Source organism: Microbacterium sp. KSW4-4 (assembly GCF_023091185.1).
Lineage (GTDB): Bacteria > Actinomycetota > Actinomycetes > Actinomycetales > Microbacteriaceae > Microbacterium > Microbacterium paraoxydans.
The window spans coordinates 507782-565452 of sequence record NZ_JAHWXJ010000002.1 but is presented as its reverse complement, the minus strand read 5'-3'; the positions used below and the strand labels follow the sequence as shown (position 1 = coordinate 565452).

General features: G+C 71.1%; 47 protein-coding genes (2 of these 47 running past the window's edge). 9 read left to right on the top strand and 38 right to left on the bottom strand.

From position 1 onward, the window contains the following. From eccCa to KZC57_RS12165, 15 genes are all read right to left on the bottom strand, one after another. A protein-coding gene (eccCa, locus tag KZC57_RS12235; protein ID WP_247641873.1) for a type VII secretion protein EccCa crosses the window boundary here: on the bottom strand, positions 1-767 show its start. It extends 3208 nt beyond the left edge of the window; the window shows 767 of its 3975 coding nt (coding positions 1-767); it begins with the start codon at positions 765-767; its stop codon lies off the left edge, out of view. After that, entirely contained in the window at positions 764-1999 is a 1236-nt protein-coding gene (locus tag KZC57_RS12230) for an FHA domain-containing protein (protein WP_247641872.1), read from the bottom strand. The genes eccCa and KZC57_RS12230 overlap by 4 nt, the downstream gene beginning before the upstream one ends. Then, positions 1996-3360, bottom strand: a complete 1365-nt coding sequence (locus tag KZC57_RS12225; protein ID WP_158698509.1) for a hypothetical protein — start codon at positions 3358-3360, stop codon at positions 1996-1998. The genes KZC57_RS12230 and KZC57_RS12225 overlap by 4 nt, the downstream gene beginning before the upstream one ends. A gap of 64 nt (positions 3361-3424) precedes the next feature. Beyond that, positions 3425-3853: a hypothetical protein gene (locus KZC57_RS12220; protein WP_060923469.1), complete on the bottom strand. Its 429-nt coding sequence runs from the start codon at positions 3851-3853 to the stop codon at positions 3425-3427. 26 nt (positions 3854-3879) lie between these two features. Continuing rightward, positions 3880-5451 (bottom strand): hypothetical protein, encoded by a 1572-nt coding sequence (locus KZC57_RS12215; RefSeq protein WP_144880596.1) that lies wholly within the window; start codon positions 5449-5451, stop codon positions 3880-3882. Then, positions 5448-5780: a hypothetical protein gene (locus KZC57_RS12210; protein WP_060923471.1), complete on the bottom strand. Its 333-nt coding sequence runs from the start codon at positions 5778-5780 to the stop codon at positions 5448-5450. Before KZC57_RS12210 ends, KZC57_RS12215 begins: the two co-directional genes overlap by 4 nt. A 29-nt stretch (positions 5781-5809) precedes the next feature. Beyond that, positions 5810-6100, bottom strand: a complete 291-nt coding sequence (locus KZC57_RS12205; protein ID WP_060923472.1) for a WXG100 family type VII secretion target — start codon at positions 6098-6100, stop codon at positions 5810-5812. Next, positions 6100-6504 carry a YbaB/EbfC family nucleoid-associated protein gene (locus KZC57_RS12200; protein WP_060923473.1) on the bottom strand — a complete coding sequence of 135 codons (405 nt, stop codon included), beginning with the start codon at positions 6502-6504 and terminating at the stop codon, positions 6100-6102. The genes KZC57_RS12205 and KZC57_RS12200 overlap by 1 nt, the downstream gene beginning before the upstream one ends. A gap of 48 nt (positions 6505-6552) precedes the next feature. Beyond that, on the bottom strand, positions 6553-8382 hold the full coding sequence (locus KZC57_RS12195; protein ID WP_247641871.1) for a S8 family serine peptidase: 1830 nt from the start codon (positions 8380-8382) through the stop codon (positions 6553-6555). A gap of 38 nt (positions 8383-8420) precedes the next feature. Further along, complete coding sequence (locus KZC57_RS12190; RefSeq protein ID WP_157547054.1) at positions 8421-9815, bottom strand: hypothetical protein; 1395 nt, start codon at positions 9813-9815, stop codon at positions 8421-8423. Then, on the bottom strand, positions 9805-11136 hold the full coding sequence (locus KZC57_RS12185; protein WP_247641870.1) for a S8 family serine peptidase: 1332 nt from the start codon (positions 11134-11136) through the stop codon (positions 9805-9807). The genes KZC57_RS12190 and KZC57_RS12185 overlap by 11 nt, the downstream gene beginning before the upstream one ends. Positions 11137-11147: 11 nt before the next feature. Next, positions 11148-11495: a hypothetical protein gene (locus tag KZC57_RS12180; RefSeq protein WP_060923659.1), complete on the bottom strand. Its 348-nt coding sequence runs from the start codon at positions 11493-11495 to the stop codon at positions 11148-11150. Between the two features lie 124 nt (positions 11496-11619). Next, positions 11620-11901, bottom strand: a complete 282-nt coding sequence (locus tag KZC57_RS12175) for a WXG100 family type VII secretion target (protein ID WP_081811619.1) — start codon at positions 11899-11901, stop codon at positions 11620-11622. A gap of 41 nt (positions 11902-11942) precedes the next feature. Then, positions 11943-12257: a WXG100 family type VII secretion target gene (locus KZC57_RS12170; protein WP_025104644.1), complete on the bottom strand. Its 315-nt coding sequence runs from the start codon at positions 12255-12257 to the stop codon at positions 11943-11945. Between the two features lie 219 nt (positions 12258-12476). Beyond that, positions 12477-13844 (bottom strand): S8 family serine peptidase, encoded by a 1368-nt coding sequence (locus KZC57_RS12165; protein WP_247641869.1) that lies wholly within the window; start codon positions 13842-13844, stop codon positions 12477-12479. Between the two features lie 156 nt (positions 13845-14000). On the opposite strand from KZC57_RS12165, the gene eccD reads away from it, so the two are divergent. From eccD to KZC57_RS12150, 3 genes are read left to right on the top strand one after another with little or no spacing between them, the layout of a single operon-like run. Then, positions 14001-15335: a type VII secretion integral membrane protein EccD gene (gene eccD / locus KZC57_RS12160; RefSeq protein WP_060923226.1), complete on the top strand. Its 1335-nt coding sequence runs from the start codon at positions 14001-14003 to the stop codon at positions 15333-15335. A gap of 3 nt (positions 15336-15338) precedes the next feature. Next, the gene (gene eccB, locus KZC57_RS12155) at positions 15339-16694 is read left to right on the top strand and encodes a type VII secretion protein EccB (RefSeq protein ID WP_247641868.1); all 1356 of its coding nucleotides are present in this window, start codon (positions 15339-15341) and stop codon (positions 16692-16694) included. Next, complete coding sequence (locus tag KZC57_RS12150; protein ID WP_247641867.1) at positions 16694-18004, top strand: S8 family serine peptidase; 1311 nt, start codon at positions 16694-16696, stop codon at positions 18002-18004. The genes eccB and KZC57_RS12150 overlap by 1 nt, the downstream gene beginning before the upstream one ends. A 280-nt stretch (positions 18005-18284) precedes the next feature. On the opposite strand, the gene KZC57_RS12145 is transcribed toward KZC57_RS12150, so the two are convergent. The 16 genes from KZC57_RS12145 to recQ form a co-directional block, all read right to left on the bottom strand. After that, positions 18285-18698, bottom strand: a complete 414-nt coding sequence (locus tag KZC57_RS12145) for a hypothetical protein (protein WP_144881419.1) — start codon at positions 18696-18698, stop codon at positions 18285-18287. Continuing rightward, the gene (locus KZC57_RS12140; RefSeq protein ID WP_139833250.1) at positions 18698-19393 is read right to left on the bottom strand and encodes a hypothetical protein; all 696 of its coding nucleotides are present in this window, start codon (positions 19391-19393) and stop codon (positions 18698-18700) included. The genes KZC57_RS12145 and KZC57_RS12140 overlap by 1 nt, the downstream gene beginning before the upstream one ends. A 20-nt stretch (positions 19394-19413) precedes the next feature. Beyond that, positions 19414-19731, bottom strand: a complete 318-nt coding sequence (locus KZC57_RS12135) for a hypothetical protein (RefSeq protein WP_060923221.1) — start codon at positions 19729-19731, stop codon at positions 19414-19416. A gap of 1 nt (position 19732) precedes the next feature. After that, the gene (locus KZC57_RS12130) at positions 19733-20482 is read right to left on the bottom strand and encodes a hypothetical protein (RefSeq protein ID WP_085604910.1); all 750 of its coding nucleotides are present in this window, start codon (positions 20480-20482) and stop codon (positions 19733-19735) included. Between the two features lie 66 nt (positions 20483-20548). Continuing rightward, a complete protein-coding gene (locus KZC57_RS12125) occupies positions 20549-21220 on the bottom strand; it encodes a hypothetical protein (RefSeq protein ID WP_060923219.1) in 672 nt (223 codons plus the stop codon). After that, the gene (locus tag KZC57_RS12120) at positions 21217-22044 is read right to left on the bottom strand and encodes a protein phosphatase 2C domain-containing protein (protein WP_247641866.1); all 828 of its coding nucleotides are present in this window, start codon (positions 22042-22044) and stop codon (positions 21217-21219) included. The genes KZC57_RS12125 and KZC57_RS12120 overlap by 4 nt, the downstream gene beginning before the upstream one ends. Beyond that, positions 22041-23600 (bottom strand): DUF5684 domain-containing protein, encoded by a 1560-nt coding sequence (locus KZC57_RS16440; RefSeq protein WP_105949197.1) that lies wholly within the window; start codon positions 23598-23600, stop codon positions 22041-22043. The genes KZC57_RS12120 and KZC57_RS16440 overlap by 4 nt, the downstream gene beginning before the upstream one ends. Further along, positions 23597-26146 carry a transglutaminase domain-containing protein gene (locus KZC57_RS12105; RefSeq protein WP_247641865.1) on the bottom strand — a complete coding sequence of 850 codons (2550 nt, stop codon included), beginning with the start codon at positions 26144-26146 and terminating at the stop codon, positions 23597-23599. Before KZC57_RS12105 ends, KZC57_RS16440 begins: the two co-directional genes overlap by 4 nt. After that, on the bottom strand, positions 26143-27513 hold the full coding sequence (locus tag KZC57_RS12100) for a DUF58 domain-containing protein (RefSeq protein ID WP_060922370.1): 1371 nt from the start codon (positions 27511-27513) through the stop codon (positions 26143-26145). The genes KZC57_RS12105 and KZC57_RS12100 overlap by 4 nt, the downstream gene beginning before the upstream one ends. After that, a complete protein-coding gene (locus tag KZC57_RS12095; protein WP_060922371.1) occupies positions 27510-28499 on the bottom strand; it encodes a MoxR family ATPase in 990 nt (329 codons plus the stop codon). Before KZC57_RS12095 ends, KZC57_RS12100 begins: the two co-directional genes overlap by 4 nt. 34 nt (positions 28500-28533) lie before the next feature. After that, positions 28534-34452: an Ig-like domain-containing protein gene (locus KZC57_RS12090; RefSeq protein ID WP_247641864.1), complete on the bottom strand. Its 5919-nt coding sequence runs from the start codon at positions 34450-34452 to the stop codon at positions 28534-28536. Beyond that, entirely contained in the window at positions 34452-35585 is a 1134-nt protein-coding gene (locus KZC57_RS12085) for a serine/threonine-protein kinase (protein ID WP_167627851.1), read from the bottom strand. The genes KZC57_RS12090 and KZC57_RS12085 overlap by 1 nt, the downstream gene beginning before the upstream one ends. 129 nt (positions 35586-35714) lie before the next feature. Beyond that, the gene (locus KZC57_RS12080; RefSeq protein ID WP_247641863.1) at positions 35715-36284 is read right to left on the bottom strand and encodes a DNA-3-methyladenine glycosylase I; all 570 of its coding nucleotides are present in this window, start codon (positions 36282-36284) and stop codon (positions 35715-35717) included. 587 nt (positions 36285-36871) lie between these two features. After that, positions 36872-37918 (bottom strand): NAD(P)-dependent alcohol dehydrogenase, encoded by a 1047-nt coding sequence (locus tag KZC57_RS12075; protein ID WP_105949193.1) that lies wholly within the window; start codon positions 37916-37918, stop codon positions 36872-36874. Positions 37919-38016: 98 nt separating this feature from the next. Beyond that, complete coding sequence (locus tag KZC57_RS12070) at positions 38017-40080, bottom strand: acyl-CoA dehydrogenase (protein ID WP_247641862.1); 2064 nt, start codon at positions 40078-40080, stop codon at positions 38017-38019. 245 nt (positions 40081-40325) lie between these two features. Further along, positions 40326-42353: a DNA helicase RecQ gene (gene recQ, locus KZC57_RS12065; RefSeq protein WP_374206612.1), complete on the bottom strand. Its 2028-nt coding sequence runs from the start codon at positions 42351-42353 to the stop codon at positions 40326-40328. A 105-nt stretch (positions 42354-42458) separates the two neighbouring features. Between recQ and KZC57_RS12060 the strand changes: the two genes are divergently transcribed. Further along, positions 42459-42827 (top strand): GNAT family N-acetyltransferase, encoded by a 369-nt coding sequence (locus KZC57_RS12060; protein ID WP_247641861.1) that lies wholly within the window; start codon positions 42459-42461, stop codon positions 42825-42827. Continuing rightward, a complete protein-coding gene (locus KZC57_RS12055; protein ID WP_247641860.1) occupies positions 42824-43741 on the top strand; it encodes a pirin family protein in 918 nt (305 codons plus the stop codon). Before KZC57_RS12060 ends, KZC57_RS12055 begins: the two co-directional genes overlap by 4 nt. Positions 43742-44269: 528 nt before the next feature. Here KZC57_RS12055 and KZC57_RS12050 read toward each other — a convergent pair. The 7 genes from KZC57_RS12050 to KZC57_RS12020 form a co-directional block, all read right to left on the bottom strand. Beyond that, positions 44270-45727 (bottom strand): cation acetate symporter, encoded by a 1458-nt coding sequence (locus tag KZC57_RS12050; RefSeq protein WP_105949189.1) that lies wholly within the window; start codon positions 45725-45727, stop codon positions 44270-44272. After that, positions 45724-46098 (bottom strand): heavy metal transporter, encoded by a 375-nt coding sequence (locus tag KZC57_RS12045; RefSeq protein WP_247641859.1) that lies wholly within the window; start codon positions 46096-46098, stop codon positions 45724-45726. Before KZC57_RS12045 ends, KZC57_RS12050 begins: the two co-directional genes overlap by 4 nt. Next, positions 46095-46814, bottom strand: a complete 720-nt coding sequence (locus KZC57_RS12040; protein WP_144881427.1) for a LytTR family DNA-binding domain-containing protein — start codon at positions 46812-46814, stop codon at positions 46095-46097. Before KZC57_RS12040 ends, KZC57_RS12045 begins: the two co-directional genes overlap by 4 nt. Positions 46815-46822: 8 nt before the next feature. Next, a complete protein-coding gene (locus tag KZC57_RS12035) occupies positions 46823-48004 on the bottom strand; it encodes a sensor histidine kinase (RefSeq protein ID WP_247641858.1) in 1182 nt (393 codons plus the stop codon). A gap of 53 nt (positions 48005-48057) precedes the next feature. After that, positions 48058-48303, bottom strand: a complete 246-nt coding sequence (locus KZC57_RS12030; RefSeq protein ID WP_247641857.1) for a YbdD/YjiX family protein — start codon at positions 48301-48303, stop codon at positions 48058-48060. 1 nt (position 48304) lies between these two features. After that, a complete protein-coding gene (locus KZC57_RS12025; RefSeq protein WP_247641856.1) occupies positions 48305-50590 on the bottom strand; it encodes a carbon starvation CstA family protein in 2286 nt (761 codons plus the stop codon). A gap of 191 nt (positions 50591-50781) precedes the next feature. Continuing rightward, positions 50782-53967 (bottom strand): S8 family peptidase, encoded by a 3186-nt coding sequence (locus tag KZC57_RS12020; RefSeq protein WP_247641855.1) that lies wholly within the window; start codon positions 53965-53967, stop codon positions 50782-50784. A gap of 175 nt (positions 53968-54142) precedes the next feature. On the opposite strand from KZC57_RS12020, the gene KZC57_RS12015 reads away from it, so the two are divergent. The 4 genes from KZC57_RS12015 to KZC57_RS12000 form a co-directional block, all read left to right on the top strand. Beyond that, complete coding sequence (locus KZC57_RS12015; RefSeq protein WP_060923064.1) at positions 54143-54688, top strand: ECF transporter S component; 546 nt, start codon at positions 54143-54145, stop codon at positions 54686-54688. A 79-nt stretch (positions 54689-54767) separates the two neighbouring features. Further along, the gene (locus KZC57_RS12010) at positions 54768-56435 is read left to right on the top strand and encodes an ABC transporter ATP-binding protein (RefSeq protein WP_247641854.1); all 1668 of its coding nucleotides are present in this window, start codon (positions 54768-54770) and stop codon (positions 56433-56435) included. Continuing rightward, on the top strand, positions 56432-57250 hold the full coding sequence (locus KZC57_RS12005; protein WP_247641853.1) for an energy-coupling factor transporter transmembrane component T: 819 nt from the start codon (positions 56432-56434) through the stop codon (positions 57248-57250). Before KZC57_RS12010 ends, KZC57_RS12005 begins: the two co-directional genes overlap by 4 nt. A gap of 11 nt (positions 57251-57261) precedes the next feature. After that, positions 57262-57671, top strand: the beginning of a protein-coding gene (locus tag KZC57_RS12000; RefSeq protein ID WP_247641852.1) for a siderophore-interacting protein. Its footprint extends 466 nt past the window's final position; the window shows 410 of its 876 coding nt (coding positions 1-410); its start codon is at positions 57262-57264; the stop codon falls past the right edge of the window.

Below are 57671 nucleotides of genomic sequence, written 5' to 3'. Positions count from 1 at the left end.
CACTTCGCCCACTCCCATTGCGGGAGCACTCCGGTGTCCGCGGCGATGACGATCTGCAGCACGTCGGGGTCGTGCATGGTGGCCGCGTGCAGCAGCATGGCCCTGGCCAGCGCCCGGGTCTCGTCCTCGTCACCGGTGATCTCGATGCGGGCGTAGTCGCGGAGGGTGACGCCGAGCGGGAGGTTCTTCTGGACCTCGTGCGTCAGCATGAAGCGGTGCGCGGCCGAGGCGGCGACGGGGTCGAGCTGCGCCAGCGGCGGGAGCTCCGGAGCTTCGAGCGTGACGCACAGCGGCTGATCGGTGACGCCCACGCGGACCGACAGGAAGTCGGGGTCGTTGACGCCGCGCTCCCAGACGCGGGTGCGCTCCTCCGCGAGGTACGGCAGGGTCGACGGCGCCGGCAGGTGCCAGTTCGCGGAGCGGCGCTGCTGCCGGGCGGCGACGCGGACGGTCTGCCGCAGCTCGGTCAGGTACGCCAGGTACTCGCGACGGGCACCGAGCGTGGCCGCCTGCCGCTGAGAGCGCTGCCGCCAGCCGTTGACGGCGACGAAGCCGAGCGAGGACAGCAGGAACATGCCGCCGGTCAGCAGACCCGTGACGGACTGGTTCGACATGGTGACCATGACGATCGCGCCGACGCTGCCGAGCATGGGCAGCAGCGACCCGAGGATCCCGATGCCGCCATCGTTCGGCTGCAGCTCCGGCGGGGCCTGGACCGGGAGCCTCCCGGAGGGGACACGGGGCGGGGCGAGACGGGGTCCTGTCATGCTCTCTCTCCGGCGCTGCTGTCTGTACCTAGCAGGAGGCTGATGGTGAAGCTGCGGTTGCCCATGCGGACGCGGTCGGCGTCGTCGAGGAGCACGCGCTCGCCGGCGACCAGCTCGGTCGTCTGTCCGTCGTCGCTGCGGACGTCGGAGCCGTTCGTGGAACCGAAGTCAGTCACCCACGTGCGGCCGCGGGAGTGCTCGATGCGCAGATGGGTCTTCGAGACCGAAGCATCGGGGTCGGTGACGACGATGAGGCGGTCGTCGTGGGCGCTGGCGACGGGGCCGCGCCCGAGGTTCGCGGCCACGGGGAGGGCGAGCTGCACCCGCTGGCCGGTGTCGAAGATGAGCAGCAGCGCCCCGGTCTCGGGGGCGGGGGCCTCGGCACCCGTCTGCGGCGCCGGGGCGGGGGCGACCGTGAAGAGCGGCCGATCCGATCCGGGTGCTGCCGGTTCCGGGGTCTCGGTACGGCGGGAGGCGGCGCGGGCGTCGGTGGGCTGGGAGTCCTCGTCCACGACGGACGGCGACGCCACCAGCGGCACGACCTGCGGCGGAGCGAGCGGAGCGGCCTCCCCCGGGGCGGGAGCCGGCGGAGCCTCGACGGCCGCCTTCGCGGGCACGGCGACCACGACGGTGCCGGCGACGCGGTCGGCCCAGGACTGCCGTCTGCCGCCGCGATCCCAGGCGCTGGAGGCGACGACGACCCAGCTGCCGACAGCCACGAGGAAGCCGGCGCCGGTGACGATACCGCGGACGAACTGGCGCCCGATCCCCGGCGACCACGGCCGGTCGGCGCGCGCGCTGCGCAGGCGCAGCACGGCGTTGCCGAGGGTGAGGCCGGTGCGCGCTTCCAGCACCCAGAGGAACAGGGCGAGTTCGAAGACGGTGAGGCCGGCGAGCAGCACGCTCTGGGTCAGCACGAGGACGACGGCGGAGGCGAGGAACACGGCAGCCGCGTCGAGGGTGAAGGCCGCGATCCGCTGGACGGTGCCGGCGGGGGCTCCGCGGAAGGCGGGGCCGAGTCCCTCGGCAGGCCGAGGGACGGGACGTCGCGACGACGCGATCGGCGTGGGCGGCGCGGGCGTCTGGCGCAGCGGCGTGCCGTCGACACCGGGGGGCGCCGCGATCAGGGCGGGCGGCAGCGCAGGGATCTCCCCCGGACGGTCTCCGCCGGGCGCCATCGGCGGGATCGGACCCCCGCTCGGCCAGGACTGTGATGGGCCGTTCCCGCTCATCCGGCCATCATTCCACGAACCAGGGAGAGCGCATTCGCGTACAGCAGGGCCGACGGCAGGGCGAGCGCGACGGCGAGCCATTCGAACGCGTCTCCGACCCGCGACCAGACCAGCGACTTCGCGCCCTTGGACACCGGGATGACGACGGCGACCGCCGCCAACCCGACGAGGAACAGCAGGGCCGCTCCCAGCAAATGGAAGCCGCTCCCGAGGGCCGCCGCGACCTGGATGCCGGCGACGAGGCAGACCACGGCGGCCGCGGCGCGGGGGAACCATCGGAGGAGGCGGGAGGTGGTGTGCCGCGGCGTGAGCAGCAGGGCGAGCGCGAGGCAGCAGAGCAGGGCGATCCCGCCGGAGACCACGAACGCATCGTCGGGCCAGGGCCGCAGGAACGCGACCGGAGCCATCACCGCGGCCACGATGCTCAGCACGGCGGTGCCCGCGATGAGCCGCGCGGAGGAATCGTCGACGACCGCGGTGATGCGCTCCGGATGCAGCAGCCCGACCGACTCGGGGATGGCTCCGCGCACGGTCCACCGGCTGGTCATGAAGTGCTTGTAGTCGATGAAGTAGCCCTCGGGGAGGTTGACGAGGCTGCTCGGGAGCGCGCGCAGGCCCAGCGGCACGAGCCCGAGCGAGAGGGCGGCGGCCTCCGCCTCCCCCCACCGCAGCAGCAGGGCGAGGCCCCAGACGGCGGCCAGGCCCACGAGCAGCACCGTCGCCGTCCCCGCCGCGGCGCGCATCGGCCGGGCCCTGGCCGTGACGGCGATGATCGCGGTGGTGATGCCGGCCGCGAGGAACCCGGTGGCGGTCGACAGGTGCGACGCGTCCTCCAGCCCGGCCGGGATGAGGAGAGCGCCGGCCGCGAACGACAGCAGCACGGGCGCGAGCACCCCGAGGATGCCGCGCACTCCCGCCGCGGAGTCGCGTCGCGCCCACGCGACGGCGCCGCCGACCGCACCCGCGGCGACGAGGAGGGCGACGAGCAGCCGGATCAGAGGATCGACGGCGCCCTGGGCGAAGACCGCGACGAGCAGCATCCCGCTCACGGCCAGCAGCCACCACCGTGCGCCGTGGTCGGTGCGCGTCGGGCCGGTCGCCTTCTCTGCCGGGCGCGCCTGCGGAGCCAGAGCCGTGCGGTCGATGAGCGCATAGAGGCCGCCGTCGACGAGGTCTTCGCACTCGGTGTCGCCGGGGATCTCGTATCCCCCGGGTCCGATCGTGACGAACCGGTTTGCGTCGGGGATCCCGCTCAGGGTGAGGGCGTCCTCCAGCGTCTCGTCGAGCGGCAGGGAGAGGTCGATGCGGCGGTCTTCGCTCTGGAGGACGATCCGACGCCGCTCTACGATCTCGACTGACACACCTGCACCCTATCCACTGCGCGAGACTCTCGCCGCGCGGCGCCGCCGCCGGAGGTCCGGAGGGTCACGATGACCCCGCTTCGACGGCATCGATGATCTCGCGTGCGCCGTCGGTCGTGAGCGTGACGTGCCCATACACAGACGTGTCAACGACTCCCGGGACCAACCGCTCCATCATCGACTCGAGGTCGATGGCCTCACCGTCGACGTCACGGACCGCAAGCTCGATGTCATCGGTCGGCAGATCGTTCTCATCGATGATGATCTGAAGAACCGACGCGAGGTCCGACTCGGTGAACTCCGCATCATCGAGATAAACGCCGACCGACAGCTCGAAGGAGAGTCCGCTCGTCGCCTTCTCTGCAAACGCCTCGGTGACTCCGACATCGGAGGCCAAGAGCGCCGCGGGGATCTCCTCGACCTCGTCGTCGGCCAGATCGCCAGCTACCAGCGAGCAACCGGTAACGGAAAAGACCGCCCCTGTGAGAAGCACGGCGGTGATGATTTCGCGACGACGCCTCAATGCTCCACCCCCGAATACACCTGGTGGTCGATGACCTGCCCCCCGAGTCCGGCGAGATCCCAGGGGTCTTCGCCATCGTTCTCTGACCGATAGTGTCGTTCCCACGCGGCGACGGATTCCGCGTACGCATCATTGTCGTGCGCATCGAAGAGGTGTTTCCCTGGCGGGTCGGGGAGCGTGATCTGGTGCATGTTCGGCGGCAGAACCGTGATCGGCGTGTGCGGCACATCGATCGGTGCGATGCCGGGAAGACCCGGCAGCGCGATCGCGCTTCCATCGGTCATCGGCACGATGTCCGACGCGTGCTGGAACGCATAGACGGGGACGTGCGGCGGCACCGCGAAGTTGTCGACGGGCGAGCCGTTCGTCACCACCGCGAGCGGCTTGTAAGGGAAGGTCGGGTCCGCAGCGAGGTTGGCCGCCATGATGCCGCCCTGGCTGAAACCGGTCAGGACGACATCAGCTCCGGCGGGAATCCCCGCCTCCTGCATCGCCTGCAGGACCGCGCGCTCGTACTGGCCACGGAAGACCGGGTTGTCCATCATGAGAGCCAGGTTGCTGTCGCGGTCGTTCATCGCACCGTGCGGCCCGTCGAACTCCCACGGCTGCGTCGAGGGCAGCGACACCACCCAGTGGGTCGAACCGTCCGCCGCCCGCACCTGCTTGATGTCGATGACCGTCGCGTCCTGACCACCCATGGCGTCCGTCGTCGTGTTCACCGCGACGAGATCCGAGAGGGAGCGCAGGTCGGTGACTTCGTGCGCCTCGATCCACGCGAGGAGCGCCCTCCCGCTCAGGTCATCCGGGTCGATCTCCCGCACGTTCACGTCCGTGTCGAGGAAGTCGTCCAGCACGTTCCCGCCCGGGATCCCGAGCGGGCCGCCGAACAGTCCCCCGAGCACCGGCATCATGTCGGCGACCACTCCGCGGAGCCGCTGCAGCGCGTCGCCGACCAGCGGGACGAGCTTGTACAGCAGTTCCGCGAGCGAGACGACGGCGCTGATCAGGTTCTTCACGAGCGCGCCGCCGACCGTGACGAACTCCGCGGCGGAGTTCGCGAACCGCTCGAGGTCCTTGAGCTTCGACAGCGGGTTCACCGACCATCCGAAGAGGTCCTCGGCGAATCGGCTGAGACGGCCGAGGAAGTCGCAGATCAGCACGCGAGTGGACTCGATGATGTGCGAGACCGCACGCACGGCGCTCGCAGTCGCGCCCGTCCACTGCACGCCGTCCTCGCTCACGGAGAGCACATCGGAGAAGCGCTCGCGCAACGCCCTGACCGTGCGGCCGTCCAGGTCGACCAGCCGACGATCAGCGTCGCTGAGCATCGCGTGCGTCCTTCCGAGCGCGCGCTCCGCGTCCTCCCAGCGGGCCGCGAAGGCGCCGACGGTGCCCGGGTCGCCGAGCAGATCGTCGAACCACTCGCGGAGGGGCTGGATGTACTGGATCAGCAGACCGGCGATGCCGGGGATGCTCGCACAATCGGCCTGCGCCGACGTGTAGCCCGCAGCGCCCGCTGCCCAGGACCCGGATCGCACCTGGCCGCTGATCGCGGCGACCGCGGTCACAGCGCCTGTCCTTCGATCGCGCGGAAGGTCGTCACGGCGGTCTCCTCCACCTCGCGGAACTGTCCGACAGTGGCCGCGAGAGCCGCAGACGTCAGTGCCGAGAGCGCGCTCGCCGTCGCGAGCGTCGACCGGGATGCCTCTGCGAGTGCCGACACCGCCGGGCCGAGCAGGGGGGCGCACAGGGCCCCGAACGCCTCTCCGCCCACGCCGCCGGCCGCGTTCGCCGCGGCGCCGCGCAGGATATCCGCGGCATCAGAGAGCGCCCGCACATGAGCCTGCAGCAGATCCGCGTCGACGACGATCTGCTGGTTCGCCGCTCCCGTGGTCATTTCCATCCTCCCGACATCGTCATGTTCAGCTACCCCCCGAGTGCGCGCTGGCCGGCCAGGTCCGTCTCGGAGTACGACGTCGCGAGATCGTCCAGGGTGGTCGCGATGGCGTCGACGAGGGCGCTGCGCTCCCGCATCGACAGGTCGAAGCGCCCGTGCGCGGAGTCGAACGCGGACTGGGCCTCCCCCGACCACGAATCCCGCAGCACGCCGGCGATCCCGACGAGCTGCTCCAGGGCGGCATCGATGTTCGCCGACGCATCGCCGATGGAGCGCGCAGCCGCGGCCAGGCGGGACGGGTTGACCTCGATCGTGGCCATCAGCGGTACCCGAGGGTGTCGTCGCCCGGGGCCGGAAACGCGGCCTGGACGTCGCGCCGGACCGCGTCGACCAGCCCGGAATCCGCGCCGAGCGTCTGCGCCAGGGACTCGACCACGGCGTCGGCCGCCGCGCGCTGAGCCGCGGCGATCGTATCGGTGATCGTCGCGCCGAGCGCGATCGCATCGTCGATGGCGCTCGACAGCCGCACCTCGGCGATCGCCCCGGTCGGCTGCGCCACCACCGTGACCCGACCATCCGACGACGTGACCGTCGCCGTGGTCTGCGTCGCCTCGGCAGACACCCGCGCCGCTTCCTCCGCGAGCACGCGCGAACGCGCGATCTGCGCATCGATCTTCGCGTTCAACGCCTCCATCGACGCGAGAACGTCATTTCCCTCCGGCATCTTCTTCCCCCTCCGTTCGGTCACAACGAGTCGAGTGACCGATTGCGCTTAGTGCTCATGCTTTCCCCCTTGCGCGGCGGTCTGTCGTCGTGACGAGCTGGTCAGCACTACGGCAAGGACGACCCCGCCGATGACGAGGATGGCGAGCACGGCCCCACCGCCGATCAGCAGCGGCGCGAGACCTGTCCCGGCAGTACCCGAGTCAGATCCCGCCTCACTCGTCGGCTGCGGAGAAGCGCTCGCGGCGAGCAGCGCGGCTTCCTCGTCCACGTTGGCCTGCTGGGGAACAGCGTTCTCATCGTCGGCGTCCCAGAGCGGGTTCACATCCGGGTACTTCGTCGGATCGACAGCCAGCATGCCGGAGAGCGATATCGCCCCGTACCCGCCGCTGTTGTTCCACTTCGGTTCGTGCTCGCCCTTCGTCCCGGTGTTGTGGATCATGCTCTGGATGAGCTGATTGGACGTCGCCTCCGGGTACTTCTGCTTCAAGACCGCCAGGAAGCCCGCCGCGATCGGCGTCGCCAATGAGGTCCCTGAACGCAGTTGCTGCGCGTCCCACGAGTCCGCGGTGCCCTGCGCGATGATCTCCAGCCCCGGAGACGCCACCTTCACGTCCTCACTCAGGTTCGGCGAGGGCTCGGCGAGCACCGGATCGTACGTCGAGTACTGGATCTTGCCGTCGGGACCGAACGCCTGCACGGCGACGACACCGTTGTAGCTCGAAGGCCAGTCGCCGACCCCGCCCACATTCGGCAGCGAACCCAACACCACGACTCCGGCCGCATGAGCCTTCGCCACCGAATCCGCGGCGTCGACCAGCCCGCCCAGCGAAACCGAGATGATATCCGCACCGTCGTCCACCGCCGCCGAGATCGCCTTTGCCAGGCCGGAGGGGCGGCGCATTCCCTCATCGCTCAGATCGTCGTTGATCAGCTCGCCGTTCTCCTGCAGGCAGGTGGACTCGACGTCGTTCCCCTCCGGCGCGCTGGTGGTGATCATCGAGTTGTAATAGAGCACCGTCGCGCCCGGCGCCACGCCCTTGATGGGGGTGCCGCCGACCGCCTCTCCCGTGCCCAGGATCATCGAGGCGACGTTCGTGCCGTGATTCGCCGCGACATAGTCCGAGGAGATCGCGTCATACCGCTTTCCCGACTCGTCGAAACAGAACGACTCCTCCCGCACCTGGAGGTCAGCGCCCCGCAGACCGGGAGCATCCGGATTCACCTGGGTGTCGATCACGGCGATCGTCACTCCGGAACCGTCGAGGCCGGCGTCCTGTGCGGCCTGCACCTTGCCCCGGTTGAAATACCACAGCCCGCCCTCGGACGCATCCGATGCGGCCGCCTCACCGGAGGCCCGAGGCTCGGTACTCGGCTGGGCGACAGGGCCGTCGCAGGTGATCGATCCGGTCAACGTCGCGGGGTACCGCTCGGCATCATCAGCCGTGACATTCACATCGTCACCGGGTTCCCATCCCTCGACGAGGGATACTTCGCCGCCGGACTCTCCGATGGTGAGCACGGTATCTGAGGCGCTGAGGTGGAGTTCCGTTCCTTCGAAGAGCACCAGCCCCTCATCGCTACCCGCGCCGACCGATCCACGGCGGTCGCTGTCGAGCCGGATCGAAAAGCGTCCCTGTGGATCGTTCGAGATCGCAAGCCCGTGCGCACTGTCCGAGTCGCAGCTGATCTGGTCCGGCTTTAACGTCAGAGTCTGCTCTCCGCCGTCTGTCGCGTAGGTCACAGTGAGCACCGTCGCGCCGCTCGGGGCGCAGGCCGCAAGCGAAAGCGCGGTCAACGCCGTAGCAAGGAACGCTGCCGCTGCCCGCCGCATCCCGGAAACGGCGCGCCCACGGGTCAGCTCACTGCGTCCACTCATCCCCCGTACCGCGCCTTCTCGGACCAGAGCGGCGTCATTCAGTTGTTGGGCTCGTCGCGGGATCCGGCGCGGGCGCCCTTGGCGCGGGGGCCAACTTCCTCGTCGTCCTCCAGCTTCGGCGCGATAGGACCACCGAGGCCCGAACGCTTCGCCTTCTCCTCCTCGTCCGCGCCTCCGGCGCCGCCCATCATGCCCATGCCGGGTCGGCCACCGGCACCTGCCGCGCCGGAAGACCCGGTGCCCGAGGCACCCGCCCCGCCGACGCCGCCGGCACCGGCCATACCGCCCGCACCACCGACGCCGCCGACGCCGCCGCCGACCGCGGAATTGCCGAGCAGACCGCCACCGGCCTTGAGTCCGGCACCGGCACCCGGGCCCAGGCCCGCACCGCCGAGTCCGCCCATGCTGCCGAAGCCGGCTATCTTCGAGCTCGCCGCGATCGCCGCCGCACCGGCGCCACCGCCCACGATGCCGCCGAGACCCCCGCTACCGCCGGGGAAGACGCCGCCCGGGAGGGCGCCGCCGGGAAGCGAGCCGGAGCCCGAGCCGCCGGGACCACCGGAACCGCCAGGAAGACCGCCACCGGGCCCGCCCGGAAGGAGACCACCGCCGGGAGAGTCGATCGAGGGATCATCGATACCCACATCGCCCGGACGATCGCCGGGACCCTCCGGAACCCATCCTCCATCGCCCGGCCCGGCGGGGACCGAGGGCACCGCAGGGTTCGTCGGGACCGGGGGATGATACTCGCCGACACCGCCGCCGGGAGGAGTGACACCTCCGACACCGGGTGCGGAGCCGGACGGGCCTCCGATGCCGCTCGGATACGAGATCCGTGGAGCCGTCACCCCGGGATCGGATCCGCCGGGCTGGTCATCCGTGCCGCCAGGCACGGTGACGTCCATGTTGAACGACGCCACCCGCTCTGAGGACTCGAGGAGTTCCTTGGCCGGCTCCTGGAGCGACGCCTCGACTCGCTCGACGATCTTTCGGGCCTCTTCTTCCCGCTTGTTGCCGAGGAAGTTCCCGATGGCATCAAGTGCGGTGTCGGCGGCAAGCGGCCCCAACACGGGGTGGACGACCACCGAACCGACGCGCGCAGCGTTCGCCCAGAAGGAATCGACCTGCGCGCTCGGAAGCTCTGCCGCTGCGGTCTCCCGGCGGATCGAGTTCGCCGTGTCGATGACCCGCGTGATGTGTGAAACGTGCGCTTCTACGTTGCGGAATTGCGCGCGGAGGGTGTTCAGCGACGTCTTGGCGCTCTCGGCAGCGCTCCCCTCCCAGGCGGACGATGCGAGCACAGCAGCAAGCGCACTGTCCAACGACCGCAGCGCGTTCTGAAGCGCAGGAGCCTTCGGGATGCGCCAGTCCTCAACAGCTCGGATGCGATTGAGTTCCGCTTCGTAACCGCCACCAGCCTGCTTACCGGCCATGGGCTCCCCCTTGCTCGTTGTTCCGTCGTCGTGAAGATCGTGTGAGCACCACCGCGAGAATGATGCCGCCCACAAGAAGGACAGCGACCAGGATCCCGCCCCCGACCAGCAGCGGCACCAAGGCGTCCTGCGTGGACGAAGTCTCGCCAGGCTCATCGCTGTCGGCGGTCGGCGCCGGTGTCGCCGAAGCAGCAGCGCGAACGTCGGCCGCCGACGGCCGGGCGTCCGGATCGTCTGCATCGAAGATCGGGTTGACATCCGGGTACGCCGTCGGATCGACAGCGAGCATCCCCGTCAGCGAGACCGCTCCATAACCCACGCTGTCGTTCCACTCCGGCTCGTGCTCACCCTTGGTGCCCGTGTTGCGGATGAGACTCTGCAGCAGCTGACCCGAGGTGGCATCCGGGTACTTCTGTTTCACCACGGCAAGAAAGCCCGCCGCGATCGGCGTCGCATACGACGTGCCGGTGAGGAGGACCTGCTCGTCCCAGGAGTTCTCGCTGCCCTGCCCGAGCACACCCACTCCGGGCGCCGCCACGATCACATGGTCGCTCTGGTTCGGGAAAGGCTCACCCCCTTCAATGGGCGTAGAGCTCTGGATCTTGCCGTCGGCCCCGAACGACTGCACCGCGACGACGCCGTTCCCCCCGGCAGGCTGCACGGCGAACCTGGAGTCGTTCGGGAGCGCCGCCACGACGATCACGCCTGCAGCCTCCGCCTTGGCGAGCGCTTTGGTCACGTCCGTGCCGCCGAGGGAGATCGAGATGATGTCCGCGCCATCCTCCACCGCGTCCTCGATCGCGCGTGACATCCCGTTCGTACCATCAGCCATGACCGTGCTGCCGTCCTCGAGCAGGCACTGCTCATCGGACCTCTCACCCATCGCGGTATCGAACACCCCATCAGTGACGATCGCCGGGTAGTAGAGGACCTTCGCACCAGGCGCGGCCCCTGCGACAGGAACGCCGCCCGCCGGGGCATCTCCGGTCCCTGCGATCATCGAGACGACGTGCGTCCCGTGCGATGCCGCCACATAATCGGTCGACGTCGCCGGCACCGGGTCTCCCTCGGCGTCGCGACAGTAGGAGTCCTTCACCTCGAGATCCGCGCCGCGGAGACCGACGACGTCGGGATTGATCTGACCGTCGATGACCGCGACGGTGACACCCGTCCCGTCGAAGCCCGCATCGTGCGCTGCCTGCACCTTGCCGCGATCGAACCACCACAGACCCGACTCCAGCGTCGCTGCGTGAGCGGAAGCAGGGAGGAGAAGCGCCAGCGCGACGATCGACGCGACCGCGCCGGATGCGCTGGCTGGCACACCGCGTCGCATCAGTAGTCGGCCTCCGGATTCGTTTCTCCATCGCTCTGCGCGACGGCAGAGTCGAGAAGCGACAGGATTAGCTTCGATTCATCAGCGATGGCTGCATCCTGCTCCGCGATCATCATCACGGCCTGGCGGATGGTCTCCTGCGTCGCATTCAACGAATCGACGGCGTTCTGGGTCGCCATGCCCAGGCGCTCGGCCGCGACGGCCACCGCGGTGCGCAGCTCATCCGTCGCCTTCGACGTGCCACCCTCGGACACGGCGACTTCGTTCGCGGCAGGAAAAGCCGCTGCTTCACGGGCCAGCCGCTTGAGCTCAGCCATGATCTGATCGAAGTCGATTCCGATGGTCATCGACGCCCCCTCTTCTTTCCTCCGGCGATCCCGTCACGCCTGCTGTACCGTCCGGTGGCTCACCGAAAAGCACAGCAGACGGCGCGGGCCCGACGCATCTCTGCGCCAGACCCGCGCCCCGGGTTCACGCGCCGAAGCGCCCCGCAGCCGACTTGTCGGTCTGCACGTACTGACCCGAGATCTCCTCGGTCTTCCCGGCGATCTGCGTGAGCAGCTGCTGCATCTCGCTCAGCGAGCGGTTCCACTTGGCCTGCGCCTGGTCGTAGGCCTGCTGCGCGGCACCATCCCACGCCGCACGAAGCTTGCTGACCTCGGACTCGAGGCGGTCCAGCTCGGAACGAATACCCTGCGACCCGCTGCGGATCTGCGCCGCGAGAGCGTTGACCTGCTCCGGGCGAACGGACATCGACTGCATCATGTTCTCCTTGAAATCTCTGCGGACTGCGCTCAGGCGCCCATCATCGAGCCGAGGCCCGCGATGGTCTGCTGGTGGGATTCTTCGGTCGCGGCCTGGTCGCGCTCGGTGCCGGCGAGGGCATCCTCGAGCGTCACGAGGACCTCGTTGAGCTGACGAGCCTGCTCGTCCCACCGCGACATCAGCGTGGTGAACGATGCGGCGGCCGCACCCGTCCAGAACCCGCGCAGCTGCTCGATCTCACCGCGGACCTTCTTGGTCTGCTGATCGATCCCGGACTTCGTCTCCCGCACGGCCTGGGCTCCGCGACGCAGAGCCCCCTCTTCTGCGGAGATGACATCAGCCATTACTCACTCCCTCCGGTCCCCATGAGGACACACGCGGGGGAGCGCCTTCCCGATACGGGACGACTTCGGAACAACCCCCGACAATCTGTTTCCGCACATAGGCTAAAGCAGGTCGGTGCCCATTTCCAACGGCCTGGACAGATCCGTATCGAAATTTCTACGTTCGATCGATGAATGGCCTGAAGCATCGGCACGCCACTTCCGCTGATGCCCGGCGCCCTACCGGTCTTGCGCGCCTCGGTGCTCGTTGTTCCGTCGTCGTGAAGATCGCGCGAGCACGACCGCGAGAATGATGCCGCCCACAAGAAGGACAGCGACCAGGACCCCGCCCCCGATCAGCAGCGGCACCAATGCGCCCTGCGTGGACGAGGCCTCGCCAGGCTCGTCGCTGTCGGCGGTCGGCGCCGGCCGCGCAGCAGCAGCAGCGGCAGCAGCGCGGACGTCGGCCGCCGACGGCCGGGCGTTCGGGTCTTCCGCATCGAAGATCGGGTTGACATCCGGGTACGCCGTCGGATCGACAGCGAGCATCCCCGTCAGCGAGACCGCTCCATAACCCACGCTGTCGTTCCACTCCGGCTCGTGCTCACCCTTGGTGCCCGTGTTGCGGATGAGACTCTGCAGCAGCTGACCCGAGGTGGCATCCGGGTACTTCTGTTTCACCACGGCAAGAAAGCCCGCCGCGATCGGCGTCGCATACGACGTGCCGGTGAGGAGGACCTGCTCGTCCCAGGAGTTCTCGCTGCCCTGCCCGAGCATACCCATCCCCGGCGCAGCGACGATCACGTCGTCGCTCTGATTCGGCGAAGGCTCGCCCACGCCCTCGATGGTGGTGGAGCTCTGGATCTTCCCATCGGCACCGAACGACTGCACTGCGACGACGCCGTTGCCCGACGCAGGCTGCGAGGCCACCCCGGAGTTGTTCGGAAGAGCCGCCACCACGATCACGCCGGCGGCCTCCGCCTTGGCGAGGGCGTCGGTCAGATCGAAGCCCCCGAGGGAGATGGAGATGATGTCGGCGCCATCCTCTACCGCATCCTCGATCGCACGCGACACCCCGGTCGTCCCATCAGCCATGACCGTGCTGCCGTCTTCGAGCAGACACTGCTCGTCGAACTTCTCCCCCATCGCGGTGTCGAACACCCCATCGGTGACGATCGCCGGGTAGTAGAGGATCTTCGCACCAGGCGCGGCCCCGGTGACGGGAACGCCGCCTGCCGGGGCATCTCCGGTCCCCGCGATCATCGAGACGACGTGCGTCCCGTGCGATGCCGCCACATAATCGGTCGACGTTGCCGGCACCGGGTCTCCCGCGGCGTCGCGACAGTAGGAGTCCTTCACCTCGAGATCCGCGCCGCGGAGACCGACGATGTCGGGATTGATCTGACCGTCGATGACCGCGACGGTGACACCCGTCCCGTCGAAGCCCGCATCGTGCGCTGCCTGCACCTTGCCGCGATCGAACCACCACAGACCTGACTCCAGCGTCGCTGCGTGAGCTGCCGCGGGCGCGACCAATGCCATCACCGTTCCCAGCGTTCCCATCCACACGAGCAGCCGCCGCACGCCGCGGACACGTCCAACCTGCATGATCCCCTCCGTTACCCTCCGCCGCGCGAGACCGTCGCCCCTGCCCGCGCGTGCGCAACAGATAGTATCTGGCCTGTCAACTAGAGTGAGTCCGGGCCGGACCCCCGCAATGCCTGCGGCGGGAGAGCATCACACACGTGGGGGGACACCACCGATATGAGCCAGAGCGGCACCGTGGCAGGAACCGTGCTGCGGATCTCCGTGGTCAGCGACGACCGCAGGCTCGACGTGGGGGTGCCGTCGCAGGTCCCCCTGGTCGAGATCATCCCCGGCTTCGCCCGCAGTCTCGGCGTGCTGGACCCGACCCTCACGCACGGCGGATACGCGCTGCAGCGGGCGGACGGCACGCCCCTCGACCCCGCTCGTGGCGCCGCGGCCCAGGGCGTGCACGACGGCGAGCTGCTGACCCTGGTGCGCGGCGGACTCATGCGCGAGCCGCGCATCTACGACGACGTCGTGGAAGCCGTGATCGACGCGACCGCGGAGCAGCACAACTCCTGGACCCCCGCGGACAGCTCCCGCACCGCCCTCTTCGTCAGCCTGACCTTCCTCGCCCTCTGCGCCGTGCTCCTCGTCGCGACGCCGCCGACGTCTCTGCTCCCGGCGATCATCGCGGGATCGGGCGCGGTCGTGCTCAGCGTGGCCGCCGCCGTGCTGATGCGGCTGCGGCAGCCCGAGGCCGGTCATGCGCTCGGACTCACCGCCGCAGCGTACGGCGGGCTCGCGGGCTACCTCGCGGTCCCCGCGCAGAGCATCTGGGGCTGGCCGCTCGCGGCTCTCGGGCTCGGACTCGTCGTCGTCGGGGGCCTCAGCCTGGCCGTCACCCAGGACAAGCCCGAGATCCACCTCGTGCCCATCGCCCTCGGCGCCTCGATCGGGATCACGGCCACGGCGGCCGCGGTCTTCGGCGACCCGCTCGCCTCCTACGCGCTGATGCTCGCGACCACGGCGCTGCTCGCGAACGGCATCCCCTGGCTGGCTCTGAGCTCCACCCGCATCCGGGTGATCTCGCCGCAGAGCGACGCGGACATGTTCTCCGCGCCGCAGCCCATCGACGCCGAGGAGGTGAAGCGTCGCGCCGCCGCCGGCACCCGCACGCTCATCGCGCTCCGTGCCGCGCTCGGCCTCGCCGCCCTCATCGCGACCCCGCTCGTCGCCGCCAGCGGCGTCACGGGCGCTGTGCTGTGCGTGCTCGCCTTCGTCGGCATGATGTTCCAGTCGCGGCAGATGCACGCCCGCCTCGGGGTGCTCGTGCTGATGGCGATCGGGGCGATCGGCCTCGCCGCGACCGGTGTGACCGTCGCGCTCGCCCTCCCCGACGTGCGCACCTGGATGCTGCTCATCCTCGTGGTCGCCACCGTGGTGCTCATCGGACTCACGCTGCTCACGCCAAAGGCCCGCCTCCGCCTCACGCGGCTCGGCGACACGGTCGAGGTCGTCGCGCTCGCCCTCCTGCTCCCGCTGGGGGTCATCACGGCGGGGCTCGTCTGACCGATGGCGACCAAGAAGGACCTGATCGAGGCCCAGGGCTTCAGCCGACGACGTCTCCTCTCCGCCTTCACCGGCGGCGCCCCCGGCGGCAAGGAGCTCGAACCGGCCAAGCCGCTGCGCGCCGTCATCGCGGGCATCGCCCTCACCGTCGGCGTGATCCTCGTCGGCGTGTTCTGGGGCATCATGCAGCCGGGCCTCCCCGGCGACTGGCAGAACAAACGCCTCATCGTCGCCACCGACACGGGCGCCCGTTACGTCTCGGTCGAGGGGACGCTGTACCCCGTCATCAACACCGCGAGCGCCCGCCTGCTCATCCCCGCCGGCGAGTTCAAGGTCGTGCGCACGGATCAGGCAGCCCTCGACGGCATCCCGGTCGGCGGTTCGATCGGCATCCTCGGCGCCCCTGACGACCTGCCCACCCCGAGCGCCCTCATCAACACGGCATGGACCGCGTGCATCGACGACTCCGCCGGGACCGCCGTCTCGCTGTCAGGGGCGCCGATCGCGGAGCCGTCGGCGGGTACCGGCGCCGTGGTGCAGCGCGGTGACGAGCTCTTCGTGATCGCCGACGGCCTCCGCTACGCCGTCCCCGCCGACGACGCCAACGCGGTGCTGCGCGCGGTCGGCCTCGGCACCAGCGACGTCATCGAGGTCGACGGACGCTGGCTCAACCTCTTCGAGAGCGGCGCCGACCTCGAGCCGATCCGTCTGAACGCCGTCGGCGCCCGGGTGCCGGGGACCGACCTGACGGCGGGCACGATCGTGCACGTGCAGGGCAGCCCCGCGGACGAGCGCTACGTGGCGCTCGCGACCGGGGAGCTCGCGCGCCTCAGCCCGCTCGCGTACCAGCTCTACCTGCTCGGCAGCGCGCAGGAGGCCGGCGCGGATGAGGAAGAGGTGTCTCCGGCGGAGGTGGCCGACGTTCCCACCGTTCCGAACGCCGGTGGCGACGACTGGCCCACGCTTCCGCTGACGCCGCTCGCCTCCGGCGAGACCCCGTGCGCGGTCCTGGGCGACGACGCCCGCACCGTCCTCGGGTCCACGAGCACCGAGCTGCCGGAGGACCGCGACCGTGTCGCCGTCACCGTCGGCGGTGGGGCCCTCGTGCAGACGAGCGGCCCGTCGGACGAGGCGGTGGGCATGGCCGTGCTCGTCGACGAGTCCGGTACCGCGTACGCCATCCCGGGCGCCGTGCCGGACGAGTCGGCGGAAGACGCCGCCAGCGGACCGCTCGCCCAGCTCGGTTACACCCCCGGCGACGTCGGGCGGGTGCCGAGCGCGTGGATCGACTTCTTCGCCGCCGGGCCGGCGCTGACCACAGAGGCCGCGAGAGAGTCGCCCGGCTCCGAGGACGAGTGATGCGCCGCCGCGCCGCTCTCGCCGCCCTCGTGGTGGGTGCTGCCGTATGGGGGACGCCGGCCGCCGCGGTGGCCGCGCCGACCGCCCCCACGACGATCGTGTCGATGGCGACCGGCGCCTGCGAGCCCGGCACCGTGGTGTTCGCTCCCGAGGCGCCGTCGGCACTCGCGGCCCTCGGGGCGGAGGATGCGAACCGTCTCGCCACCGGGAAGGGCGTGGTCGTGGCGGTCGTCGACTCCGGGATCGACGCCGGCAACCCGCACCTCGCCGGCGTCGTCGTCGGGGGCGTGAACCTCGTCGGCGACGGCGAACGCGGCGACGGCCTGAGCGATCTGACCGGGCACGGCACCGCCATCGCCGGGCAGATCGCGGCGCAGCCCGTCTCCGGCTCCGGCGTGGTGGGGCTCGCCCCCGATGCGCGCCTGCTGTCGGTGCGCGCGTTCCGCAGCGACTCGCCGCAGGACATCGACAAGGGGTGGGGACCGAGCGCCCAGCGCCTCGCCGACGGCATCAACTGGGCGGCGGACAACGGCGCGGACATCATCAACGTCTCGTCGTCGCAGGAGACGGACTCGCCTGCGCTGCGCGCGGCGGTGGAGCACGCGGCCGCCGTCGGAGCGCTCGTCGTCGCCAGCGGCGGCAACAGGATCTCCGACCCCGAGGCGGAGGACGGAGCCCGGTATCCCGCCGCCTACGAACAGGCGCTCGGCGTCAGCGCGGCCGACGCGACGGGGCTCGCGACCGACAGCTCGATCCACGGTCCGCAGGTCGGGGTCACGGCCCCCGGCGCGAACGTGCTCACCGCGGCGACGGGCGGCGGGGACTGCCTGTTCGCCTCCGATGCCCCGGCATCGAGCTACGCGACGGGCTATGTGAGCGCGGCGGCGGCTCTGGTCGCCCAGGCGCACCCGGACGATCCCCCGGCGGGGTGGGCGTATCGGCTGACGGCCACGGCGCTCCGTGCGGATGCCGACAACCGCGATGACGTGAACGGCTGGGGCTTCATCCGGCCCTCCGCCGCTATTCAGCTCCTCCCCGACCCCACCACCCGCGGACCCGTCAGCCCCTTCTTCGACACGGCCGAGAGCGCCGTGCGGCCCCCGGCGGTGAGCGTCGAGCCCGACCACGGCGTGCCGCCGTTCGTCCTCACCCGCGAGGTGGCGTTGATCGCCGCGATCGCCGGCGCGAGCCTGCTCGGAGTCCTCGGCATCCTCATCGTCCTCCGGCGACGCCGGGAGACCCCCGCCGACGCGGCGGTCGAGGTCGAGCGACAGGGCGGCCTCCTCGACCGCCCCGAGCCCGAGGCGTGAGAACCGGAGACAGAAGATGACCCCCATGGCTTCGCCGTGGCCGCCATACGATCGTTCGGCCTCGCTCGACGCGGCGGGCAGACGGAGCGGAGCGCAGCCACCGATCGGCTCCTCGCTCTCGCCGGTCTGCTCGTCGTCTTCGCCATGGTGTTCTCGGCGCTGACCGCCGCGGGTGCCGGATCATCGCCCGGAGGCTGCCGCCTGCCGCGCCCGGACGACGGCGCCCACGAGGGCCGCACCGGTGACCATGACATCTCCCGCCAACGGCAGCAGGGGCAACCTAATCCTGGCGAGACACCCGCACCAGTCGGAAGCCGACGATCGTCTCGATGAACGAGAGCACCAGGACGATGACCGCCACAGCCATCCCGTTCTGGCTTCCGCTCGCCGCGCTGAGCACGAAGACTCCCATGCTCCCGATCACGCCGACGACGGCCGTGAGGAGGGCGAGAAGGGTCAACGGTCCCGCCGCGGGCAGCTTCGCGGCAGCCGATCGTCCGAGCTGGAAGCCGTATCCGGCGAGCAGAAAGCTGAGGACGGCCACCACGGCTGCGACCAGGCCACCGCCGAGCAGAGCCCCTTCCGCCGAGGCGTTGGCGAGTGCCAGGAGCGCAGCGATTGTCGCGAACGCGCCGACGACAACGGAGACGATGGCGGGCACACGCGGGCGCGCCGTCCGGACTGCCCCGCTCATCAGGCGGTCGCGATCGACGGCCAGGTGGTGATGCCGGCCGACGTCGACGTCATGGTCGAACGCGCCTGCCCCGCCGACACGTACAGGATGGTGACGCCGGCACCGGCAGCGACGAGGAAGGTCGCGATGCCGAGACCGACGAGCACCGGAGCCGCCGGCAAGCCGATGATGGTTCCCGTCGCCACGGCCGCGCCGGCAAGAGCGCCGAGGAGCGTGAGGATGGCGACGGCGATGGCACCCCAGAAGGCGGCGATCGCCACCGCCAGCCCGCTCATGGCGTTGCCGATGTTCTCCGCGTAGTCGGACATGATCGATGTGTTGGCCCGGCGCTGCGGCTCGAGCGACTGCTGGTACTGGTCCGCGGCGCGCCCTGTCCACCGGTCGTCCACCGACAGGTTCGCGTCGACGATCGTGTCATTGATCCGCGACACCTGACCACCTACCCGCTTCCAGCCGTCGGCCGCGCCGTTGAGCACGAAGGGGTTGCCAAGATAGCTCAGCTTGTCCGCCAGCCAATCCCACATCTCCTGGATCTTGGTCAGCGTGGTGTCCCACGCGTCCTTGACCCGGTCGGCGACCCAGCTCAGGTACGCGGGGATGGTGCGGAGCGCCGCGTTGATCAGGCGCACGATCTCGTCGAGCTTCTGCTTGACCTTCTCCAGCAGTTCGAGCACTCGGTCAATGACGGGGTTCATCGTTGTCGTCTCGCCTTCGGTCAGACTGCCGGCTGCCAGATCCGATAGAGCTCGGACTGGGTGATGTCTTCGTAGCGCTCGAACTGATCGCGGACGGCGCGCAGCGCAGCCGCGCCCTCGCTCGTCCTGGTCGCACCGTCGGTGAGCAGTTGCTGCACGCGGGAATGCAGCTCCGCATAGAGGTCGGCCAGGTCGATCGCCGCGAACGAGAAAGCGCCGCGGTTCACCTCGATCCCCGCGATCTCCCCAGCGCTGGACTGCAGGGTGGCGGACGCCTCGTCCCACAGCGTGGCGTCTTTCGTCAGCGCTTCGAAACTGAGCGCGATCTCCGGATCCATCTCATTCCTTCCCACTGACGAACGCCACGAAAGCGTCCGGATCATCGACGAAACGGCCGTACTTCTCGAGCGGGCTGCCATCGAGCGCCCCCGCGTCCCGGGTCGCCCGGGTCTTCTCGAAAGCCTCGCGGAGTGTGTCGTTCAGCTCGCGCGAGATCTGGGCGCCGGAAGACCGCTCGGCCCAGTTTGGTGAGAGCGAGACCGCGACGAGGTGCCCGCCCGCGGACAGCTCCACGGTGAGGTGCCGGGAGAGCGGTGCGACCTCCTCGGTCTGTCGTCCCCGGCTGAGAGCGCCCGCGAAAGTCGCGTCGATGTTGGCGGAGACGTCGTCGAGGAAGGCGAGCATGTTCTCGAGAGCCCTCTCCACCGCGGGCGTGGTCTCCGGCTCCGCGAGGAGCGCCTCCTGCAGCTTCGCCGCCACCGAGTCGTGCGTCGAGGGGATCGGCGAGGGGCGATGATCCTGTTCGGCCGCGTCGCCGATGTTGGCCGCCCACGCCTCGACCCTGGCGGCGCTCAAGCCTTGGAAGGCGGCGACGATGCGGTCGCCGAGAGCCGACGGTTCGATGCCGTCACGCCAGCGGTCGGCGATCTCGACGGAGAGCACTCCGTCTTCGTCGATCTGCGCCGTCACCAGGCCTGCCTCATCGGTGAAGGAGGCGGGAACAGCCCGCGCGGACGCATCGGCGAACATCTTCGCCTGACTGTCCACCTCGTCGCGCAACTCGAAGAACCGTTCCGCATCGTCGCTCATCGACTATCCCCCCTCAAGGCGTTTCCTCGTCCACCATACAGAGCCTCCCGGCCGGCGTGGAGATCCTCAGCCGAAGACGACGAAGCCGAGCGCGACGAGCCCGACGACCGACACGACGCTCGCCCCGACGGTCGCAGCAAGGGTGATGATGCTCCACCGCTGCGCCTGCTTGGCGACGGACGGCAGCCCGGGCTCCACCACGCGCGTGGGAGCGGCCGCCCCGACGACGACGGGCGGAGCGACGGGAGTGCGCGGTGCCGGCCGGGGCTTGTAGATCGCAGGAGCCGGTGCGCCATCCGGGGCGGCGAAGGAATCGACGTGGAACCGCGGTTCGGCGGCCTGGGGTGCGGTGCCGTCGCCCTCTGCGGCGGCGCCCTTCTTCCGCCGCAGGCGTCGAGCCGGACGCGCGACCGCCACGGTGGCGTCCTCGGGGACGTCGGCCGCCGGAGGGGTGGAGCGATCGACGACCACGGTTGCGTCGTCGATGGCCTCGCCCGCGGCGTCCTCGGGCCCGGCATCGTCCGGCTCATCGGTGATGGCGCCCTCGGACGCGTCCTCCGCGGCATCGTCGGTCCGGTCGGGAGCCGGAGCCGTCTTCGCGCGATCCACCACGATGGTGGCCTCATCGACGGCGGCCGATGTGTCATCGGCCGCCGGGGGAACCGGGTCCGCCGCTCCGGCCCGCCGGCGGTCTCGGCGTGTCAGGATGACGGTCTCCTCGACCTCGTCGTCGCTCATCGCGCGCGCACCGGGACCGTCGTGCCCTCGAGCATCGAATCGGTGACGGCGGACACGGCGGCCCGTCCACCCGTCGCGTCGTCGGGACGCGTGCGTGCGCCGCCGGAGACGACGTCGATCACCAGGACGGAGACGTTGTCGCGCCCTCCGCTCTGCAGCGCGCGGCGGACGAGGGCCGCCGCCGCGGTCTCCGGGCGACCGTTCATGGTCAGCGTCGCGCGGATGGCCTCATCGCTCACCTCGCCGGTCAGCCCGTCGGAGCACAGCAGGAGCCGCTCGCCGTCGGCGACGGGGAGCAGCCAGCTGTCCGCCGTGCTGTCCGGGGCCCCGACCGCGCGCGTGATGACGTTGCGGCGCGAGAACGAGGCCAGGTCTTCGGGGCGGAGCTCACCGGCATCGACGAGCTCCTGTCCGAGGGAGTGGTCGATCGTGAGCTGCGCCAGCTCGGTGCCGTGGTGCCGATACACCCGGGAGTCCCCGACGTTGAAGACGAGCCAGTGCGGCGCCCCCTCGTGCTCCACGAGGGCCACACCCGTCACGGTGCTGCCCGCCCCGCGCTTGTGCGCGGCGGCGATGTCCTCGACCACGGCTGCGGCTCGACTCAGGGCGTCGCTGATGTCGCCGACATCGACCGGCAGTCCGCGCAGCGGCTCGAAGGCGGCGACGACAGCCGCGCTGGCGCGATCACCGGCGTCGTGCCCACCCATGCCGTCGGCGACCAGGAAGACCGGACGCGCGTCGAGCACCGCGTCCTCGTTGGCCGTCCGCGTGAGCCCGGTGTCGGTCAGCGCGGCGACCCGGAGGACGACGGATTCCACGGTCACGAATCGCGCTCCGCGACGACGTGCATGCCCACTTCGCCCAGGATGAACCGGCCGGTGCCGACCACGCTCTCCCCGGCGTCCAGGAGCGTCTCCGAGCCGTCGTCGGCCACCACGACGACGCCGTTGGTGGCGTGCAGGTCGGTCAGGCGCCACTCGTCCTCCTGCACCACCAGGCGGGCGTGGGTCTTCGAGAGCGTACGGGTGGTGTCCGGGATGGCCAGCCGCTGCTCGCCCGGTTCCCCGGTGGGGTTCCGGCCGATCACGACGCTCGCGCCGGACAGCGAGAACCGACGACCGTCGTCCAGCACGAGGACGCGCCGCACCCCGCGCTTGCGGGCGACGACCACCGTGGCGTCGAGGTCGTCGTCGGTCGGGCGCGGCGTCACCACGGTCTTGTCGACATCGGGGATGAGGCCTTCGGGAACAGCGGGAGCAGGTACCGGCACGCTCTGTCCTGCTGCGGGGGAATCGGTCGCAGACGGAACAGGGCGGATCATGGGCATCGGCGGGGCTTCGGGCTGACCGCCGTCGCGGAACGAGGGCGGCACGGGTCGGACGACACGGTTCGCCTCCGGAGCCGGCGCGGGGGCAGCGGGCTCCTCGCTCGGCGAGGAGTCCACGGAGGGAGCAGGGGCCGGCGCGGGCTGCGGGGCGGCCGGCGGTACGTCGCCCATCGCGGCCATGATGCCGGTCGTCGGCAGCGCGGGAGTGGAGGGCGTCGGCTGTGCGGCCGGGGACGGTGCTGTCGGAGCGGCCGCAGGCGGAAGCACGGGCGCCGCAGACAGAACCGGGGCAGCAGGCGGAATCGAGGCAGCCGGCGGAACGGGAGCAGCCGCGGGAGACGGCGCGGGCGGCGCCGGTGGTGCGAACGACGGAGACGGCGTCGCGGACGACGGAGCCGGCGGCGCGGCAGGCGGAGCGAAGGCCGGCGGAGCGAACGACCTCGGTGCCGGGGGCTCGCCCTGCGGCGCACCCGCGGTCGGCGGGGCACTCGCTGCAGGAGCGACCGCGGACGGCGCGGCGTAGTCCGGGAAGATCAGCGGCGGCGCCTCCGGCGATCCGTTGCCCGCGGGGGCGAGGGAGGGGATCGTGTACCCCGACGCGTCGCGCGCGGGAGCCGCGGAAGGCGGGGCGCTGCGCCGCGGACCCGGCTGGAGGGCCGCGAGACGGTCCCCCTCCGGGTAGGGCGCCGGGCCCCATGCGAGCACGGTCGCCCACACCGGCGGCAGGAGGATGGCGAGCACGGTCATGCCGGCGCCCCGCCCGAAGCGCCGGTTGATGCGATGAGTGGCGACGACCTTGAGGTAGATGCCGTAGATCTGCACGAGCGGGATGAAGTAGAACACCACCGACCAGGCGGGCACTCCCCCTCGCGCGAGGATCTCGGCCTCGTTGAGGACGGGCACCCAGCCCTTCCAGCCCTCCCCGTCGATGCGGGGGAACAGGCGCGACAGCGCGAGGGCGTACCAGACGTAGACGGCCAGGCCGACGAGCAGCCCGAGTCCGACGATGATGACGAGCATCGTGGCCAGGCCGGAGTCCGCGGGCGCGGTCATGAGTCCCCCTTCTTCCGGTCATCCAGCGAACCGGTCCATCCGAGCGTACCGAGCGCGGGTCGCGCGCCGAAGCCAGGGAGGCGCAGCGAGCGCGTCCTGGCGACGAAAGACGTCGGCCGCACCCGGGTCCGAAGACGCTGCCATCGGGTCCCCGCCTTCGCCAGTTCCACCCGCTCCGCATCCACGATCGTCCAGGCGGCCGTCGCGTCGTCGGAAGTGGGCGGGTGCTCGGCGAAGACAGCGCGGTCGACCAGAGCAGCCAGCCGCTGTGCTGCCACGCGACCGCTCGTCTGCGCGCGCTGCATCCTCGTGCCCTGCGCGTCCATGGGCACGTCATGGTCGGCGTACACGTCGGCGAGCTCTTCCCAGGCTCCGGCCAGGCGCACCTCGGGGTCTGCGGCCGTGCGCCGCGCATGCCCGCGCCGGCTCTTCGCGCCCACGAGCACGAGGAACGGCAGAACGAGCAGCAGCAGGGCAAGAAGCCCGAGACCCACTCCACGGAGGATCGGCAGCAGGAAGGCGAGGACCTCCGAGGCGGGCTCCTCCAGCGGGGGCGCATCGTTGTTCGCGTCGCTCTGCGCCTGCGGGGGATCCAGAGCCTCGGACCGCGGCTGCTCCGGAACCGTGGGGTGCTCCGGGAGCTGCTCACCTTCGGTGATGGCGCTCGGCAGCATGGCATACTGCGGCGTCGCGTCGACGGGGATCCACTCGCCGCCCGAGGCGCGCACCTCGACCCAGGCGCTCATGTTCGCGCCGGTGCACACGTCGGTGCACGCCGGGATCCCGGGGACCTCTTCGGCCGCCGCGAGTCGCGCTCCCACCACCACACGGGATTCCAGGCCCCAGTGCTGCGCGAGGAGGGCCGCGGCCACGGAGAACTGCTCGTCGTCGCCGACCGCCGCCACCAGCAGCTCCGGGTCGGCGTCGGGACCCGCCCGACGTTCCTGCTCGGTGAGCTCGGTGAACAGCTCCTCGATGCGGGCTGCGGAGTGACCGGCATAGCTGGGAGCGAAGGCGTAGCCCTCGGACTCCTGGAGAGCCGCGATCCACCCCGTGGCAGCGGCGTCCTCGAGCAGCGCGTGGCTCAGGTAGCCCCGGGATCGGAGACGGTCGACCACCTCGAGGTAGCCGGCACCGGTGCGGGGCTGCTCCTGCATCTCCGCCCATTCGACCAGCGCGGGGTATCGATCGGCATCGAGGGTCGACCGGCTGCCCTGGAGAGCGGTCACCGCGTCCGGTGCACCGGGCGCATCGACCAGCACCGAGTAGCGATCACCGGGCACGAGACCCTCCCCGCCGCCGGGCGCCTCCGCGATCGTGATGGCGGTGTCACCGTCATCGTTCACATGGAACCCGTCGGCGAGCGCGTCCGCACGCTCGCCGGAGAACGCAGGTGCCTCGGCGAGACCGGCGGGCGACGGAACCCAGATGCCCCGGTAGGCCTCGCCGATCGTGATCTCCAGCGTGACCCGGCCGGAGCCCGGGAGCGCGGAGCGCGGCAGACGGCTGAAGCGGTCATCGGCGTCGATGTGGAAGTCCTCGCCGTCGTACGCGTCGAGGGTGACGAAGCGGATGCGGTCCACGGCGCCCGGGTCGCCCTCCAGCTCCACCACCGGAGTGTCCAGGGTGTCGCCGGAGAACCAGGAGCGGTAGGAACTGAGCGGACTCGGCTGCTCCTGCACCACGACCTGCGGCTCGATCTCGTCGCGCAGCACCGAGCGGTCGGACCAGCCGGCCGCCGCCGGGGTGATCGCGAAGCCGGCCCCCAGAGCGACGACCGCCAGCGCCCCGGCGAGCAGGTGCCGGCGGGCGGTGAGCCAGACGGGGGTCGCCCGCCGGGAGATGTTGGCCGCGGCCACGGTCCGCAGCGCGGCGGCGCGCTGCAGGCGCGTACGACCGACGAGCCACACCAGGGACACCACGAAGACCGCCACCCCGACCAGCCATTCCCGCGGTGCGGGAAGCTCGACGCCGGCCACCGAGGCCGGGGAGGACGTGCCGCTCACACCGAAGGCGACGCCGAAGACGCTCATGGCCACGACCACGGGGACCGCGGCCACCGCCCGCTTGCCGCCGCTCCAGACGAAGAGCGTGGCGAGGAACGCCCCGAACAGCATCACCACGAGGAAGGGGATGAGCACCGCCTGATACTCCCCCAACGGCGGGTTCAGAGTGAGCATCTGCTTCCAGCCCAGCACGACCCCGAGCACGGCATCCCGCACACCGCCGAAGAATGCGGGGACAGAGGTGAGAGCGGACGGGATGGCGAGCGGCACCGCGACCACCAGGTACACCCCGACGGCGGCGAGCGCCCCGAGCAGAGTGCCCCAGCGCAGGACACGCGTGACGACGGCGACGGCCATGCCGAGGAGGCCGCCGATGATCCCCACCGCGAGGGCTCGGGATGACTCGTAGACCGGCCAGGCGGCCACCGTGGCGAGCAGGACGCCGACCAGGACGTACCCCAGCGACCAGAGGGTCAGGGCAGAGGGCGGGGAGCCCCGTCGTGATCCAGCGCGTCCGCGCTTCGGCCCGGCCGCGCTCATCGCAGCGCTCCTCGGGCGAGCATCTGCGGGAGATCGCCCAGCGCACCGAGGGTCATCACCGCGAGCTCCCTGGCCGTCCGCATCGTCGGCTGCGCGCCGAGTTCACTGCGCACCGCGACCGCCTCCACGGCAGCCGGGAGCTTCACCGCCGCGTGGCGCAGACGCTCGATCGGCAGGAGGGAACCGGTGAGCAGGAAGCCGATGGAGAGGTCGGGGTACGACTGCGCCGTGAGAGCGGTGACGGCCTCGAGCCTCATCACCCGCGCCGTCTGATCGATCGTGGAGGTCGCGTCGAGGAGCGCCTTGGGAGTCACCGTCGGCAGCGTGCGGATCGACAGCACCTCCGCACGGCCGTGCTCCGGGATCTCGTTGCTCACGGAGAACAGCACGTCCCTGCCGTCCCGCACACCCTGCAGCGCCAGCGAGGCGGCCGCGCTGACGGTGTTCTCGAACTCGTCGTCGTCGGCATACGACTCCGGATCGAGATCCAGGATGACGGCGATGCGCGCGTGCCGGGACTCCTCGTACTGCCGCACCATGAGGGTGCCCGTCTTCGCCGTGGACTTCCAGTGGATGTGGCGCGGCGAGTCGCCGACGACGTACTCGCGCACGGCATGGAAGGAGAGGTCGGCGTCCACCAGAGTGGTGCTCGGCGTGCCCTCGAGGTCGCGGATCAGTCCCGCACTGGTGCTGGGGAGCCGCACGGTCACCGGGTGCACGTGGATGCGCTGCACGTCCGGCCACCGGAGCTCGCGGCGGAGGATGCCGATCGGGTCGCCGCGAGTGATGGTCATCGGGCCGACGTCGATGACGCCGCGGCGGTGCGCGGCGATGGTCAGCTCTTCCCGATGATGCGCACCCGGCCGCAGCAGCGGCACGTGCGCCTCGACGAGGCCCTCACCGACCGGCACGTCCACGACGCCGGGGAGCGAGAGGCGCTCGCCGTTGTTGCGGACGTCCAGGGTCGCACCGATCTCGGCGCCCGCGACCACGCGGTCGCGGTCGAGCACGAGATCGATCCGGTAGTCGTGGGCGCCGAGGATGAACGGCACACAGGCCACCAGCAGCACGAGCGCGATCGTGGCGACCGCCCAGGCCTCCACCCAGCCGAACAGCACCCCGGCGAGCACGCCGAGCACCACGGCCACGGCGACGAGCATGCCCGCCGTGGTGACCGTCTCACGGACCCAGCCGACCGTGGCCCTGGTCGCGCGCCCCACGGAGCGGACCACCCGACGCGCGCCGAAGACCGCGCCGCGCACGGGACCGCGGCGCGTGCGGTCGTAACGCGTGACGGTGGACGTCCGCGTCGACGTGCTCGTGCCCGCGGTCGTGCGCGTCAGGCGGGATTCGGTGCTGAAGGTCACGCAGTGCCGTTCTCGCGTGGGGGTTCGACGTCGAGGAGGATCTGCCCGACGACGGCCACAGCCGTCACCCCGTCGAACTCGGCCTCCGGCTCGAGCACGAGGCGGTGCGCGAGGGCGACGACGGCGAGCTCGCGCACGTCGTCGGGCGTCACGAACGTGCGCCCGTTCTTGGCCGCCCACGTCATCACCAGCCGGGACAGCGCGAGGGCGCCGCGCACACTGGCGCCGAGACGGACCTCGGACGCCCGCCGCGTGGCGTCGACGATGCGCATGATGTAGTCCGACACCAGCGGGTTCACGTACACCCCGCGCGACATCTCCGCCATCGTCAGGATCGTGTCGGTGTCGACGATGCCGTCGAGCACCGTCTTCGGCCGGCCGGCGCCCTGCAGGATGCGCATCGTCGCGGCCTCGTCGGGGTAGCCGATCGAGGTCTTGATCATGAAGCGGTCGAGCTGGGCCTCCGGGAGCCGGTAGGTGCCGCCCTGCTCGATGGGGTTCTGCGTCGCCATCACGAGGAACGGGGAGCCGACGGACCGGGTGACGCCGTCGACCGTGACCGTGCCCTCCTCCATGACCTCCAGCAGCGCGGACTGGGTCTTCGGGCTCGCCCTGTTGATCTCGTCGGCGAGCACGATGTTCGCGAAGACGGGCCCCGCGTGGAACTCGAACGTGCCCTCCTTCTGGTCGTAGACGGTGATGCCGGTCACATCTCCCGGAAGGAGATCGGGCGTGAACTGGATGCGGCTGCTCGTCCCGTTGACCGTCTGCGCGACGGCGCGGGCGAGGGCCGTCTTGCCGGTTCCCGGGTAGTCCTCCAGGAGGACGTGGCCTCCGCTGACGGCGGTGGCGAGCACGAGCTCGACCACGTGGCGCTTGCCGAGGATCGCCTGCTCGATGTTGCCGGTCAGGATCGAGAACGTCTCGGCGAACCAGGAGGCCTGCTCGGGAGCGATGGTGACGGGGGCTGCTGCGGTGGCTGGCATAGGGAAAGAGTATTCGTGTCGGTGTGCTCGGCGGTCAGGGGCACAGGCCCGTGATGCGATGCGTGATGGGGGTCAGGGTGGCGAAGGCTCCGGTCCACGTGATCTTCGCGTCGAAGGTGCCGGGGGTGTCGACCAGGGGCGTCACCTCGAGGATGTACGAGCCGCGTGCCGCGGCGGACACCGTCACGGCATCGCCCTCGACGACGGGCATGCAGGGCTGGAACACGGCGTTGACGACGGTCGGCGCGGTCGTCGCGGTGATGTTCACCTCTCCGGAGCACGAGCCGGTCTGCGTGGCATGGCAGGCGCGGGCGCGGACCTGCCCCGGGGACGAGTCCGGGGTGAGGGCGAAGTCGCCGACCCACTGCCCGTACATGTAGTACTGCGGCACGAAGCCGTTCTCGACGTCGATGCGCGGCGCCGACGCCAGGCCGTAGTCATAGCGGTTCCCGTCGCGCCGGGGGTCCTTCGCGACCGTGTAGGTGGTGTCACCGCCGGGCCCGTCGACGAACGTGAACGTGAAGACGGTTGTCGTGGACGACTCGGCCACGCCGTAGCCGTTCGATGCGCACGCCTTGACGTAGTACAGCTGGTACGGCCGCAGCCCCTGCAGAGAGGGGGACTCGGACCGCACCTCGCCGCCGGAGACCGACAGCGTGCCGTCTCCGTTCGCCGTGCAGCTGACGCTGCCCGATCGCCACGCGACATAGGTGACCTGGACGCCCCTGGTGCTGCCGTTCGCCTGTGCCGCGATGCCGGAGACGTTCACCGCCGTGTTCGAGACCGCCGTCGCCTGCGTCGTCGCCGGGTCGAAGTACACGGAGCCGGCGACGGTCACGGATGTACGGAACCCGCCGCCTTCGTTGCCGCCGCCGGTGGGCGGCTGGAACTGGCTGATCGGGACGATCGTGAGCGTCTGCGCCCCCGGCGACAGCGAGATATCGGCCGTGGTGGTCGCCCCCGTGCGATTGATGACCTCGCCCGTCTCCTCGATCCGGAAGGAGACAGCATCGTCGGCGGCGTCGATCGATACCCGCACCGCCCCGCGCCCGCGGTCGGAGACCCCCGGTCGATACTCCGGCGTGGCCGTCGCGTTCGCCACGACCGGGGCGGCGTAGGCCCAGCTCGTGTGCGGCGAGGTGGACGCCGAGGTGCCGACGGCGTTGACCGCTGCAGCCGTGAAGGTGTGCGGCGCGCCGTTGGTCAGCCCATTCACCGTGCAGCGGTACACAGCACCGGCCGGACTGCAGGAGGCATTGGCCGCCGCCCCGTCCTGGAGGATGGTCACGCCCGACACCGCGGGGTGGGCGCGGCGCGCCTCGCCGAGCGGCACCTCCAGCACGACCGTCGAGCGGGTGAAACCCACGGTGGTCACGCTCGCCGGCGCCTGCGGGAATCCCTGCAGGTCGAGCGTGAGGGTGCCCGTGCCGGTTCGCCCCTGCGCGTCGGCCACGACGAACGAGACCACGCACTGCCCGCCCGGCGCCTGCCCGCCACCGGGCCAGCTCGCGGTGATCGTCTTGGAGCCCGCCGTCGAGAACGAGGCGACGTCGCAGCGCGATCCCGCCCCGAGCGACATCAGTCGCAGCCCGGATCCCGGCTTGCCGGCGAAGGGATCGTACTCGCCCGCCACATCGACGACGTCGATCGAGCAGCGGGCGCTGGTGACGACGCACTGCTTCGTGAAGGTCGCTCCCCGCGGGGCGTCTGGTGGGGCTGCGCCCACGACCAGACGCACGGAGGCTGAGGGCTGTCCGTACTGCGGCACGGTCACGCTGACGTTCTCGGTGTTGCCCGGTCGCGCGTCGGCGCGCGCCTCGATCGTCAGCTTCGCCCCGCTCTGCGTGACCACGAACGCCGAACCCGAGTACACGATCCGGTACTCGAGGGAGCCCGCGTTGCCCTCGCGCCCGCCTTCCCACGCGGCCATGTTGGCGTAGAGGTCGACGCTCTCCGTGGCTCCCGGCGCAATCGTGTGCGAGATCGAGGAGAGCAGCAGCTGCGGTTCGGACGGACGGATGCTGACCGGGACGTCGATGTAGGACCAGCGCTTCTGTCCGTCCAGACGCACCGGGATCAAGCAGGTGTCCGACCACGGCGCCTCACGACCGGCACGGTACTCCGCCTTGCGGGGGCCATCGGCCGCGCACGACGCCGCAGCCCGTTGCGCGGTGAACGCTCCGGAGCCGATCTCCACGGCATCCGATGACGGCAGATCGAGGTAGTCCGGCACCGCGAAGCTGACGGCCGCGTCCTCATCGACGACGACCGGCGTCGCGCCGGGGACGAGCTGGACCTGCATGTCGTCGAACGCCGGGATCCGCAGGAAGCCGTAGGCGGTCACGTCCCGTCCGCCGGCGGCGTTTCCGGTGAGCTGGAAGGGCACCAGTGCGCCCTCCTTCGGAGCGGGGCCGATGATCCGGTTCCCCTTCACCGTGTACCCGGCCTGATCGCCCCACAGGCTCAGACGGAGCGACGAGACGTCGCCGGACGGCCAGCGCACCCGGTCCGTGACGACGTCGAGGCCACCGTCCACGAGGTCGTCCCGGTCGCGCGCCGTGAGCACCGTGTCCGTCACGACCGGCTGATCGGCGACCGTGCCCTCGGTCACGGTCAGCACGATGAGGCCCTGCGCCGTGCTCCCGGTCCGCGTCGACTTCACCGTGTAGAAGTAGGAGTTCGTCCCCGCCGTCTCCCCGGCGCGCAGCACGACGCGCCCGTCCTTCAGGGAGGTGTCGGAATCGATCAGTGCATTCAGCCGCTCGTACAGCGGGTTCCCCTTGACGGGAGGCGCGTTCGGGACGAGCGCGGTGATCTCGAGCTCGCTCTGCGCCGGGTCGAGGTCGTTGGACCGGGGGTCCAGCACGACCGGTGTGCGGGACCCCGCCTCGACCCGGACGTAGTCGCTGAACGTCACCGGAGCGGCGTCCTCGACATCCGCGTCCAGGACGCCGATGCGGACCGCGCCGCTGCCTTCCTCACCCTGCGGGTCGCGCACGGTGTAGCGGAACGACACCTGTCCGCCGTCCACTCCCCCGGCCGGGGCCCGGTACACGATCGCCTCGCCGCTGGCCGAGATGGTCGCCGTGCCCCCGCCCTTCTTCGGCTGGTCGACGCCGGACAGCACCACCCGGTCCCCGTCTCCGTCCATCCCGGTCGTGGGTACCGGAATCGTCACGGTCTGCCCGCTGAGGACGCGACCGGTGAGAGCGATCGGCGTGGGAGCGCGGTTCGTCCCGGGCGGCACGACGGTGACCGTCACGACGCCGTCGTCGGAGAGGGAGGGGTTCCGTTCGAGCGAGACCGAGTACGTCAGCCGATAGGTGCCTGGCGTCTTCGGCGCCAGGTAGCGCAGCGCGTTGCGGTCGGCGAAGACGAGTTCGTCCGGTTCGCCCGACCCTGTCACCTCCGGGAGCACCAGGAGCGGCTCCCCGCGGGGGGCGACGTCATTGGCGGCGACCTCGATACGCGTGAGCGAGCCCGCCCGCACCGTCACCGCGTCCGGGAAGACGATCGGGCGGGTGACGGTGGACGGCGGGGTGAGGAACACGCTCACCGTGCCCTGGACGGCCCCGCCCGCGCCATCCGCGACCGTGACGGTGGCCTTGCCGATCAGGCCGGGCTCGCCGTCCTCCGTCGTCCCGTTCACCCGCAGGCTCTCGTTCCCGACCACGCGCACGTTGAGCTGCGGGGTGGAGCTCACGGCGTCGGACAGCAGCAGCACCCGTCCGCTGGTGTTCTGCACCGCGCGGAGCACATCGACGGTCGTGTCCTCGCCCTCGCGGACGAACGCCGTCAACGGCGCCATCGCGAGCGCTGCGGAGCCGTCGACCGCCGTGACGCGGATGACCGCCGACTGCTCCGCCTGGGTCGTGGCGTCCTGCGCGGTGTACGTGACCACGTACTGGCCCGGCTCCGCCGCGGTCAACTCCACGGTGCCCGCGGCCGCGTTGGGGGTGACCTCGAAGCCCTGCGCAGTCGCGGCGGTCTGGACGGCGTCGACGAGGCGATACGACCCGGAGCCCCCGGACAGATGGTCGGAGATGCGGATGGACTGCCGCTCGCCCACGCGCGCGGTCACCGCGACGGCCGATGCCTGGAGGGCAGGGCTGCCGCTGACCTGGACTTCGAGGGTCTTCTCTGCGGTCGCACCGTGCACGTCCTGCACCACCACCGTGACCGGGATCACGGCATCCGCGGCGTTCGGGTCGGTGTGCCGGATGGCGACGCGGCCGTCGTCCGTCGGCGCCACCATCACCGGTGCCGAGGGATCCGTCTCGTAGGCGTCGCTCAGGATGAAGGCATCACCCTCGGGGTCGACCCAGCCGGAGAGCGCTGAGACGATCGTGCTGCCGCCGGCGAGGATCTGCGGCGTCGGCCACTCCTGCTTGCAGGCGTCGACGCCGCACCAGACCGGAGCGGAGTTGACTCCTGGATCGACGACCGTCAGCGTCACGGTCGCCGGCGGCGAGACGGCCGCGCCGTCCGACACGGCGTACGTGAAGCTCGCCTGGCCCGAGCCCGCCTTCACATCGACGACCAGCGACTGGCCGTCCGCCACGAGCGCCAATTCCCCGAATGCCGGATCGCTCAGGCCTGCCGCGACGGACTCGGGATCGATCGTGAGGACGTCCTTCTTGTTCGGGTCGTGATCGTTCAGGAGGACCGGCAGGAGGACCTGCTCCCCCGCACGCACACCGAACGCGTCGTCGACGGCCACCGGCGGAAGCTGCTCCGCCACGTCCTCGACGACGATCGTGCCCTCCTGCTGCTCCGTGTCGTCCTCGATCTTCCACTGCTCGAGCGGGATCAGCACGCCGTCCGGCGCCGTCCAGATGAGGCCCGTCCCGGTCTCTACCAGCACCGCGCGATCGCCGTTGCCCTGGAAGACCGGGTCGATGGCTGCCGCGTCGAGCGTCTCGTCCGGGACCTGCAGCGGAGTGGTCTCCCCCGCGCTCCACAGGGTTCCGCCGCCGCTGTCGAGCCACGCCGCGTAGGTCTCCCCCCGGACCGTGACCGGTGCGGCGGGGACGCCGGAGGCCTCCGCCACCCGGTCGGCCTCTCCGGACGCGAGGTCGACGGAGACGAGGCCGTCCGAGTCCGCGACGAGCACCGCGTCGCCCTCGGCGGCTCCACGCTGGAGGCGTGCGTCCTCGGCGACGTCGAGCGTGACCGCCGCATCGCGACCGGAGAGCCACAGCTCGCCGGAGGTCGGCTGCAGCATCGCCCAGCGTTCCCCGACGACCGCGATCGCCAGGCCCTCCCCGGCTTCCGGCGCATCGGCCACGGGTGACTCATCCCCCAGGAACCGGTGCTCGTCGATGTCGAAGCGGCGCACGGCCCCCTCGTCCGCCGAGTAGAGGACGAGCAGGCCATCCGGCGACAGCCCGATGGCATCGGCGGTGTACGTCGGCGGGTCCTCCCCCTCCTCGACCTCGACCTCGGCGAAGGGGTCGACGAGGGCCGTGCCCGCCCCCGGTGCGAGGGTCGACACCGACACCTGCCCGGTGTCGGTGCGGTAGGCCACGTAGACCCCGGCGGAGAGGACGTCGCGGGTCCCGGCGGGGGTCGGCTGCGAAGCGAGCGGGGTCCCCTCTTCAGAGCTGTCGGAGAGCAGATCGGCGGGGCTGGCCGGATCGACGTCCCACCGCTGCCGGTTCCCCTGTGCGTAGAGCACAGTGCTGGAGCCGCTCTGCCAGACCGCCTCAGGGTCATCGACATCGCGGACGGTGTCGATCTCGGCGAGCTCGGTGTTGACGCGCGCATACTGTCCGCTGTCGCGCATGACCCAGACCGCCGGTTCGAGACGCGGCACCTCCTGCGACTGATACCCCTGCGCCGTCACCGCGAGCGCCACGACGACCACGAGCGCGATGATCCCCGAGATCAGCGCGATCAGCTTGCCCCTGGGCGGGGTCGCCGCCTCGGCGGCGGTGCGGTTGCCTGCCGCCATCAGAGGATCCCTGTGAGGAACAGGACCGCGGTTCCGAGACCCGCGATGACGGCGGCGCCGATCACGGCGCCGACGATACCGACGACCAGGGGGGACCGGCTTCGGCCTCGGGTGCTCGCGGGGATGTCGTCCCGCTCACGGGGTGCGGCCTGCGGACGGGCGGCGCGCGCTGCCCTCCGCGAGTCGGGCGCGACCGTCGTGATGACCGGCCCGCGGACGCTCGTATCCGAGAAGTTCACCGGCGCCGCCGCGGCCCACTCCGCCGACGCCGCCTCGAAGGCCGTCGGCGAGATGCCGAGCTCGTACTGCGCCCAGCGCAGCTTCTCCGCGAACTCCGCCATGCTCGCCGGCCGCTTCGCCGGGTCGCGGTGCATGGCGCTCGCGAAGATGTCGTCGATGATCGGCGGGATGCCGGGGACCGGCACCGCCGTGTACCGCGCCTTGATGATGCGGTCCGTGAGCTGATCGCGCGAGTTCGAGCCGCGGTCGCCGCGTTCGAACGGACTGCGGCCGGCGAGCAGCGTGTACAGCGTCGCGCCGAGGCTCCACACCTCGCTGGGGATGGATCCGGACACGCGCTCCTGCAGCACCTCGGGGGAGCTCCAGGGCACGGACATCGCGATGGTCTCGCCCTCGCCCTCCTCGATGACGGCAGCGGCGATGCCGAAGTCGGCCAGCACGGGCGCGCCGAGCGAGTTGATGAGCACGTTCGAGGGCTTGATGTCGCGGTGCAGCAGACCGGCCCGGTGCACGGTCTCCAGAGCGCCGGCCATGCGGACGCCGATGTCGAGCACCTCCGCGAGTGGAAGCGGGGCCTTCTTGTAGCGCGCGCTCATCGTGTCGGGGCAGTACTCCATCGCGAAGTACGGCCGCCCGTCCGCCGAGATGGACGCCTGGTAGATCGTGACGATCGAGGGGTGGGCACTCAGCCGCGCCGAGATGTCGGCTTCCACGTTGAAGGTCTGCAGCACCTCGGGGTTCACGGCATCCGCGAGCAGGACCTTGACGGCGACGACGCGGCGCGGCATGTCCTGTTCGTAGAGGAACACATCGGCGAATCCACCGGACCCGAGCGGACGCACATAGCTGTACCCCGCCAGCGTCGGCGGTGTCGCTGCCATGCGCGTTGCCACACCTGCTCCTCACGGTCTGATGGGAGACCGCGCGCCTGCAGCCGCCCGGCGTCGTGCGCCGGGGGATCCCCCGATGTGCCGAGTATATCGGGCGAGGGAGTGTGGCCCCGCTCTCTTCTCGTCGGACCGTCAGGCCTTCCAGCACCCCTCGATGTGGTCGTCCACCATACCCGCCGACTGCATGAGTGCGTACATCGTCGTCGGCCCGACGAAGCGGAAGCCTCGCCGCCGCAGTTCCTTGCTCAACGCGGTCGACTCCGGAGTGACGGCGGGGACGTCGGCGAACTCCCGTGGCCGTGCTCCGGTCGCCGGCGGGGCGAACGACCACATCAGCGCGTCGAGCTCCCCGTCCGCCATCGACTCCACGATCCGGGCGTTGCCGATCGTCGCGAGGATCTTGGCGCGGTTGCGGATGATGCCGGGGTCGCCCATGAGGCGTTCCACGTCCGCCTCGTCGAACGCCGCCACCGCCTCCGGCTCGAAGCCCGCGAACACCTCCCGGAACCGCGGGCGCTTGCGCAGGATCGTGATCCACGACAGCCCCGCCTGGAACCCCTCGAGCGCCATCTTCTCGAACAGCGCGCGGTCCCCGTGCAGCGGCGTCCCCCACTCCTCGTCGTGGTACCGGCGGTATTCTGCGTCGTCGCCGACCCAGGCGCAGCGCGCACGGGAGTCGGGCCCCAGGAGGAGGGAGGTCATCCCCTCACCGTATCCGCCCCCACCGACACCCCCGTCCCCCGTCCCTCGTCCCGCCGTCCTCGGTGCGAGTTCACTTCCGCCCCTCCCCTCGCCTCCCCAGGCCCGTTTTCCGTCCCGCCCCGACACACACCTCCGACGGGGGATCGAGAAGGGCCCTTCGACACAAATCCGCGGCACCTTTTCGATCCCGCACCCGCACCTCCGACGCGAGATCAAAGCAGACCCTCCGACACGGAACTCCGGCACCTTTCCCATCCCGCGCCGACCGCGGAGGCAGCGGACCGCCGTGGCACGGTGCACCCGTTCCGCGCCCGCAGCTCGTCCTCCGCGCGCGCCCACCCAAGGCCAGCGCGGGATCAGAACCGCACCGACGCGGCCCTCGCCCGGAGACTCTTCCGTCCCGCCCCAGGGGCTCCACGGTCACGGGACGGAAATCGCTCCCAACGCGGGCACCGGAGGTGAGCTTTTGCTCCCGCACCGGACGGGAGCGGGACGGGAGCGGGACGGAGATCGCGCCTCGCGGGGGTGAAGGGGGTGCGCTCTTGATCCCGTACCGGATAGGACGAGGGACCGGGACGGGAGGGGGGTCAGTCGGCGAAGGTGGCGGCGTCGATGACGAAGCGGTAGCGGACGTCGGACGCGAGGACGCGCTCGTACGCCTCATTGATGGCCGAGGCGGGGATGACCTCGATCTGCGCGGTGATGCCGTGCTCCGCACAGAAGTCGAGCATCTCCTGGGTCTCCCGGATGCCGCCGATGTTCGAGCCGGCGATGGAACGCCGCCCGGCGATCAGCGACCCCGCGTTCAGGGCGAGGGCCTCCGCGGGAGCACCGACGCACACGATGGTGCCGTCCACGTCGAGCAGCCCGAGGTAGGAGCGGAGGTCGATGACGGCGCTCACGGTGTTGAGGATCACATCGAAGGAGCCGCGCAGCTCGCGGAAGGTCTCCCGGTCGCCCGTCGCGAAGTAGTGGTCGGCGCCGAGCCGGAGACCGTCGTCCTGCTTCGCGAGCGTCTGCGACAGCACGGTCACCTCGGCGCCCAGGGCGTGCGCGATCTGCACGCCCATGTGGCCGAGCCCGCCGAGTCCGACCACCGCGACGCGCATGCCGGGGCCGACCTTCCAGTGCCGCAGCGGCGAGTACGTGGTGATGCCCGCGCACAGCAGGGGAGCCGCCGCGTCCAGGGGCAGAGCGTCCGGGATCCGCAGCACGAAGTCCTCGGTGACGACGACCTGCTGGGAGTAGCCGCCCTGGGTGATCGTCCCGTCGCGGTCGACCGCCCCGTAGGTGCCGACGGCGCCCTGCGTGCAGAACTGCTCGTCGCCGCGGAGGCAGTACACGCACTCCCGGCACGAGTTCACGAGGCAGCCGACGCCGACGCGGTCGCCGAGGGCGTGCTTCGTGACCTCGGTCCCCACCGCGGCGACCGTTCCGGTGATCTCGTGTCCCGGGGCGAGCGGGTACTGCTGCGGGCCCCAGTCGCCGCGGACGGTGTGGATGTCGGAGTGGCAGATGCCGGCGAAGGCGATGTCGATGAGGATGTCGTGCGGGCCCAGCTCCCGGCGCTCGATGACGGTCTTCTCGAGCGGGGCGGCTTCGGCGGGGGCGGCGTAGGCGGTGACGGTCGACATGATGCTCCTCGGGTCGGTACTCGCCGAGACTATCCGCCGGCGTCGATGAATCCGCTGTCCGGAGGGCCCGGGCCGTCTGTACGGCCCGGGCCGACCGCTCAGCGCTTCTGCCGCTTGAGAGTCTTCTCCAGGACGGGAGCCTGACCGGTGGCCTCGAGGTCGGCGTAGTACGCACGGGCCTCGTCCTGCCGCTGCTTCTCCGCGCCGCTCGCGATGGGCGCCCGCACGTGCTCGGGCTCGTAGCCGAACGCGTCCACGAGGTCGAGCGCGTACGAACGCAGTCGTGCGCACAGCCGATCGATGTAGCTCGACACCGCCGCGGCCCGCTGGGTGGACAGCCGTCCGTGGATGAGGTGCCAGGCGAGGTGCTTCTCGATGAGCTGCAGTCCGAAGAGGTCGCGCAGCCAGGTCATGACCTTCTTCGTCTCGGCGTCGTCCATCGCGTGGACGGCGTCGGTGAAGGCCTCCCACTGCAGGAGCTCGGCGTGCGCCCTGGCCGCCTCGATGAGCTCGGCCTGGTTCTCGTTGAACAGCCGCGCCCCGAGCACCTTGTCCTTGCCGGCGGCGCGCAGCCGGGTCGCGATGTCGGCGACCATCTGCTGCACACGCCCTGCGAGGAGGTCGTGCTGCTGCTCCTCGCGCAGCCCGCGCTCCACCGACCGGGCGACCTGACCGAAGTCGGTCACCGCCTGACCGAGCTGACGGAGGCCTGCGCCGTGGAACACCTTGCCGGCGGTCATCCCCACGGCGTAGCGCGCGAGCGCCGCGGCGTCCTTGCCCTGGAACTGCTTCGCGTAGTCGGTCAGCAGCCGCTTGCCGACGAGCTGGAGCAGGACGTTGTTGTCGCCCTCGAACGTGACGTAGATGTCGAGGTCGGCGCGGAGCCCGACGAGCCGGTTCTCGAACATGAAGCCGGCGCCGCCGCACGCCTCGCGGGCCTCCTGGAGCGTGTCGAGCGCATGCCAGGTCGACAGCGGCTTGAGCGCGGCCGCGAGCGTCTCCAGATCCTCGCGGTCGTCCGGGGTGTCGGAGCGGCCGGAGAAGACCCCGTCGAACTTCTGCAGGAACTCGTCGTGCGCGAAGATCTGCGCGTACGTGGTGGCCAGGCGCGGGAGCAGCCGGCGCTGGTGCTTGCCGTAGTCCATCAGCACGACCTCCTGCCCGTCCGCACCGTCGAACTGGCGACGCTGCGTGGCGTAGGTGATCGCGATGTGCAGGCCGAGCGCGGAGGCCCAGGAAGCGGCGCCGTCGAGCGAGACGCGCCCCTGCACGAGGGTGCCGAGCATCGTGAAGAAGCGGCGGCCGGGGCTGTCGATCGCGCTGGAGTAGGTGCCGTCCGGGGCGACGTCGCCGTAGCGGTTCAACAGGTTCGTGCGTGGGATGCGCACCTGGTCGAAGGAGAGGCGGCCGTTGTCGATGCCGTTCAGTCCGCCCTTGAGCCCGTCGTCCTCGCGACCGATGCCGGGCAGATCCACGCCGTCCTCACCGCGCAAGGGCACGTAGAAGCAGTGCACGCCGTGGTTGACGCCGTTGGTGATGAGCTGCGCGAACACCGTCGCCGCGATGCCGTGCAGCGCCGCGTTGCCGAGGTACTCCTTCACAGCTCCCCGGAACGGCGTGTGGATGACGAACTCCTCCGTCTCCGGGTCGTAGGTGGCGGTGGTGCCGACCGCGGCGACGTCGGAGCCGTGACCGATCTCGGTCATCGCGAACGCGCCCGGGATCGACAGGTCCATGACACCGGGGAGCCACCTGTCGTGGTGCTCCTTCGTGCCGAGCTGCAGGATCGCGGAGCCGAAGAGGCCCCACTGCACGCCCGACTTGATCTGCAGGCTCGGGTCGGCGGCGACGAGCTCCTCGAATCCGGCGATGTTGCCGCCGTTGTTCTCCTCGCCGCCGAAGCGCTTCGGGAACGCCCGGTGCACGGCCTTGTTGTCGACGAGGAGGTGGAGCTGGCTGAGCACGCGCTCACGGTGGTCGTCCTTGCCGAGCTCGTCCTTCCGCCAGAACGCGGAGTCCTTGATCATCTCGCGGGCCTGGCGGCGCACGTCGCCCCAGGTGCCCATGAGGGCGTCGTTCAGGCGGGCGACATCGATCCGCGGGGCGGTCGCGCTCTCGCGCGGGTCAGGTGTCGTCGAAGGGCGGACGGCGGCGTCGACCATGAGCGTTCCTCTCGGAGAGACGAAGGTGGATGCCTCTCATGGTAGGTGTGCGACAAAACCGCACGAAGTCCCCTGTCCGCATCCTCCAACGCCTGGCCGCCCCGTCCGCGCCTGTCGTTGTCGGCTCGCGACAGGATTCGCCGCAGCAGCTCCGTCGACCCACCCCGTTCCGTGCGTCCCGGCCGCTTGCGAGCGTCCGCAAAGGGGTGGCTCGCGCGGAAGGGGGTGGGCCGGCGCAGGAGGAGTCAGGAGGCAGCGATGACGGCGAGCACGCCGTCGCCATAGGCCTCGCGCTTCTTCGCACCGATGCCGGTGATGCCATCGAGGTCGGCGTGCGACGTGGGCCGATGCTCCGCGAGCGCACGGAGCGTGGCATCGCCGAAGACGATGTACGCCGGGACGCCCTGTTCTCTGGCGGTCTCGGCGCGCCAGGCCCGCAGCGCCTCGAACAGCTCCCGGTCTCCGGCGTCGAGGGCGTCGGCGGCACTCGCCTTCCGGGCGCGGGACGGCGAGGACGGGCGTCCGATCGTGTCTTTCCGGAGCGGCACAGCGGTCTCGCCGCGCAGCACCCCGGCCGCGGCCTCTCCGGGTGCGAGCGTGCCGTAGTCGCCCTGCGCGACGAGGATGCCCCGGGCGAGGAGCTGGCGCACCACGCTCCGCCAGTCCTGGTCGGAGAGGTCGGCGCCGATGCCGTAGGTCGCGAGGGCGTCGTGCCGCTGCTGGCGGATGCGCTCGGTCGAGGCCCCGCGGAGGATGTCGATGAGGTGGCCGGCACCGAACGCCTGATTCCGCTCCCGCTTGAGCCGCACGATCGTGGAGAGCAGCTTCTGCGCGGGGACGAGCCCGTCGAAGGTCGCCGTGTCGTCGAGGCACGTGTCGCAGTTGCCGCACGGCTGCGAGTCCTGACCGAAGTACCCGAGGAGGTTCTGCCGACGGCACTCCACCGTCTCGCACAGCGCGAGCATCGCGTCGAGGTGCTGCCCCATCCGCATCTTGAAGGTGCGGTCGCCGGGACTCTGATCGATCAGACGGCGCTGCTGCACGACATCGCCGAGCCCGTACGCCATCCACGCCACGGACGGCTCGCCGTCGCGGCCGGCGCGGCCGGTCTCCTGGTAGTACCCCTCGACCGATTTCGGCAGATCGATGTGGGCGACGAAGCGCACGTCGGGCTTGTCGATGCCCATGCCGAACGCGATGGTCGCCACCATCACGACGCCGTCTTCACGGAGGAAGCGCGACTGGTTCGCCGCCCGCACCTCGGCGGGCAGACCGGCGTGATACGGCAACGCGTCGAGACCCTGCGCGGCGAGATAGGTCGCCGTCTGCTCGACGGACTTGCGGCTGAGCGCGTAGACGATGCCCGCCGCTCCCTCCGGCTGCGACCGGATGAACTGCACGAGCTGCTTGCGGGGATCGACCTTCGGGACGATGCGGTACTGGATGTTGGGACGATCGAAGCTCGCCACGAAGTGCTTCGCCGCGTCGAGGTGCAGGCGCTCGGTGAGCTCCTTGTGGGTGGCCCGCGTCGCGGTCGCGGTCAGGGCCATGCGGGGGACGCCGGGGAACCGCTCGCCCATGTCGCCGAGGGCGAGGTAGTCGGGCCGGAAGTCGTGACCCCACTGCGACACGCAGTGGGCCTCGTCGATCGCGATGACGCTGAGCGTGCCGCGCTGCAGGAGGGAGGTGGTCTGCGCGCCCGACAGTCGCTCCGGGGCGACGTAGAGGAGGTCGAGCTCCCCGGCGACATAGGCGCGCTCGACATCGCGGCGCTCCTCGATCGACTGGGTGGAGTTGAGGTACGCGGCCTTCACACCGTTGGCGCGCAGCGCGTCGACCTGGTCGTGCATGAGCGCGATGAGCGGGCTGATGACCAGTCCGGTGCCCTCGCGCACGAGAGCGGGCACCTGGTACGTGATGCTCTTGCCGCCGCCGGTGGGCATCAGGACGACGGCGTCGCCGCCGCCGATGACCTGCTCGACGATGGCCGCCTGGTCGCCGCGGAAGTCGTCGTAGCCGAACACCGTGTGCAGTGCCTCGCGGGCCGTCGCATACCGGCTGGGCGTGGCGCGGCGGACGGCCGGCGCGGTGGTCACCGCGGTCGTCGGACCCGGACCCCAGTCGAGGGGCGGCTCGAAGCCCGCGCCCTGCGGCTCCCAGTCCATCGGCTCCGGCGGCTCGGTCGGCTCCCACCCGTCGTCCCAGGGCTGGTCGGATGCCGCGTCCGGCTCGGGGATCCATCCGTCGTACGGATCGCGGGGAGTCTGCGGCATCCCTCCAGCGTAATCACCCCGACGGACAGCGGCACGGCGACGTCCACAGGCCCGCACCCTCGGTCCCGGGCGTAGGTTGGTTCCAGACGCCGGAAGGAGCATCCGATGACCGACATCACCGTGACCCGCAACGACGAGGCCTCCCGCTACGAGATCCGTTCCGATGACGTGCTGGCCGGGTTCGCCGAGTTCGACACCCGCCCCGGCGCGATCCGGTTCCTGCACACCGAGATCGACCCCGCGTTCCAGGGCCAGGGCCTGGCGGGAAAGCTCGCCGCGGCGGCACTGACCGACGTCGCGTCGACGGGCGACGCGATCGTGCCGCTCTGCCCGTACATCGCGAAGTACCTCAAGACGCACGAGGTGCCCGGCGCCGAGATCCGCTGGCCGCAGCGCCCGGGCTCGACGGCGGACGCCCCGGTGCAGGAGGAGTCGGCCGGCGCGGATGAGGACCCCACGGGCAGGGCGGAATGATCGGGCAACGCCGCCTCGTCCTCGAGCCCCGGGCGGTGCCGCTCGGGGGCGTGCGCGGCATGGAGGTGCTGCGGGTGCTGCCGCATCGCAACCTCCCCACCATCGGCGCGTGGTGCTTCCTCGACCGGTTCGGCCCGGCCGAGACCCGGATGCGCGTCGAGCCGCACCCGCACATCGGTCTGCAGACGGTGACGTGGCCACTGGTCGGCGAGATCCGGCACCGCGATTCGCTGGGCAGCGACGCCGACCTCCGGCGCGGTCAGCTCAACCTCATGACCGCCGGCAACGGCATCTCGCACTCGGAGTACTCCGCGGGCGACGGCCCCGTTCCGCTGGACGCGCTGCAGTTCTGGGTCGTTCTCCCCGAGTCCGCGCGCCACGGCGACGGCGGCTTCGAGCGGCACACCGACCTGCCGACGACGACCCTTTCGGCCGCGACCGGATCGGACGCCACGGCCACGGTCGTGCTCGGCGAGTTCGCGGGCGTGCACTCGCCGGCGACCGTGCACACGCCGATCGTCGGGGCGGAGATCGTCGTGCCGGCCGGAACCACGGTGCGCCTGCCGCTGCGGCCCGAGTGGGAGCACGCGCTGCTCCTCGTCGAGGGCGACGCCGCCGTCCCCGAGCACGCGATGACCCGCAACGACATGCTCTACCTCGGCGATTCCCGCGACGGCGTCGAGGTGACCAGCAGCGAGGGCGGGTTGCTGTTCCTGCTCGGGGGTGAGCCGTTCGAGGACGAGATCGTCATGTGGTGGAACTTCGCCGGGCGTTCCCACGACGAGATCGCCGCCGCCCGCGAGGACTGGGAGGCCGCATCCCCCCGGTTCGGCGTCGTCGAGGGGCACGACCAGCGCATCCCCGCGCCGCCACTCCCCCCGGTGCGCCTGATGCCACGCAGCCGCACCCTCTGACCCCCGCACAGCCGCTCCTGCACAGGCACTCCCGCTGATTCAGGCACTCCCGCTGATTCCGGCACCCAGGACTCTCCCTGCCTGCTCTCACACCACTGCCTGCCCTCGCGCGCGACCTCGCTGACGCGCCCGAACAGGCATCCACGCCAGTCCAGGCACTCCCGCCAGAACAGGCACTCCCTCCCTTCCCTGCCTGCTCTCACGCCACTGCCTGCCCTCGCGCGCGACCTCGCTGACGCGCCTGAACAGGCATCCACGCCAGTCCAGGCACTCCCGCCGGAACAGGCACTCCCACCAGTTCAGGCACCCACGCGAGTTCAGGCACTCCCGGAAGCACAGGCTCTCCTGGTCCTCCCTGCCTGTTCTCGCGCCAGTGCCTGCCAACGCGCTGGAGTCCCCTGACTCGACCGCACCGACCCTCCCCGCTCTTCAGGCACTCGCGCCGGCTCAGGCTCGATGGGCTTTCACCTGCCTGAACCCGCGCGAACGCCTGTTCCAGGAGACAGAGTCCGGGAAGCAGAAGCAGACTCAGGCGCGGTCGGGGGTGTGCACGCGGGCGAGGAAGCGGTCCGTGCGGGGCGAGGGTCCTCGAGGGTCGAGCAGCGACACGGCGACGGTGACCCCGGTCGCCAGCGGGATCGTCCAGGCGGCGGGCTGCGCGAGGTAGGGCGCCGCGACGCCGACCCCGTCCACCGCGGCGTGCACGAGCAGGGCGAGCCCGGTCGCGACGCCGCCGCACACCATGCCCGCGACCGCCCCGCGCGCGGTGAGGCCGCGCCACCACACGCCCAGCAGCACCACGGGCGAAAGCGTCGACGCCGCCACGACGAACACCACCCCCACGCTCGACACGAGTCCCGCGGGAACCGTGAGCAGCGCGACCCCCAGCGGCACGAGCGCGCACAGCACTGCGGACAGCCGGAAGGAGCGCACGGAGCCGGAGAAGACGTCCTGGCTGATGACCCCCGCGAGCGAGACCACGAGCCCGGCCGAGGTCGCCAGGAACGCGGCGAAGGCTCCGGCGACGATGAGCGCCGTCAGCAGCTCACCCGCGGGGCCGGGGAACACCCGCGACGGGAGCTGCAGCACCACGGTGTCGGCGACCCCCGGCCGTGCGAGGTCGGGAGCGGCGATCCGCGCCAGGAGCCCCATCGCGCTCGACACGGCGTAGAACGCGCTCACCATGGCGATGACGATCACGGTGGTCCGCCGCGCGGAGGCTCCGGTCGGGCTCGTGTAGAACCGCACGAGGACGTGCGGCAGACCCATCGTGCCGAGGAGCAGGGCGAGCAGCAGCGACGCGGTCTCGTAGGCGTCGAAGCCGGACGGCCCGGCCTCAGCGGGGAAGACGAGGGCGGGATCGAAGTCGTGCGGCCCGCCGCTCAGGGCGAAAGCGATGCACACCACCGGCACGAGGAGCGCCGTGAGCTTGAGCCAGTACTGGAAGGCCTGCACGAAGGTGATCGCGCGCATGCCGCCCGCGGCGACCGCCGCCGCCACGAGCACCGCGATCGTCACGGCCCCGACCCACTCCGGCAGCCCGGCGACCACGACGAGAGTGATGCCCGCGCCGTGCAGCTGCGGCACGATGTAGAGCCAGCCGATGATGAGGACCGCGAGGCTGGTGACACGGCGCGCGGCGGTCGAGTCGAGCCGGGCCTCGACGAAATCGGGGATCGTGTACGCCCCGCTGCGGCGCAGGGGCGCGGCCACGAAGACGAGCACGAGCAGGTACCCCGCGGCGTACCCGATGGGGAACCAGAAGCCGCGGGCGCCGTCCAGCAGCACCAGCCCGGAGAGGCCGAGGAAGGTGCCGGCCGAGAGGTACTCGCCGCTGATGGCCGAGGCGTTCCAGACCGGACGCACCGTCCGCGACGCCACGAAGAAGTCGCTCGTCGTGCGCGACACCCGCAGCCCGTACACGCCGATGAGGAGGGTGGCGATCACGACCAGGGCGACCCCGACGAGGTCGAGCACGGCGTTCACTCGCGGTCCCGCAGGGCGCGGTACCGCCGCTCGTTGCGGACCGCCGTGCGCACGTACAGCACCGCGAAGACGAGGATCACCGGGTAGAACGCGAAGGCCTGGAGGAGCCACGACAGCGGCAGCCCGCCGAGGACGACGGCGTCGATCTCGGGGATGAGCGCGATCCCGAGTGCCAGGGCGACGACGACCACCACGAAGCCGGCGACGGTGCCGAGGGCGAGCCGGAGCTGGCTGCGCATCAGGGCACGGGCGTAGACGGCATCGGCCTCCGCGACCGGGGCACCGGGCAGCGCGATCCCCCGGGTGGCGGCGGAGGAGCGGCGCGGCGGGGTGTCCGCCGTGACGCGCAACCGCTTCGGCGCCTCGGTCATCCGGCCCCCTCTCCGCGCACGAGGGCCTCCCGCACCGCCGCGACGAGCCTTCTGCTCACCGGCAGCACGGCCGTGCCGACGACCACGACGGGTTCCCCGCCTGACAGCCGCGCCTCGGTCACCGCGGCGATCCGGACGAGGGTGGAACGGTGGATGCGGAGGAATCCCGCCGGCGCCCACCGCGTCTCGAGCTCGGAGAGCGGGATGCGCACGAGATGGCCGGGCCCGTCGTCCTCGGTGTGCAGGCGCGCGTAGTCGCCCTGCGCCTGCACCCAGCGCACGTCGCTGCGCCGCACGAACCGCACGGACGCGCCCACGGTCACCGGCAGCACCTCGTCCTCGCCGCGCGGTGCGGCCTCCTGCTCGATCACCCGGTCCACGGCGTTTCGGAGCCGTTCCCGCCGGACCGGCTTGAGGAGGTAGTCCGCGGCGCGCAGTTCGAAAGCCTCGACCGCGCGGGCCTCGTCGGCGGTGACGAACACGACCGCGGGCGGTTCCGCGAGACCGAGGAGCGCGCGGGCGAGCTCAGTGCCGAGCAGGCCGGGCATGTGGATGTCGAGGAAGGCGATCCGCACCGCACGCGCGGAGAGGTGACGCAGCGCGTCGGCGCCGTTACTCGCGGTGAGGATCTCGCCGATGCGCGGGTCGGCGCGCAGCAGGTGCACGAGCTCGTCGAGGGCCGGCTGCTCGTCGTCGGCGACGAGGACGTCGATCATGCCGCTCCTCAGTCGTCGTCCGGGTCGTGGAGGGGCTGCGATTTCGGGACTCGCATGCGCACCAGGGTACCCGCGCCGGCGTTGGTCTCGACGACCAGACCACCCCCGCTGCCGTAGACCTGGCGAAGCCGGGTGTCGACGTTCCGCAGGCCCACGTGACCGCCGTCCTCACGCGCCGTGAGCAGCGCGCGCAGACCCGCGGGGTCCATGCCGACGCCGTCGTCCTCGACGAGGATCTCGGTGTGCGTGCCGTCGTCGCGGGAGGTGATGCGGATCTCGCCCCCGCCCTCTCCCGGCTCCAGGCCGTGCCGCACGGCGTTCTCCACGAGCGGCTGCACCGAGAGGAAGGGGATGACCGTCGCGAGCGTCTCGGGCGCGATCTGCAGCGTCACCCGCAGGCGTTCGCCGAACCGCGCCCGCTCCAGTTCGAGGTACGAGTGGATGCTGCCCAGCTCCTCCGCGAGCGTCGTGAACTCTCCGTGCCGGCGGAAGGAGTAGCGCGTGAAGTCGGCGAACTCGAGCACGAGGTCGCGGGCCCGGTCGGGGTCGGTCGTGATGAACGAGGCGATCGCGGTGAGCGCGTTGTAGATGAAGTGCGGGGAGATCTGCGCACGCAGAGCCCGGAGCTCCGCCTCGGCGAGCTGGGTGCGGGAGGCCTCGAGTCCGCCGAGTTCGACCTGCGCCGCACACCAGTCGGCCACCTCCTCCGCCGCCCGCACGAGGGCGGCCCGCACCGGCGACGCGAAGGCGACGACCACCCCGACCGGCACCCCGTCGACGAGGATGGGCGCGCCGACCGCCTCCAGGTCGTCCGTCCGCGAGGGCGCGGGGAAGACCTGCCGCCGCCCGGACGCGCGCACCTGGGCGGCGATGCGCACGGCGGCGGATTCGAGCCCGTCCGCGGCGCCGTCGAGGGTGACCGTGTCGTCCTCGCCGACGATGGCGACCGCGGCGCTGCCCAGCAGAGTCCGCAGGTGCCGGGCGGCCTTGACCACATCCGGCCCGGCCAGTCCGCCGCGGAGGTGCGGGGCGGCGAGGCTCGCCTGGTGCAGCGCCCGCAGCGCCCCCTGCTCCGCCTCGCTGCCGAGGTCGGCCGAGCCGCGCGCGAACCGCCGGGCGAGCAGCAGCAGCGCCGTGAGGGCGATGCCGCCGAGCGCGCCGAGGATCGCGGCGAGGACGACGTCGTTCATGCGCTCAGCCTAGGGACGGGCCGGCAGGCTCAGCGAACCGCGCTTCGACAGGGTCAGCAGCAGCGGGCACCGGGATTGCGGTCCTGGTCGTCCATCCGCTGACGCCAGAACTGCCGCTCCGTCAGCGGCTCCTCGTCCGGATGATGCCGCCGGTGATGGGCGACGTACGTGGGGTACGCGGTGTCGCCCATCAGCGTCGTCATGTACCAGCGGATGCCGCGGCCGACCCGGCCGAGGGCGCTCCACAGCGCCCGCAGCGGGGAGGTCGCGGCATCCGTCCGATCCACCGTGGAGGTCATCTCAGTGCCGTGCCGCCGCGCGCTCTTCGGCGAGGATCGGCTCCCACCGCTTCTCCAGCTCGCGCTCCTCCGCGTCGGGGAGGAACCCAGCCGGGGCGAAGCGGCGCGAAGGCACGGGCGGGTCCTCGGTGTTCTCACCGCCGCCGTTGCGGATCGCCTTCACGGTCGCGATGACCGCCATGACGATGACGATGATCGCGAGCACCACGAAGATGATCGACAGCGTGCCCTGCACCGCGGTGTTGCGGATGACCGCCTGCAGCACCTCCGGCGCGCCGAGCGTGGTGTCACCGGAGTTCAGCGCCTCCAGGTACCGGAAGTGGTTCGCCCAGTATCCGATCGCCGGCACCGGCGAGAAGATCTTGTAGAGCGACGCCGTGATGGTGACGACCGCGGTGAAGGCGAGCGGCAGCGCGATGATCCACAGCCAACGGAAGTAGCTGCGACCACGCTTGGCGACGATGGCCAGCACCACGGCGAGCGCGATCGCCGCGAGCAGCTGGTTCGCGATGCCGAACAGCGGGAAGAAGGTGTTGATGCCGCCGAGCGGGTCGGTGACGCCGAGGATGAGGATCGCTCCCCAGCCGGCCACCATGATCGCGGTGCAGATCCACACCCCGGGACGCCAGGAGACGTCGCGGAACTTCGGGAACCAGGCGCCGATCGAGTCCTGCAGCATGAAGCGGGCGACCCGGGTGCCGGCGTCCACCGCCGTGAGGATGAACAGGGCCTCGAACATGATCGCGAAGTGGTACCAGAACGCCATGAGCGCCTGTCCGCCGAGGGCCTGCTGCATGATGTGCGCGAGGCCGAGCGCGAGCGTCGGAGCACCACCCGTGCGCGAGACGATCGACTCCTCGCCGACCGCCGCCGCCGTGCCCGTGAGCATGTCGGGGGTGAGGTTCACCCCGGTCAGCCCGAGCGAGTTCACGAAGGCGACCGCTCCCTCCACGGTGCCCCCGGTCGCGGCGGCCGGGGCGTTCATGGCGAAGTAGATGCCCTGGTCGATCGAGATCGCGGCGACGAGGGCCATGATCGCGACGAACGACTCCATGAGCATGCCGCCGTAGCCGATGAACCGGGTCTGCCGCTCCTTCTCGACGAGCTTCGGTGTGGTGCCCGACGCGATCAGCGCATGGAATCCGGACAACGCGCCGCACGCGATCGTCACGAACAGGAAGGGGAAGAGCGGCCCGGCGAACACCGGACCCATGCCGTTCTCACCGAAGATGCTGACCGCGGGGACCGAGATCTCCGGACGCACGAGGACGATTGCCCCGGCGAGCATCACGATGACGCCGATCTTCATGAAGGTGGAGAGGTAGTCACGCGGCGCGAGCAGCAGCCACACCGGCAGCACCGCGGCGATGAAGCCGTAGATGATGATGCCCCACGCGATCGTGGTGCGGTCGAGGTGGAAGAGCGCCTGACCCCACTCGGTGCCGGCGACCCAGCCGCCGCCGATGATCGCGGCCATGAGCAGCACGAAGCCGATGATCGAGACCTCGGTCACCTTGCCCGGGCGCAGGTAGCGGAGGTACACGCCCATGAAGAGGGCGATCGGGATGGTCATCGCGACGGAGAAGACGCCCCACGGGCTCTCCCCGAGGGCGTTCACGACGACGAGCGCGAGGATCGCGACGATGATGAGCATGATGAGCAGCGAGGCGATGATCGCCGCGGTGCCGCCGATCTTGCCGAGCTCCTGGCGCGCCATCTGGCCGATGGTCCTGCCGCCGCGCCGCATCGAGAAGAAGAGCACCGTGTAGTCCTGCACGGCTCCCGCGAGCACGACGCCCACGATGATCCAGATGGTGCCGGGGAGGTAGCCCATCTGCGCCGCGAGCACGGGGCCGACGAGCGGTCCGGCGCCGGCGATGGCGGCGAAGTGGTGACCGTAGAGCACCCGGCGGTCGGTGGGGACGTAGTCCTTGCCGTCCTGCTTCACCTCGGCGGGCGTGGCGCGGCGGTCGTCGGGGCGAGTGATGTACCGCTCGATGACCTTGGAGTAGAAGCGGTAGCCGATCAAGTAGGTGCAGACGGCGGCGAACACGAACCAGATCGCGTTCACGGTCTCCCCGCGCACGATGGCGAGCATCACCCAGGCGACGCCGCCGAGGAGGGCGATGGCGGTCCACAGCAGGATCTTCGGCAGGGTCCAGCGGCGGCTCTTCGCCTCGTGCTCCGCGGAGAGGGCGACGGGTGGGAGGTTCGGGTCGGTCTCGATGACGGGGTCGTCATCGACGAGCCCGGCGCCGTCGCGGCGGCGCGACGAAGGTGCGGTCATGGGGTTCTCCTCTGAGGGCGCATCATTGCGTCTCCCCACGGTAGGGAGGGCGTCCCGCTGTCGCTTCCGGATCCGGGGACGCTGCGACGAGCGGCGGCGGCCGTGCGACGAACGGATGCCCGAATGCGACGGCACGGCCGCACGAGGGATTCCTCGTGCGGCCGTGCCGGTGTCGTGCAGACGATCCCGGATCACCCGGGGGCGTCGGTCTCCGGAGGCTGGGTCGGCTCCGGAGTCGGCCCCGGCGTCGGAGTCGGATCCGGGGTCGGCGTCGGCTCGGGAGTCGGCGACGGCTTCGGCGCGGGAGTCGGCGTCGGCGCGGCATCCGCGGGCGTCGTGACCGTCACCACGGTGCGCACGGCCGAGTCGCCGTACTGGACGAGTCCGAGGTAGCGGGTGCCGGCGGTGAGACCGCTCCAGCTCAGCTCGTAGCTCGTCTTCTCCCCGCGGACCGCGGTGATCGGGTTCGGCGTCGCGGTGAACGACCCCTCCCCGTCCGGCAGCACGGAGGCGTGGGTCATGTCCCACGTCATCGGCCCGGTGGTCGCGTACACGTTGGCGACGACGAGGTAGGTGCCCGCTGTCGGGGCGGGGATCGTCACCTGCTCGTCGGCCGAGCCCGTCGCCGACTGCCAGCGCTCGTAGTAGCGCAGGTCGTCGGGGCTCACCACCCGGTAGACGGTGAGGTCGAGATCGCTGCCCTCGTCGTCGGACGAGTCGAGGTCGAACCGCGAGAGGGTGGCGCCCTCCGGCACGTCCACGATCCAGGACACGTCCTTGTTCGCGTCGCCCGACTTCTCGTTCCCGGAATGCCCCTCGACCGGGTTGTCCGGGTCGCTGAGGAGCTGGAACGGCGTGAGACCCGAGACGCCCAGCGCCAGATCACCGTCGAGGCCGGGGGTGATGTCCACCGTCGTGCTGCCGTCGACGCCGGTGCCGGTGACCTCGGCCGGGGCATCCGCCGTGACCGGGAACACCGCGATCGGCGAGCGCACCGTGTTCTTCTTGCTCGTCCAGGTGAGTGAACCCGTGGCCCACTGCTCGACCGGCGCGGTGGTGCTGTCGAACGTGACCGTGAAGGTCTTCGTCTGCCCCGGCTTGTCGAAGGAGAGCTGGGACGGCGTGACGGTGACGTTCACGCCGGGGACGGAGGCCTTCGCCGTGAACACGCCCTTCTCGGTCGAGGTGACCGAGCGGGTGACGGTCTGCGCGCTGGCCAGGGAGCCGATCGAGATCGATGCCTGGTTCAGATCGCTGCCGTCGATGGGGTCGATGCCGGGGAAGTCCGACAGCCCCTTCCCGTCGAGGAACGCCGCCCAGTCCTTGAAGCCGTTGAGGTAGAGCAGACCGGGGTTCAGGAACCGCGTCGCATCGACCTGTCCGGCTCCCTGCTCGAACGGGTTCGTGTTCTTCGAGCCGTCGGGGAGCACAGTGTCGGAGGCCGTCGTCATCAGGGCCGAACGGATCTCGCCCGGGGTCGCCCGCGGGTGCTCCCCGAGGTACAGCGCGCCGAGGCCGGCGATGTGCGGGGAGGCCATCGACGTCCCGGAGAGGATGCCGAAGGTCGGGTCCTCACCCGGGGCGTTATGCGTGGCGGCGAGGATCGCCACTCCCGGAGCGGCGATGTCCGGCTTGAGGACGTCGGTGCCGTCGGCGAGGACCGGTCCGCGGCTCGAGAAGCCCGCGATCTGCGGGGTCGGCGTGGTCACACCGGTGGTGTTCTCGCCGACGAGGGTGATCGGCCGATCGACGCCGCCCTGCACGTAGGCGAGCACGGCCGCACGGTGCACGGCGTTCAGGTGCACCGTGGGCACGGCGTGGAAGTCGTTGTCGAGGGAGTCCGCACCACCGGGCACGTTCACCAGGACCATGCCGATGCCCCCGGCGTCCTTCACGACCTGCGACTTCTCCGCGCGGGCGTTGCCGCCGCGGTCGCAGACGACGATGTGTCCGGCGACCTTCGCCGGGTCGAGGGTGCCCGGCAGGCACAGCTGCGCATCCGCCGCACCGGACGCCGCGGCATCCACAGCGGCGATGGAGGGTCCGGAGACGCTCTCGCCGAACGGGACGGTCACCGAGGCGCCGGCCTGCTCGAAGCCGTCGAACTGCACGGTGCCCTCCCACGTGGGGATGGTGGAGGCGGCGACCGTGGTGTACCACGGCGAGGCATGGTCGGCGGTGACCGGATCGGGGCCGTCGTTGCCCGCGCTCGTCGCGACGAAGACACCGGCGGCCGCGGCGTTGAGGAACGCCAGGTCCTCCGGAGCCATCACGGTGCTCGCGGCGCCGCCGCCGATCGAGTAGTTGATCACGTCGACGCCGTCTGCGACGGCCTGATCGATGGCGGCGACGAGGTCGCTCAGGGCGCAGATGTCATCCGTGGTCACGGTCGTGTCCGGCCCGACGTAGCAGGCCTTGTAGGCCGCGACCTTCGCCCCGGGGGCGACGCCGGAGACCGTTCCGAAGTCGACGCCCTCGATCTCGGCGTCCACTCCGAAGTTGCCTGCGGCGGTGCTCGCCGTGTGCGAGCCGTGACCGTCGCCATCACGCGGGGAGAGGTAGTCGTACTGGAAGTCGAACCCGGCCGCCTGGGCTCCCGCGAAGAAGTACTGTCCGCCGATGAGCTTCGTCGAGTAGTCGCGCTCGTCCCAGTCCTGACCATCGACCATCGCGCCGCGGAACTGTCCGCCGTCGGACTTGTCGAAGTAGACGTAGGTGCCGTCGGTGTACGGCTCCGTGCCCTTGTGCCGGCTGTTCTGCTTCTTCTGCTGCTTGAGCTTCTTGCCCTCGAACGAGGGGTGCTCGGGAGCAATGCCGGTGTCGATCACGCCGACCACGACGCCCTCGCCCGCCTTCTTCACGCCGCCGGTCTGCTGCCACACCCCGCCACGCCCCTTGCGGTCGTTGCCGAGGCCGAGGTAGTCGGTGGAGGTCTGCGCATCGGGGTGACGGATCTCGTCGGGGTACACCCCGAGGACGTCCTTCGAGGCGCGGAGCTGGTCCACCTGCTCACCCGAGAGGTCGGCGCTGAAACCGTTGAGCACCACCTGGTAGGTCGTGTCCGGGGTGACGCCGACGTCGTTGATGAGGCTCTTCTGCTCCGACTCGAGGTGCTTGACGTAGCGCCGCGCGTCCTGCGACTGCGTCTCGAGCTGCTCGCCCTCGTCAGGCTTCGTCGCCTTCAGGCCCTTGACGTCGCCTTCGTAGCTGGCGAGGGGATCGGCCTTCATGATCACGATGTAGTGCCCGGGGGTCCCCGCGACCGGAACGGGGTGCGTCACCTCCCCGGTCGCTGCGTGGCCTGCGGTTGCCGTCGATGCGATGAACAGCGTCGCCAGGGTGGTGGCTGCTGCGATCCGAAGGGGTGTTCGACCCATATCTCGCTCCTGATGATCCGATGATCCCGATGCCGCGTCGTCGCCGCACCGCGGCTCACGATAGCCCCGCCTTTCGGCGCCGGATCGAGAACTGAACGATGGTCGCCCCCGATCGTGCCGATCGGTCAGGATGGACGGCGGCCGACTCTCCGAATGTCGCCAGTAGGCTGGAGACGTGGCCCGAACCTCCGTCCTGTCGACCAGAGTGCTGCTGATCTGCGCGGCGATCGGTGTCGCCACGGGCATCCTCGGCGGCATCGCCGGATGGGTCACTCCCCTCCTCCTGGCCAGCCCCCTGCTGTTCCTCTACGGGCTCGTGCTGGGCTCGCACGTGCTGCCGGGCATCATCGCGCAGGAGGTGCTGCGGCTGCCGTTCGTGGCGCTCATCACGCACGTGTTCGCGGCGCTCATCGCGAGCGCCTTCAACCCGGCGTGGTCGCTGCGGTTCATCGGCACGGCGCTGCTCTTCGGCCTCATCCAGGAGGGTGTCGCCGCCCTCACCCGCTATCGCTCCTGGGGCGCCTGGCGGTTCTTCGTCTCGGCGGTCGTGATCGGCGTCGTCGTGGCGGTGGCGGTGTTCTTCGCGGCGAACCTCGCGGTCATGCCGCTGTGGGCCCAGCTGCTGTACCTGACGATCTCCGTGCTCGGTCCGGTGGCCTGGACGGCGATCGGCCTCGCCATCGGTTCGGCGCTGCGCACCGCCGGGGTCGCGCGCCGCTGATCGCGCACGGGCCCGCTGGCAGCACAGGTAAGGCTCAGCTAAGTTAGAGGCACACCCTCCGTCGAGCCAGGGACGTGCCGTGCGCCCATCCGCACCCCTCCTCCGCGTGCGCGAGCTGACCCTCACCCACGCGGACGCCGTGCACCCGTCGCCCTGTGACGTGACCTTCGACATCGATCCCGGCGAGGTCGTGCTGCTGCTCGGCCCGTCCGGTTCCGGGAAGTCGACGCTCACGCTCGCCCTCAACGGCCTCATCCCGCACGCGCTCCCCACGACGATGACCGGCACGGTCGAGGCCGGAGGTATCGACACCACCACCGCGCACACCGCGACGCTCAGCACGCACGTCGCCATGGTCTTCCAGGATCCGGACGCGCAGATCGTCACGGGGACGGTGTACGACGAGGTGGCCTTCGGCCCGGAGAACCTCCTGCTCCCGGTGGAGGCCGTGCGCGCCCGCGTGGAGGAGGCGTTGCGGCGCGTCGGCTTGTGGGAGCGCCGCGACGACAACCCCGACCACCTGTCCGGCGGCGGGCGGCAGCGTCTCGCCATCGCCTGCGCCCTCGCGATGGGCTCTCCTCTCATCGTGCTGGACGAGCCGACCGCGAACCTCGACCCGCAGGGGATCGACGACGTGTACGCGGCGCTGACCGAGGTCGTCGCCGCCGGAGACCGGGCCATCCTCCTCGTCGAGCACAACCTCGATGCGGCGATGCGCTTCGTCACGCGCACCATCGTGCTCGACCGCGAGGGCCGGGTGGTCTTCGACGGTCCGGCGGCCGAGACCATCCGCGCGCACGCCGACGAGCTCCTGGCGATGGGGGTCTGGCTGCCCGCCGCGACGCTCGCCGCCCTCCGCCTCCGCGACCGGGGCGTCGTCCTCGATCCGCTGCCGCTGACGGCGGAGGCGCTGGCCGCCGCGCTTCCTGCCGGTCCGGCCCGCGCGTCCTTGATCCTCGCCGACGCTCCTCCCGCCGTCGTCCGAGAGCCGATCATCCGGGCCCGCGGCCTCACCGTGACCCGGCGCCGCACCGAGATCCTGCACGGGGTCGGCCTCGACATCGCCGCCGGGAGCCTCACGGCCATCGTCGGGGCGAACGGGGCGGGCAAGACGACGCTGATCCAGGCTCTCGCCGGAGTCGTGCCGCCGCCGAGGGGTCGAGTCTCCGTCGACGGCATCGATCCAGGGACGGCCTCCCCCCGGGAGCTCGCGGCGCGCATCGGTTTCGTGTTCCAGAACCCGGAGCACCAGTTCATCGCCGCCACCGTTTTCGACGAGCTCGCCCACGGTCTCCGCCTGCGCCATACGCCGGACGACGAGGTCCGCGCCCGCGTGGCGGAGATGCTGGAGCGGTTCGGGCTGACGCACAAGGCCGACGTGCACCCGTTCCTCCTCTCCGGCGGTGAGAAGCGACGTCTCTCGGTCGGCACCGCCCTCATCAGCCGTCCCCGTGTCCTCGCCCTCGACGAGCCCACCTTCGGGCAGGACCGCGCCAGGGCGGCCGAGCTCCTGGCGCTGCTGGAGAGCCTCCGGGCGGACGGCACGACCGTGGTCATCGTCACCCACGACCTGCAGCTCGTCGCCGAGCACGCCACCGACACGGTCGTCCTCGCCGACGGGCGGGTGCGGGCCGCCGGTCCGACGGCGGAACTGTTCGCCGATCCCGCGATCCTCCCCTCCGCGGGCTTGCGCGTCCCCGCGTTGCAGCGGGTGCTCACCGCGGCCGGGTGGGAGGTGTCGCCATGACGATGACCACGCTCGATCCGTATGCGCCGCTCTCGGCCACGTCGCGGCGGCAGTTCCTCTACGGCCTCAACCCGCTGGCGAAGGTCGCCGGCTTCGCCCCCGCCATGCTGCTCCTCGTCTTCGTGCGGGATCTGGCCACCCCCGCTGCCTTCCTCGTGCTCGCCTACGTCCTCATCCTCGTCGGGGCGCGGGTGACGGGGCGCCTCCTCGCGCTGCTCCTGCTCGGTCTGCCCGTGGGCATGGTCGCGATCGGCGTCGGCTTCTCGCTGTGGGTCGACGCGGCCCTGGTCGCCGACACCACCCCCGTCGTGACGATCGGCGACTGGACCCTCTACGGCGGCGCCCTCCTCATCGGGTTCGCCACGGCGCTCCGACTCGGATCGATCGTCGCGCTCGCGCTCGTCGGCGGCCTCACCACCAGCGGCTCCGACCTCGTGCGTGCGAGCGTGCAGCAGCTGCGCGTGCCGTACCGCATCGGGTACACGGCCCTGGCCGCCTTCCGCTTCGTGCCCCGCTTCGGCCACGAGCTCGCCGTCATCCGTGCCGCGCACCGGGTGCGCGGCTCCCACGGCGGCCGCGGGCCCTTCGCCCGGATCGCGCGGGGCTGGGGGTACATCGTCCCGCTGCTCGCGGGCGCCATCCGGCACGCGGAGCGCGTCGCCCTCGCGATGGACTCCCGGGCGTTCGGCGCGCATCCGACCCGGACCGAGCGGCACCTCGTGCCGTTCCGGACGAGGGACACCGTCTTCACCGCGGCCATGCTCGCCGCATCGGCGGCGATCTTCGTCGTCTTCTTCCCCTGGCAGCTCCCCTGAAAGGTGCCCGCATGGCATTCAGCAAGATGGTCAAGCCGGAGACGGCCGAGCTCCTGCACCTCACGGTCCTCCGCACGGAACGGCTCGCGCCGCACTGGGTGCGGGTGACCTTGGGCGGCGGCGAGATCGACCGCTTCCGCCCGATGGGGTACGACCAGTGGTTCCGGCTGTTCCTGCCGATCGGCGGCGAGGCGGGGCTCGAGCGGGTGCCCGCCAAGGCCAACCGGATGTTCGGCTATCTGAAGTTCCTCCGCATCCCCGACGGCGAGCGCCCCGTGATGCGCAACTACACCGTGCGCGCGTACCGCCCGGCCACGGCCGAGACCGGTGCCGAGCTCGACGTCGACTTCGTCCTCCACGGCTCGGCGGCCGACGGCACCGCCGGTCCGGCCTCGCGGTGGGCGGAGACCTGCGCCCCCGG

Excerpts from the sequence above, each read along its gene's own strand:
- KZC57_RS12070 (WP_247641862.1), bottom strand. The coding sequence starts at position 40,080 with ATGGTCGACGCCGCCGTCCGCCCTTCGACGACACCTGACCCGCGCGAG.
- KZC57_RS12170 (WP_025104644.1), bottom strand. The coding sequence starts at position 12,257 with ATGGCTGATGTCATCTCCGCAGAAGAGGGGGCTCTGCGTCGCGGAGCC.
- KZC57_RS12030 (WP_247641857.1), bottom strand. The coding sequence starts at position 48,303 with ATGACCTCCACGGTGGATCGGACGGATGCCGCGACCTCCCCGCTGCGG.
- KZC57_RS12055 (WP_247641860.1), top strand. The coding sequence starts at position 42,824 with ATGATCGGGCAACGCCGCCTCGTCCTCGAGCCCCGGGCGGTGCCGCTC.
- KZC57_RS12025 (WP_247641856.1), bottom strand. The coding sequence starts at position 50,590 with ATGACCGCACCTTCGTCGCGCCGCCGCGACGGCGCCGGGCTCGTCGAT.
- eccB (WP_247641868.1), top strand. The coding sequence starts at position 15,339 with ATGGCGACCAAGAAGGACCTGATCGAGGCCCAGGGCTTCAGCCGACGA.
- KZC57_RS12060 (WP_247641861.1), top strand. The coding sequence starts at position 42,459 with ATGACCGACATCACCGTGACCCGCAACGACGAGGCCTCCCGCTACGAG.
- KZC57_RS12210 (WP_060923471.1), bottom strand. The coding sequence starts at position 5,780 with ATGACCACGGGAGCGGCGAACCAGCAGATCGTCGTCGACGCGGATCTG.
- KZC57_RS12165 (WP_247641869.1), bottom strand. The coding sequence starts at position 13,844 with ATGCAGGTTGGACGTGTCCGCGGCGTGCGGCGGCTGCTCGTGTGGATG.
- KZC57_RS12140 (WP_139833250.1), bottom strand. The coding sequence starts at position 19,393 with ATGAACCCCGTCATTGACCGAGTGCTCGAACTGCTGGAGAAGGTCAAG.
- KZC57_RS12130 (WP_085604910.1), bottom strand. The coding sequence starts at position 20,482 with ATGAGCGACGATGCGGAACGGTTCTTCGAGTTGCGCGACGAGGTGGAC.
- KZC57_RS12205 (WP_060923472.1), bottom strand. The coding sequence starts at position 6,100 with ATGGCCACGATCGAGGTCAACCCGTCCCGCCTGGCCGCGGCTGCGCGC.
- recQ (WP_374206612.1), bottom strand. The coding sequence starts at position 42,353 with ATGCCGCAGACTCCCCGCGATCCGTACGACGGATGGATCCCCGAGCCG.
- KZC57_RS12105 (WP_247641865.1), bottom strand. The coding sequence starts at position 26,146 with ATGAGCGCGGCCGGGCCGAAGCGCGGACGCGCTGGATCACGACGGGGC.
- KZC57_RS12125 (WP_060923219.1), bottom strand. The coding sequence starts at position 21,220 with ATGAGCGACGACGAGGTCGAGGAGACCGTCATCCTGACACGCCGAGAC.
- KZC57_RS12095 (WP_060922371.1), bottom strand. The coding sequence starts at position 28,499 with ATGCCAGCCACCGCAGCAGCCCCCGTCACCATCGCTCCCGAGCAGGCC.
- KZC57_RS12195 (WP_247641871.1), bottom strand. The coding sequence starts at position 8,382 with ATGAGTGGACGCAGTGAGCTGACCCGTGGGCGCGCCGTTTCCGGGATG.
- KZC57_RS12080 (WP_247641863.1), bottom strand. The coding sequence starts at position 36,284 with ATGACCTCCCTCCTCCTGGGGCCCGACTCCCGTGCGCGCTGCGCCTGG.
- KZC57_RS12135 (WP_060923221.1), bottom strand. The coding sequence starts at position 19,731 with ATGGATCCGGAGATCGCGCTCAGTTTCGAAGCGCTGACGAAAGACGCC.
- KZC57_RS12020 (WP_247641855.1), bottom strand. The coding sequence starts at position 53,967 with ATGGGTCGAACACCCCTTCGGATCGCAGCAGCCACCACCCTGGCGACG.
- KZC57_RS16440 (WP_105949197.1), bottom strand. The coding sequence starts at position 23,600 with ATGACCGCGCCCGCGGACTCCGGCCTGGCCACGATGCTCGTCATCATC.
- KZC57_RS12230 (WP_247641872.1), bottom strand. The coding sequence starts at position 1,999 with ATGAGCGGGAACGGCCCATCACAGTCCTGGCCGAGCGGGGGTCCGATC.
- KZC57_RS12035 (WP_247641858.1), bottom strand. The coding sequence starts at position 48,004 with ATGAACGACGTCGTCCTCGCCGCGATCCTCGGCGCGCTCGGCGGCATC.
- KZC57_RS12090 (WP_247641864.1), bottom strand. The coding sequence starts at position 34,452 with ATGGCGGCAGGCAACCGCACCGCCGCCGAGGCGGCGACCCCGCCCAGG.
- KZC57_RS12190 (WP_157547054.1), bottom strand. The coding sequence starts at position 9,815 with ATGGCCGGTAAGCAGGCTGGTGGCGGTTACGAAGCGGAACTCAATCGC.
- KZC57_RS12075 (WP_105949193.1), bottom strand. The coding sequence starts at position 37,918 with ATGTCGACCGTCACCGCCTACGCCGCCCCCGCCGAAGCCGCCCCGCTC.
- KZC57_RS12045 (WP_247641859.1), bottom strand. The coding sequence starts at position 46,098 with ATGACCGAGGCGCCGAAGCGGTTGCGCGTCACGGCGGACACCCCGCCG.
- KZC57_RS12180 (WP_060923659.1), bottom strand. The coding sequence starts at position 11,495 with ATGACCATCGGAATCGACTTCGATCAGATCATGGCTGAGCTCAAGCGG.
- KZC57_RS12150 (WP_247641867.1), top strand. The coding sequence starts at position 16,694 with ATGCGCCGCCGCGCCGCTCTCGCCGCCCTCGTGGTGGGTGCTGCCGTA.
- eccD (WP_060923226.1), top strand. The coding sequence starts at position 14,001 with ATGAGCCAGAGCGGCACCGTGGCAGGAACCGTGCTGCGGATCTCCGTG.
- KZC57_RS12040 (WP_144881427.1), bottom strand. The coding sequence starts at position 46,814 with ATGATCGACGTCCTCGTCGCCGACGACGAGCAGCCGGCCCTCGACGAG.
- KZC57_RS12200 (WP_060923473.1), bottom strand. The coding sequence starts at position 6,504 with ATGCCGGAGGGAAATGACGTTCTCGCGTCGATGGAGGCGTTGAACGCG.
- KZC57_RS12175 (WP_081811619.1), bottom strand. The coding sequence starts at position 11,901 with ATGTCCGTTCGCCCGGAGCAGGTCAACGCTCTCGCGGCGCAGATCCGC.
- KZC57_RS12145 (WP_144881419.1), bottom strand. The coding sequence starts at position 18,698 with ATGAGCGGGGCAGTCCGGACGGCGCGCCCGCGTGTGCCCGCCATCGTC.
- KZC57_RS12005 (WP_247641853.1), top strand. The coding sequence starts at position 56,432 with ATGACGATGACCACGCTCGATCCGTATGCGCCGCTCTCGGCCACGTCG.